54 protein-coding genes and 2 pseudogenes (2 of these 56 running past the window's edge) are annotated in these 56,643 nt (G+C 70.7%); 22 read left to right on the top strand and 34 right to left on the bottom strand.

Features of this window, described 5'->3' with window-relative positions:
* On the bottom strand, window positions 1-339 hold the beginning of the coding sequence (locus OM076_RS14460) for a M3 family oligoendopeptidase (protein WP_270040704.1). 1,482 nt of this gene lie to the left of the window's left edge; the window shows 339 of its 1,821 coding nt (coding positions 1-339); the start codon lies at window positions 337-339; the stop codon falls past the left edge of the window.
* Between the two features lie 11 nt (window positions 340-350).
* Window positions 351-956: a TetR/AcrR family transcriptional regulator gene (locus OM076_RS14455; RefSeq protein ID WP_270040702.1), complete on the bottom strand. Its 606-nt coding sequence runs from the start codon at window positions 954-956 to the stop codon at window positions 351-353.
* 99 nt (window positions 957-1,055) lie between these two features.
* Between OM076_RS14455 and OM076_RS14450 the strand changes: the two genes are divergently transcribed.
* A complete protein-coding gene (locus OM076_RS14450; protein WP_270040701.1) occupies window positions 1,056-2,495 on the top strand; it encodes an MFS transporter in 1,440 nt (479 codons plus the stop codon).
* Here the strand turns inward: OM076_RS14450 and OM076_RS14445 are convergent.
* The 6 genes and pseudogenes from OM076_RS14445 to OM076_RS14420 all read right to left on the bottom strand — a co-directional run.
* Complete coding sequence (locus OM076_RS14445) at window positions 2,492-3,289, bottom strand: aminoglycoside phosphotransferase family protein (RefSeq protein WP_270040700.1); 798 nt, start codon at window positions 3,287-3,289, stop codon at window positions 2,492-2,494. The two genes, OM076_RS14450 and OM076_RS14445, sit on opposite strands and share 4 nt — an antisense overlap.
* Window positions 3,268-3,621, bottom strand: a complete 354-nt coding sequence (locus OM076_RS14440) for a DoxX family protein (RefSeq protein WP_270040699.1) — start codon at window positions 3,619-3,621, stop codon at window positions 3,268-3,270. Before OM076_RS14440 ends, OM076_RS14445 begins: the two co-directional genes overlap by 22 nt.
* A 113-nt stretch (window positions 3,622-3,734) precedes the next feature.
* Window positions 3,735-5,951, bottom strand: a complete 2,217-nt coding sequence (locus OM076_RS14435; protein WP_270040698.1) for a WD40/YVTN/BNR-like repeat-containing protein — start codon at window positions 5,949-5,951, stop codon at window positions 3,735-3,737.
* A gap of 80 nt (window positions 5,952-6,031) precedes the next feature.
* Window positions 6,032-7,486, bottom strand: coding sequence for a metallophosphoesterase (locus tag OM076_RS14430; protein WP_270040697.1), 1,455 nt, complete (start codon window positions 7,484-7,486; stop codon window positions 6,032-6,034).
* Between the two features lie 11 nt (window positions 7,487-7,497).
* The gene (locus OM076_RS14425) at window positions 7,498-9,840 is read right to left on the bottom strand and encodes an ABC transporter permease (protein WP_270040696.1); all 2,343 of its coding nucleotides are present in this window, start codon (window positions 9,838-9,840) and stop codon (window positions 7,498-7,500) included.
* A 143-nt stretch (window positions 9,841-9,983) separates the two neighbouring features.
* Window positions 9,984-10,508 (bottom strand): annotated as a pseudogene (locus OM076_RS14420) (ABC transporter ATP-binding protein); the annotation flags it as partial.
* Between the two features lie 84 nt (window positions 10,509-10,592).
* Here OM076_RS14420 and OM076_RS14415 point away from each other — a divergent pair.
* Both OM076_RS14415 and OM076_RS14410 read left to right on the top strand, forming a co-directional pair.
* Window positions 10,593-10,889 carry an ArsR/SmtB family transcription factor gene (locus OM076_RS14415; protein ID WP_372518040.1) on the top strand — a complete coding sequence of 99 codons (297 nt, stop codon included), beginning with the start codon at window positions 10,593-10,595 and terminating at the stop codon, window positions 10,887-10,889.
* A gap of 14 nt (window positions 10,890-10,903) precedes the next feature.
* The gene (locus OM076_RS14410; RefSeq protein WP_270040694.1) at window positions 10,904-11,365 is read left to right on the top strand and encodes an SRPBCC family protein; all 462 of its coding nucleotides are present in this window, start codon (window positions 10,904-10,906) and stop codon (window positions 11,363-11,365) included.
* Here the strand turns inward: OM076_RS14410 and msrB are convergent.
* Both msrB and OM076_RS14400 read right to left on the bottom strand, forming a co-directional pair.
* Entirely contained in the window at window positions 11,344-11,748 is a 405-nt protein-coding gene (gene msrB / locus OM076_RS14405; protein WP_372518042.1) for a peptide-methionine (R)-S-oxide reductase MsrB, read from the bottom strand. The two genes, OM076_RS14410 and msrB, sit on opposite strands and share 22 nt — an antisense overlap.
* Window positions 11,749-11,788: 40 nt before the next feature.
* On the bottom strand, window positions 11,789-11,944 hold the full coding sequence (locus OM076_RS14400) for a hypothetical protein (RefSeq protein ID WP_270040692.1): 156 nt from the start codon (window positions 11,942-11,944) through the stop codon (window positions 11,789-11,791).
* 201 nt (window positions 11,945-12,145) lie between these two features.
* Between OM076_RS14400 and tkt the strand changes: the two genes are divergently transcribed.
* Window positions 12,146-14,167: a transketolase gene (gene tkt / locus OM076_RS14395; RefSeq protein WP_270040691.1), complete on the top strand. Its 2,022-nt coding sequence runs from the start codon at window positions 12,146-12,148 to the stop codon at window positions 14,165-14,167.
* A gap of 69 nt (window positions 14,168-14,236) precedes the next feature.
* Here the strand turns inward: tkt and OM076_RS14390 are convergent, their stop codons facing one another.
* Window positions 14,237-15,853 (bottom strand): methyl-accepting chemotaxis protein, encoded by a 1,617-nt coding sequence (locus OM076_RS14390; RefSeq protein ID WP_270040690.1) that lies wholly within the window; start codon window positions 15,851-15,853, stop codon window positions 14,237-14,239.
* 94 nt (window positions 15,854-15,947) lie between these two features.
* Between OM076_RS14390 and OM076_RS14385 the strand changes: the two genes are divergently transcribed.
* The 8 genes from OM076_RS14385 to OM076_RS14350 are packed head-to-tail and all read left to right on the top strand — an operon-like array spanning window position 15,948 to window position 23,356.
* The gene (locus OM076_RS14385; protein WP_270040689.1) at window positions 15,948-17,516 is read left to right on the top strand and encodes a phosphoglucose isomerase-related protein; all 1,569 of its coding nucleotides are present in this window, start codon (window positions 15,948-15,950) and stop codon (window positions 17,514-17,516) included.
* A gap of 2 nt (window positions 17,517-17,518) precedes the next feature.
* Window positions 17,519-18,430 carry a phosphogluconate dehydrogenase (NAD(+)-dependent, decarboxylating) gene (gnd, locus tag OM076_RS14380; RefSeq protein ID WP_270040687.1) on the top strand — a complete coding sequence of 304 codons (912 nt, stop codon included), beginning with the start codon at window positions 17,519-17,521 and terminating at the stop codon, window positions 18,428-18,430.
* 1 nt (window position 18,431) lies between these two features.
* On the top strand, window positions 18,432-19,976 hold the full coding sequence (zwf, locus tag OM076_RS14375) for a glucose-6-phosphate dehydrogenase (RefSeq protein ID WP_270040686.1): 1,545 nt from the start codon (window positions 18,432-18,434) through the stop codon (window positions 19,974-19,976).
* 2 nt (window positions 19,977-19,978) lie between these two features.
* On the top strand, window positions 19,979-21,031 hold the full coding sequence (locus OM076_RS14370; RefSeq protein WP_270040684.1) for a glucose-6-phosphate dehydrogenase assembly protein OpcA: 1,053 nt from the start codon (window positions 19,979-19,981) through the stop codon (window positions 21,029-21,031).
* Window positions 21,031-21,717, top strand: a complete 687-nt coding sequence (gene pgl / locus OM076_RS14365) for a 6-phosphogluconolactonase (protein WP_270040683.1) — start codon at window positions 21,031-21,033, stop codon at window positions 21,715-21,717. The genes OM076_RS14370 and pgl overlap by 1 nt, the downstream gene beginning before the upstream one ends.
* Entirely contained in the window at window positions 21,714-22,715 is a 1,002-nt protein-coding gene (locus OM076_RS14360; protein WP_270040682.1) for an ROK family protein, read from the top strand. Before pgl ends, OM076_RS14360 begins: the two co-directional genes overlap by 4 nt.
* Window positions 22,712-23,170, top strand: a complete 459-nt coding sequence (locus OM076_RS14355) for an RpiB/LacA/LacB family sugar-phosphate isomerase (protein WP_270040680.1) — start codon at window positions 22,712-22,714, stop codon at window positions 23,168-23,170. The genes OM076_RS14360 and OM076_RS14355 overlap by 4 nt, the downstream gene beginning before the upstream one ends.
* Before the next feature lie 15 nt (window positions 23,171-23,185).
* Complete coding sequence (locus OM076_RS14350; RefSeq protein ID WP_270040679.1) at window positions 23,186-23,356, top strand: hypothetical protein; 171 nt, start codon at window positions 23,186-23,188, stop codon at window positions 23,354-23,356.
* On the opposite strand, the gene OM076_RS14345 is transcribed toward OM076_RS14350, so the two are convergent.
* From OM076_RS14345 to OM076_RS14330, 4 genes are all read right to left on the bottom strand, one after another.
* Window positions 23,353-24,837, bottom strand: coding sequence for a hypothetical protein (locus OM076_RS14345; protein WP_270040678.1), 1,485 nt, complete (start codon window positions 24,835-24,837; stop codon window positions 23,353-23,355). The genes OM076_RS14350 and OM076_RS14345 overlap by 4 nt on opposite strands.
* Window positions 24,838-24,894: 57 nt before the next feature.
* On the bottom strand, window positions 24,895-26,385 hold the full coding sequence (locus OM076_RS14340) for a hypothetical protein (RefSeq protein WP_270040676.1): 1,491 nt from the start codon (window positions 26,383-26,385) through the stop codon (window positions 24,895-24,897).
* 64 nt (window positions 26,386-26,449) lie between these two features.
* Window positions 26,450-27,130 carry a ZIP family metal transporter gene (locus OM076_RS14335; protein WP_270040675.1) on the bottom strand — a complete coding sequence of 227 codons (681 nt, stop codon included), beginning with the start codon at window positions 27,128-27,130 and terminating at the stop codon, window positions 26,450-26,452.
* On the bottom strand, window positions 27,127-28,194 hold the full coding sequence (locus OM076_RS14330) for a hypothetical protein (protein WP_270040674.1): 1,068 nt from the start codon (window positions 28,192-28,194) through the stop codon (window positions 27,127-27,129). The genes OM076_RS14335 and OM076_RS14330 overlap by 4 nt, the downstream gene beginning before the upstream one ends.
* A 14-nt stretch (window positions 28,195-28,208) precedes the next feature.
* On the opposite strand from OM076_RS14330, the gene OM076_RS14325 reads away from it, so the two are divergent.
* Entirely contained in the window at window positions 28,209-28,853 is a 645-nt protein-coding gene (locus OM076_RS14325; RefSeq protein ID WP_270040673.1) for a GNAT family N-acetyltransferase, read from the top strand.
* A 195-nt stretch (window positions 28,854-29,048) separates the two neighbouring features.
* Here the strand turns inward: OM076_RS14325 and OM076_RS14320 are convergent.
* Window positions 29,049-29,903: pseudogene (locus OM076_RS14320) on the bottom strand (DMT family transporter); the annotation flags it as partial.
* Window positions 29,904-29,937: 34 nt separating this feature from the next.
* Here OM076_RS14320 and OM076_RS14315 point away from each other — a divergent pair.
* The 3 genes from OM076_RS14315 to OM076_RS14305 all read left to right on the top strand — a co-directional run bounded on the left by OM076_RS14315 (window position 29,938) and on the right by OM076_RS14305 (window position 32,959).
* Window positions 29,938-31,260 carry an aminotransferase-like domain-containing protein gene (locus tag OM076_RS14315; RefSeq protein ID WP_270040672.1) on the top strand — a complete coding sequence of 441 codons (1,323 nt, stop codon included), beginning with the start codon at window positions 29,938-29,940 and terminating at the stop codon, window positions 31,258-31,260.
* Between the two features lie 177 nt (window positions 31,261-31,437).
* Entirely contained in the window at window positions 31,438-31,878 is a 441-nt protein-coding gene (locus OM076_RS14310; protein ID WP_270040671.1) for a hypothetical protein, read from the top strand.
* Window positions 31,879-31,891: 13 nt separating this feature from the next.
* Window positions 31,892-32,959 (top strand): hypothetical protein, encoded by a 1,068-nt coding sequence (locus tag OM076_RS14305; protein WP_270040670.1) that lies wholly within the window; start codon window positions 31,892-31,894, stop codon window positions 32,957-32,959.
* Here the strand turns inward: OM076_RS14305 and OM076_RS14300 are convergent.
* Together OM076_RS14300 and OM076_RS14295 are read right to left on the bottom strand one after the other, a co-directional pair.
* Entirely contained in the window at window positions 32,956-33,864 is a 909-nt protein-coding gene (locus OM076_RS14300) for a MerR family transcriptional regulator (RefSeq protein WP_372518039.1), read from the bottom strand. The two genes, OM076_RS14305 and OM076_RS14300, sit on opposite strands and share 4 nt — an antisense overlap.
* Window positions 33,865-33,891: 27 nt before the next feature.
* Window positions 33,892-34,506, bottom strand: a complete 615-nt coding sequence (locus tag OM076_RS14295; RefSeq protein ID WP_270040668.1) for a TetR family transcriptional regulator — start codon at window positions 34,504-34,506, stop codon at window positions 33,892-33,894.
* Between OM076_RS14295 and OM076_RS14290 the strand changes: the two genes are divergently transcribed.
* Window positions 34,505-35,293, top strand: coding sequence for an SDR family NAD(P)-dependent oxidoreductase (locus OM076_RS14290; RefSeq protein WP_270040667.1), 789 nt, complete (start codon window positions 34,505-34,507; stop codon window positions 35,291-35,293). The two genes, OM076_RS14295 and OM076_RS14290, sit on opposite strands and share 2 nt — an antisense overlap.
* A 2-nt stretch (window positions 35,294-35,295) precedes the next feature.
* Here the strand turns inward: OM076_RS14290 and OM076_RS14285 are convergent, their stop codons facing one another.
* Together OM076_RS14285 and OM076_RS14280 are read right to left on the bottom strand one after the other, a co-directional pair.
* On the bottom strand, window positions 35,296-35,748 hold the full coding sequence (locus OM076_RS14285) for a hypothetical protein (RefSeq protein ID WP_270040666.1): 453 nt from the start codon (window positions 35,746-35,748) through the stop codon (window positions 35,296-35,298).
* Window positions 35,749-35,777: 29 nt separating this feature from the next.
* Window positions 35,778-36,182 (bottom strand): MarR family winged helix-turn-helix transcriptional regulator, encoded by a 405-nt coding sequence (locus OM076_RS14280; protein ID WP_270040664.1) that lies wholly within the window; start codon window positions 36,180-36,182, stop codon window positions 35,778-35,780.
* Between the two features lie 52 nt (window positions 36,183-36,234).
* On the opposite strand from OM076_RS14280, the gene OM076_RS14275 reads away from it, so the two are divergent.
* The gene (locus tag OM076_RS14275; protein WP_270040662.1) at window positions 36,235-36,615 is read left to right on the top strand and encodes an SRPBCC family protein; all 381 of its coding nucleotides are present in this window, start codon (window positions 36,235-36,237) and stop codon (window positions 36,613-36,615) included.
* Between the two features lie 102 nt (window positions 36,616-36,717).
* Here the strand turns inward: OM076_RS14275 and OM076_RS14270 are convergent, their stop codons facing one another.
* The 7 genes from OM076_RS14270 to OM076_RS14240 form a co-directional block, all read right to left on the bottom strand.
* Entirely contained in the window at window positions 36,718-37,422 is a 705-nt protein-coding gene (locus OM076_RS14270; protein WP_270040661.1) for a DUF899 domain-containing protein, read from the bottom strand.
* Between the two features lie 7 nt (window positions 37,423-37,429).
* A complete protein-coding gene (locus tag OM076_RS14265; protein ID WP_270040660.1) occupies window positions 37,430-37,867 on the bottom strand; it encodes an SRPBCC family protein in 438 nt (145 codons plus the stop codon).
* A complete protein-coding gene (locus tag OM076_RS14260) occupies window positions 37,867-38,187 on the bottom strand; it encodes an ArsR/SmtB family transcription factor (protein ID WP_270040659.1) in 321 nt (106 codons plus the stop codon). The genes OM076_RS14265 and OM076_RS14260 overlap by 1 nt, the downstream gene beginning before the upstream one ends.
* 32 nt (window positions 38,188-38,219) lie before the next feature.
* On the bottom strand, window positions 38,220-39,785 hold the full coding sequence (locus OM076_RS14255; protein WP_270040658.1) for an APC family permease: 1,566 nt from the start codon (window positions 39,783-39,785) through the stop codon (window positions 38,220-38,222).
* A gap of 53 nt (window positions 39,786-39,838) precedes the next feature.
* A complete protein-coding gene (locus tag OM076_RS14250; RefSeq protein WP_270040657.1) occupies window positions 39,839-40,012 on the bottom strand; it encodes a hypothetical protein in 174 nt (57 codons plus the stop codon).
* A 166-nt stretch (window positions 40,013-40,178) separates the two neighbouring features.
* Window positions 40,179-40,952, bottom strand: a complete 774-nt coding sequence (locus tag OM076_RS14245; protein ID WP_270040656.1) for an ABC transporter permease — start codon at window positions 40,950-40,952, stop codon at window positions 40,179-40,181.
* Window positions 40,949-41,806, bottom strand: coding sequence for an ABC transporter ATP-binding protein (locus OM076_RS14240; protein WP_270040655.1), 858 nt, complete (start codon window positions 41,804-41,806; stop codon window positions 40,949-40,951). The genes OM076_RS14245 and OM076_RS14240 overlap by 4 nt, the downstream gene beginning before the upstream one ends.
* Window positions 41,807-41,839: 33 nt before the next feature.
* Here OM076_RS14240 and OM076_RS14235 point away from each other — a divergent pair, with 33 nt between their 5' ends.
* Together OM076_RS14235 and ppk1 are read left to right on the top strand one after the other, a co-directional pair.
* Window positions 41,840-42,712: a Ppx/GppA phosphatase family protein gene (locus OM076_RS14235; protein WP_270040654.1), complete on the top strand. Its 873-nt coding sequence runs from the start codon at window positions 41,840-41,842 to the stop codon at window positions 42,710-42,712.
* A gap of 47 nt (window positions 42,713-42,759) precedes the next feature.
* The gene (gene ppk1 / locus OM076_RS14230) at window positions 42,760-44,883 is read left to right on the top strand and encodes a polyphosphate kinase 1 (protein ID WP_270040653.1); all 2,124 of its coding nucleotides are present in this window, start codon (window positions 42,760-42,762) and stop codon (window positions 44,881-44,883) included.
* A 48-nt stretch (window positions 44,884-44,931) separates the two neighbouring features.
* Here ppk1 and OM076_RS14225 read toward each other — a convergent pair whose 3' ends face one another.
* From OM076_RS14225 to OM076_RS14195, 7 genes are all read right to left on the bottom strand, one after another.
* The gene (locus OM076_RS14225; protein WP_270040652.1) at window positions 44,932-45,798 is read right to left on the bottom strand and encodes a sigma-70 family RNA polymerase sigma factor; all 867 of its coding nucleotides are present in this window, start codon (window positions 45,796-45,798) and stop codon (window positions 44,932-44,934) included.
* 118 nt (window positions 45,799-45,916) lie between these two features.
* Window positions 45,917-47,695, bottom strand: coding sequence for an ABC transporter substrate-binding protein (locus OM076_RS14220; protein WP_270040651.1), 1,779 nt, complete (start codon window positions 47,693-47,695; stop codon window positions 45,917-45,919).
* 201 nt (window positions 47,696-47,896) lie between these two features.
* On the bottom strand, window positions 47,897-48,712 hold the full coding sequence (locus tag OM076_RS14215; protein WP_270040650.1) for an aldose 1-epimerase: 816 nt from the start codon (window positions 48,710-48,712) through the stop codon (window positions 47,897-47,899).
* A gap of 47 nt (window positions 48,713-48,759) precedes the next feature.
* Entirely contained in the window at window positions 48,760-50,739 is a 1,980-nt protein-coding gene (locus tag OM076_RS14210) for an SDR family oxidoreductase (protein ID WP_270040649.1), read from the bottom strand.
* Between the two features lie 118 nt (window positions 50,740-50,857).
* The gene (locus OM076_RS14205; protein WP_270040648.1) at window positions 50,858-52,513 is read right to left on the bottom strand and encodes a hypothetical protein; all 1,656 of its coding nucleotides are present in this window, start codon (window positions 52,511-52,513) and stop codon (window positions 50,858-50,860) included.
* A gap of 52 nt (window positions 52,514-52,565) precedes the next feature.
* The gene (locus tag OM076_RS14200) at window positions 52,566-53,288 is read right to left on the bottom strand and encodes a crotonase/enoyl-CoA hydratase family protein (protein WP_270040647.1); all 723 of its coding nucleotides are present in this window, start codon (window positions 53,286-53,288) and stop codon (window positions 52,566-52,568) included.
* A 4-nt stretch (window positions 53,289-53,292) separates the two neighbouring features.
* The gene (locus OM076_RS14195; protein WP_270040646.1) at window positions 53,293-53,562 is read right to left on the bottom strand and encodes a hypothetical protein; all 270 of its coding nucleotides are present in this window, start codon (window positions 53,560-53,562) and stop codon (window positions 53,293-53,295) included.
* 28 nt (window positions 53,563-53,590) lie between these two features.
* Here OM076_RS14195 and OM076_RS14190 point away from each other — a divergent pair, with 28 nt between their 5' ends.
* The gene (locus tag OM076_RS14190; protein ID WP_270040645.1) at window positions 53,591-55,480 is read left to right on the top strand and encodes an ABC-F family ATP-binding cassette domain-containing protein; all 1,890 of its coding nucleotides are present in this window, start codon (window positions 53,591-53,593) and stop codon (window positions 55,478-55,480) included.
* Between the two features lie 102 nt (window positions 55,481-55,582).
* Window positions 55,583-56,643 carry the 5' end (the start) of an immune inhibitor A domain-containing protein gene (locus tag OM076_RS14185; protein WP_270040644.1) on the top strand. 1,321 nt of this gene lie beyond the right edge of the window, so the window shows 1,061 of its 2,382 coding nt (coding positions 1-1,061); its start codon is at window positions 55,583-55,585; its stop codon lies beyond the right edge, outside the window.

Genomic DNA, 56,643 nt, shown 5'->3' with positions numbered 1-56,643 from the left:
CTCGATCGCGGTGCCCTTCTCCTCGACGCGCTGCAGCAGCGCGCCGTACGCGGGGTTGGCGGTGTCCACCGAGAATGAGAGGTGCGCGTAGGTGCCCGCGCGACCGGCGGTCTCCTCGATCTCGCCGAGCTCCTTCATGGCGGCGATCAGGCCGGGACCGTCGAGCGAGGCGACCTTGCCGGCGTATTGGGCGGCGAACGCGTCGGCGCGCGTCTGCGCCGCGGCCAGCAACGTGTCGACCGCGCCCTGGGCGTCGTCGGCACTCGCGCCGTCGATCAGGTCGGAGAGGTCCCACGCGACCTCTTGCAGATCGGGATCCGTGATGGTCTCGGGGGTCATACCCCCAAAGACTAGGAGCAGCGAACGGTCGGGAGTGGTGAAGACGCGTTCGCGGCCCGCAGGCCGTCGATGACGATCGACACGTGACGCTTCCAGGCGTCGGGGCACGCGTGCGACTTGCGGGTGCCGAAACCGATGCCGCACATGAACATCGGGATGTCGTCCATGACCAGGTCCGCGCGCAGCGAACCCGCCTCCTGCGCGCGCCGCATCAGCTCGCCGTAGGTGTCGTTCATCTCGCGCTGCAGGGTCTCGGGGAGCGGCATCGGGCCGGTCAGCTCGCCCACGATCTCGGTGAACGAGCGGTCCGCCGCGGTCAGCTCCGCGCCCGCCCAGATCGCGCCGGCGAACGCCTCCCACGGATCGGGGTTCAGCAGCGCCTCCTTACCGACCGAGAGGATCTTCTCGAAGCGGTCGATGGCGAGCGCCTCGATCAGCGCTTCCTTGGTCGGGAAGTGCCGGTAGACGGTGCCCACGCCGACACCCGCGCGCTTGGCGACATCGTCCATCTGCGCGTCGCGGCCCTGCTCCGCGAAGACGACCGCGGCGGCCGTGATGACCCGCTCACGGTTACGCCGCGCGTCGGCTCTCAGCGGGCGTGCGGCGACTTTTTCCATATGTCGACTGTAGGGGTTGACAAACGGAACGTCAATTCCGTATCTTCAGAAGTGAAACCGGAACTCCATCTCCACTTCCTCCCCAGGGGTCATCGTCAAATGTCTCAAACGCACGAGCGCAAATGGCTCGCGCTAGCTCTACTAGCCGCCGCACAGTTCGTGGTAGTGCTCGACGCGTCGATCGTGAACGTCGCGCTGCCCTCGATCGGCAAGGCACTCGACTTCTCGCAGGACAACCTGTCCTGGGTCGTCAACGCCTACACCCTCACGTTCGGCGGCTTCCTCCTCCTCGGCGGCCGCATGGCCGACCTACTCGGCCGGCGCCGGCTGTTCATCTCCGGCCTGATCCTGTTCGCGGGCGCCTCGCTTGCTGGCGGCCTTGCCCAGAGTGATGTCTGGTTGATCGCCGCGCGCGCCGTGCAGGGCCTCGGTGCCGCGCTGCTGTCCCCGGCCGCCCTCTCGCTCGTGACCGAGATCTTCGAAGAGGGCGCGGAACGCAACAAGGCGCTCGGCGTCTGGGGCGCGGTCGCCGGCTCCGGCGGCGCCGCCGGCGTGCTCCTCGGCGGCATGCTCACCCAGTGGGCCGGCTGGGAGTGGGTGCTGTTCGTTAACGTGCCGATCGGCCTCGCCGCGGCGTTCCTCGCCCCGCGCCTGCTGCCCGAGAGCAAGAACGAAGGCGCCCGCCATTTCGACATCGCGGGAGCGGTGACGATCACCGCTGGTCTGTCGCTGCTCGTCTACTCGCTGGTCAACGCCAACTCGGCGGGCTGGGCCTCCACGGAGACGCTCAGCCTGATCGCGGGCGCGGTCGTGTTGATCGTCGCGTTCGTGCTCGTCGAGCTGCGCACGAAGGCGCCGCTCGTCCCGTTCCCGGGCATCTTCCGGGTGCGCACCATCGTCGGCATCAACGTCACCGGGCTGCTGCTCGCGATGGCGCTGTTCTCGATGTTCTTCTTCATCTCGCTGTACATGCAGCAGGTGCTGGGCTACGACGCGCTCAAGGCCGGCGTCGCCTACCTGCCGCTAGCGCTGGGGATCATCGTCTCGGCCGGGCTCGCCTCCTCGCTGATCACGAAGTTCGGCGTCAAGCCGGTGCTCGTGCTGGGCATGCTGCTGATCGCCGTCGGCCTGTTCTGGTTCGCCCAGATCTCGCCGGGCGGCACCTACCTGGGCGACATCCTGTTCCCGGCGATCATCTCGGCGCTCGGGCTTGGGTTCGCGTTCGTGCCGATGACCGTCGGCGCGGTGGCCGGCGTCGAACCGCACGAGGCGGGCCTCGCGTCCGGCCTGATCAACACGTCGCAGCAGGTCGGCGGCGCGCTCGGCCTCGCGATCCTGGCCGCGGTCGCCAACTCCCGCACGGACTCCGTGGTCGAGACGGGCGCGTCGATGCCGGTCGCGCTCACCGAGGGCTTCCAGACGGCGCTGCTGGTCGGCTCCGCGTTCGCGGTCGTCGGCGCGATCATCGCGGTGCTGTTCGTCGGCAGCAAGGACGTCGCGCCCGATCAGGGCGGCGAGCCGGTCCCGGTGCTCGCCTAAACCCCCAGGAAGGCCCGCCAGACGTCCACCTGGACGGCGCGGGCCTCCACCCACAGCGCGAGCTCGGCGGGGTCGAGCTCGATCCCGGAGGCGGCGAGAGCCGCCTCCGCTCGTTCTCCCCCGCCGCGGGTGAGCTTCAGGCACGCCGCGTCCCACCCGAGCGGGCCGAGGCACGTGTCCTCCCAGTCGTTCCAGAGCGGGCCGTCGGCGGTGTTGAGGACGTTGTTGAGGTGCGCGTCGCCGTGCAGCGGGCGGATCGGGGAGCGCAGAGTGCCGAGCGTCGCGTGCAGTTCCTCGACGCGCGCCAGCAGCCGCCCCGCCGCGGCGCCGTCGATCGACTCCTCGGCGGCGAGCTTGGCCAGCAGCGCCTCGGCCTCGGTCACGCCCGAGAGCACCGGGAGCGAGCCGTCGAAGTCCCGCAGCACCTCGTGACAGAACCGCAGCCCCTCGCCCGCGGCGACCGGGTCGACGGGGGCGTCGACGGGCTTCGCGTAGGTCCAGAAGCTGAGGACGCGGCCCTCGTGCTCGTGCGGGCCGGGCGGGAGCTCCGGCGACGGCGCGACGACCGGCGCGCCCCTGCGGGCCAGGTGCGAGGCGATCGCCAGCTCGCGCCGCTGCCACGTCGCACCGGGTCGCACGACCTCGATCGAGCCGGCGACGCGGGCGACGACGGGCGCCGGCCGGAGGTGCACGAGGACGTTCAGCTGGTTGCGCAGGACGACCGCGTCGTCGCAACGGAGGCCGTGGCGCTCGGCCACGGCGACCGCTGCCGCTAACGCGCCGCGGTCAGCCACGCCCAGGCGATCAGGACACCCTGCAGTGGCAAACGGCCCCACAGTGCGGCGGGCGGGAACTGCTTGAAGCGCTCCGCGTGCACCGCCATCTCGACGTTGGCGGGGAAGATCGCGAGCAGCGTCGCGATCAGCCACCAGCCCGCGAGGCGCCGCGTCTTCGGATGCAGGACGCCCACGCCGCCGGCGATCTCCGCCACGCCGCTCGCGTAGACGAGCTCGCGGTGGGCGGGCAGGTAGCGGGGCATGATCGCCTCGTACATCCGCGGGCGCGCGAAGTGCAGCGCGCCGGCGACGGTGAACGTGACGCCGAGGGCAACACTGGCGCGGGACATGCGTACCGAGAGTACGAACGTCCCGCGCCTTGGCGATGAGGCCAAGGGAGATCCGCGAAGCGATCTCCCCTAAGCGACCGAAGCGGCGGGCGCAGCCCGCTCGCGAGGATCGCCTACTTCTTGACTGTGACGCTCAGCACAGACGACCCGGCGCCCTGGCGGCCGGAGTCGCCGGCCCAGCGGGCGACGAACTCGGCGGGGCCGGAGATGTTGAACGACGCCGTGAACCGGCCGCCGTTGGCGCCCGCGGTCACGACCTGCTCCTTCCAGCTGCTCGAGCCGGCCTTGCGGGCGGAGACGACGATCGCCTCGCCGCCCTGCGCGCCCTTGAGCGCACCCTGAACCGTGATCTTGCGGACCTTCTTGGCGACCTTCTTGGTGTTGGTCGTCAGGCTCAGCGTCGAGGCGCCGCCCGCGTCACCGCCGGTGCCGGTGGTGAAGAGGCTGCGGACGATGTTGTCGCCCGCCGCCGGGGTCGACGTCAGCGCGTAGGAGCGGGTGGCCGACGGGCTGATGACGCCCTCGGTCCCCGGGAACTGGCCGCTGGCGATCCGCTGCGGGCGCCAGTGCTTGCCGCTGTCGGTGGTGCGCAGCACGTAGGCGACGCCGGTGTCGGCCGGGTAACCGCCGAGCGTCAGGTAGCCGCTCGTCGCGCTCCCGAAGGCGAGCGCCAGCCCGCTGTCGGTGCCGACCGACGGCAGCTCGGTCCACTTCTTGCCGCCGTTGCTCGTGCGCCACACGCGCCCGCCGGTATCCAGCGCGTAGCCGCCGGTGCCGGACGTCATGTCGACGTCGCGGAGCGCCAGCGGGACGGTCTTCTTCCCGCTCTTGCGCGACGGGCCCTTGACCTGCGTCCACGCCTTGCCGCCGTTGGTCGTGCGGACGATCGTCTTGCTGCCGTAGGCGAAGATCGCGCTGCCGCCGCGATCGAACTGGTCGACCGCGATGCCGCGGACGGGCTTGGTGGAGATCAGCGAGAACTCGCCGCCCTCCGCCGCGCGCCGGATGCCGCGCGGGCCGGCCAGCAGGACGTTGTTGCCGGTGGCGATGACGGCCTTGGGCGCGGACGTCGTGCCCGGATCGATCGGCTGCCAGGAAGCACCGCCGTTGGCGGTCTTGAACAGGCCGCCGCGCTGGTCGAGCGCGTAGCCGCTGTCGGCGGTGGTGAACGACGTGTCCTGCATGTCCGCGGAGGTCGCGACGTTGATCGCCTTCCACGTGACGCCGTTGTCGGTCGTGCGGGCGAGCTGGCCGCGGGCGCCGAGCGCGAGCGCGATCTCCGGGGCCGGGCCGAGCCGCAGGCCGAACTGGAACGAGCCCGAGATGTCCCCGCCGATCGGCGCGTAGTTCTTGCCGCTGTCGTCGGAGATGACGGTCGCGCCGCCCGCGCCGAGCGCCACCGCGCGGGCGGGGTTGGCGAAGCCGGCCGCGTAGATCGGGGCGGTGCTGGCCGTGACGGGCGTCGACGTCGTGCCGCCGTCCTCGGTGCGCAGGAGCTTGTCGCCCGCGGCCGTGGAGAGCAGGCAGACGTCGTCGGTCGAGCAGCCGAGGCCGGTGATGTTGCTGCCGGCGCTGCCCGGGCGCTTCTGCCAGCTCACGCCGCCGTCGGAGGAGCGCAGCAGCGTGTCCGGCCCGAAGGCGTAGAACGCGGTGGGGCTGATCGCGTGCATGCGGGTGACCGCGCCGGGATCGACGGCCGGGACGGGCGTCCAGGACGCGCCGTCATCGGTGGTCTTGTACGCGGTGCTCGTGCCGTTGAGGAAGACGATGCCGGCGTCGGGCGTGGTGAAGATCGCGTCGGCCGGAGTGCCCTGGCCGCCCGCGGCGCTCGCGGGGGTGCCGGGGATCGCCGTGCCGCGGCCGAACGTCGCGCCGCCGTCGGTGGTGCGCAGCACGTTGCCGTCGCGCAGCAGCAGGTAGCCGACCTCGGGCGTGACGAAGAACGAGGCCGCGACCCGGTCCGGGCAGTTGGTCTCGGCCAGCACGAACATCTTGTGGAAGGTCGCGCCGCCGTCGTCGGAGCGGCGGACGACGCAGCCGTCGCCGCCGAGGATGACCACGACGTCCGGCGTGACCGCCTGTAGGCGTGTCAGATCCTGCGATGTGCCGGTGGCAAGACCAGCCCACGTGGCACCGCCGTCATCCGTGCGCAGGGCCGTGCCGTCGTCGCCGATGGCGTACCCGCGGCCGGCGATGAAGTCCATCGCGCGGATGGTGTTGCCCTGCGGCGTGGGGTTGCCCCACTGCCAGCCGGACTGGCTCACCTGCACCGCGGCGCCTGCCGTGCTCGCGCACGCGGCAGCGAGGCTGAGGGCAGCAAAAGTGCCCACCAAAGCCCTAGTTCTCAACGTACTTCTCCTCTCGATTCCGGTTCGCGTTTAAGAACGGAAGAGGTGAGGCGGTGTTGCGATTACGGTCGCGAAATGAAGAGGTTTGCGTTGCGGTCGGAACGGGCGCCCGCGAAATGCTGCGGGCGGCCGCCCTGCGCGTCGAGATAGGCGAGCTCGCGCGAGACGCCCGCGAGGCCGGTGCCGTCGTGGTCGACCATCCAGGTCTCGAGCGCGACGCCCCGGTTCGTGGCGCGCAGGCGGAACATGCGCGCCTGCTGGGGGAAGTCGGCGAGCGACGAGGTGCTGATCAGCCAGTAGCGGTTGTGTCTGGTGATGCGGTTCTTGTGCGAGTTGCCGGCGATCGAGGCGACGACCCGCGGGTTGGCGTCGAGTTGTTGCAGCGCTTCCGGCGTGAGCGGGTTGTGCGAGAAGACGACGATCCAGCGGTCGGTGTTGCCGAGCTCGTCTTGCAGCCATCGGATCTGGTCGGGGTTGATCCGCGCCTGCGACGAGCCGTCCCGGTTGACCGTGTCGATCATGATCGCCTTCACGTTCCGTCCGAGGTCGACCGTGTAGTCCATGTCGGGGTGGCCGAGCTTGCGCTCCGCCTCGCCGGGGGCGTTGAGGCGGCGCGTCTTGTCGGCAGGCGTGTGGATCGTGTCGAGCGGGACGGCGCCGGACAGGACGGCGTTGACGGCCTGTTTGGCGTCGATCTCCTGGTGCGGGGGCTTGAAGTCGGGGTCGAGGCTCGGGACGAGGCGGTCGCCGGTGGCGAACGCGTCGATCGCCGGCGTGGGTGGGACCTCGCCCTGGGCGAGCACGTCGTGGTTGCCGACCAGCGGGTACCACGGGGCCTTGAGCCCTTGCGCCTTGAAGGGTCGTTGCGCGGCTTCGATCGCGCCGGGGTGGGTGGGCGCGTCGTGGTCGGGGCGGTAGTAGAACGGGTCGGCGCTGTCGGCGTCCTGCACGCCGTCGTAGCCCTTGGCGCCGCTGTCGGGGTCGACCTCCTTGCCGTTGAGCGTGTCGAGCGCCATCGTCAATTCGTTCTCCTGCGCGTTGTCCGTGATGTCCCCGGTGAGGAACACGGCCTGCGGGTGCTGACGATTGACGGCGCGGATCGTCGCGTCGAGCGTCTGCGTGGAGAACGCCTCCTGCGGGCGGAAGGTCGACGTGAACGGCGCGCCGGTCCGGTCCAGGAACGGCACCCGCGCGGGTGACTCCTCGTCGCGCACGTGGGTGTCGGTGAGCTGCGCGAACGTGGCCAGCGTCTTGCCGAGCCCGGCCTTGGGGCCGCGATCGATCAACGGCTCACCGGGCCCGGCCTCGAGGAACCCGTCCCCGTCCTTGTCGACGAGGGTCGCCTGGAGCGTCGAACCGCTCGTCGCGGGTGCCGCGGGGCGGGCGTCGCCGCCGCAGGCGGGGAGGAGCGCGGCGAGCGCGAGCGCGGCGGCGGCAAGCCACGCGCGGACGCCCCGCCGCCCAACGAACGTCAACTTCATCGGGCACAGCCCGATCAAGGTGACGTTCGTCGACATGCGCGCCCGCGTCACTCTTCCCTCAATCCCGCGATGACGGGCTCGCGCAGCACGCGGCGGGCCACCAGCGCCGTCGCGATCACCGCGAGCAGCAGGAGACCGCCCACCACGAGCGCGATCTGGGCGAGCGTCGGTGAGAGCGGCAGCGCGGCGAAGCCGGCGGCGAGATGGGCGACGAGGGGGCCGAAGGCGACCACCTCGAGGAATACGCCTGCGGCGGCCGCCGGGATCGCCACCGCGACCGCTGCGCCCGCCAGCACGAGCCCCACCGACGGGCCGTCGGCGCCGACCGCTCGCAGCAGCGCGACCGCTCCGCGCCGCTCGCGGGCGGTCACCGTCAGTGCCTGGACCAGCGCGTAGAGGCAGACGAGGCCGACCGCCAACCCGACCCCGCGCAGGACCGCCGCGAGCACCGCGAGGAACGCGGCGTTGTCGGTCTGCGCCGCGCCCACCGGTCGCACGCTCGCGCCCAACCCGACCAGCTCGCGGGTGACCTTCGCGGGATCGGCGCCCGACTTCACCCGCACCACCACCTGCGGGTTGAGGTCCGGCCGCAGCGCGAGCAGCTTGTCCGGCTCCACCCACGCGATCCGCCCGTCGTTCTCGAGCGCGCGGACGATCCCGCTCACGCGGAAGCGCACCTCGCCGCCGTCGGGGATCTGCGCCGCGAGCACGCTGCCCGGTTGCAGGCCCAGCGCGTCGGCCATGCCGACGCCGACCTCGACCTCGTTGGCCGCCCGGATCCGCCGCCCCTCGGCGAGCGGCGGGTTCTCGAAGTTCGTGTGGTCGCCGGGATAGGCGACGAGCCGCACCGGCTCCCCAAGCCGGAAGGAGTCCGCGGCATCGATGCTGTAGCGCTCGCCCACCGCGTCGACCCCGGGCAGGCGCCTCGCCGCGCCCAGCTCGGAATGATCGAGCGAGACCGCGATCTGGTAGCGCTTGCCGATCGTCCCGGGGTCCTCCCGCAACCGCTCCAACAGCGACGCGAGCGCGAGCATCAGCGTCACGACGCCGGCGCAGACGGCGATCGTGGCGACCGCCGCCACCCAGCGCCCGCGCGCGGCCGTCGAGAACCGCACGCCGAGCGCGAACAACCCACCGCGTATTAAGGGGTCTGACCCCTCAACGCTGTGTTCGTACGAAAAGCCCTGCTCAGAGCGAGATCGCTTTGTTGAGGGGTCTGACCCCCCTCGTTGGCGCGGTCGGCGGAGCGGGCGGGTCAGGTCGCCGCCGCGGAGGATCTCGACGGGGGAGCGGCGGGCGGCGCGCCAGGCGGGCCACGTGGCGGCGAACACGACCACAGCCACCACGGCCAGCAACGCGCCCAGCAGCGGGGCGACGAGCGCGGCGCCCGGGCCGAGCTCGTTCAAGGCCGCCAGCAGGTCGGCGGCCGGGCGGGCGACGACGAGCGCGCCCAGGACGATCCCCAGGGCCGCGGCCGGGACGGCGACGACCGCCGCCTCGACCGCCTGCTGCGCCGCGATCCGGCCTGGGCCGAAGCCCAGGGCACGCTGCACGCCGAAGCCCGTGAGCCGCCGCTGCACCTCCGCGTGGGCGCCGGCGGCGAGCATCGTGCCCGCCGCGACCAGCGCCACGAGCGAGAACGCGACCAGCAGCGAGATCACGATCCCCGCGGCCTGGGAGAGGAGGATCTTCACGCCCGTGCGGGTGACGAACTGCAGCTTGCCGATGCCGAACGCGACCGCTCGCGCCTGGGTCAGCGTGACGTCGGCCTTCGCCGGGTCGTGCAGCCACAGCAGCGCGGTGTCCGGGCGCACCCGCCGGAAGCCGAGGTTCACGTACTCCGCCTCCGTGACGTAGACGCGGGCGGTGCTGGCCAGTGGGAAGGCGACGTTGTCGGGGGACACCGCGATCCCGGCCACCAGCAGCGGGCCGAGCTCACGCGTGTCGAGGTGGTCGCCGACCTTCAGCCCCCACTCGCGCGCGAGCCCGCGCTCGATCACGACCTGCCCGATCTCGCCGTCGCGGACGTCATGCCCGCTGACGATCTTGTAGCCGCGCCGCCCGCCGAGCAGCACGGTGATCGCGCCATTGCGCGTGCTGTGCGAGCCGAACCGCAGCGGCTGGTTGAGCCGCTCGCGCCGGTAGGAGCGCGCCTCCAAATTCGGCAGCGCGGAGACCTTCGGGTCGACGACGTTCATCTCCGTCCGCGTGAAGCGCGCGATCACGTCGGGGAGATCGGACTGGGTCGCGGCCCGGTCGAAGCCGGTCGCCAGCGAGTCCCCGACGGTCGTCGCGGTGCCGACCACGAGCGACGCGGCCAGCACGCCCAGCGCCGCCAGCACCGTGCGCCCGCGGCGCGCGCGCAGGGCCGCGAGCGCGTCGCGGATCACGCGTCGACCAGCACGCCGTCGCGCAGCGTCAGCACGCGGTCCGCGATGTTCGCGGCGGTCGCCTCGTGGGTGACCATCACGACCGCGCGGCCCTCGTCGGCGCCCGCGCGCAGCAAGCGCAACACCTCGGCGCCCGCCACGACGTCGAGGTTCCCGGTCGGCTCGTCCGCCAAAAGCAGCGCCGGGTCGTTGACCAGCGCCCGCGCGATCGCGAACCGCTGCTGCTCGCCGCCGCTCAATTGCTGCGGGAGCGAGCCCGCGACCGAGCGCAGCCCGAGCTGGTCGATCAGCGCCTGCCCACGCGCACCCGCCCCCGCGGACGCGCCGCGCACCCGCCCCGCGAGCAACACGTTCGCCTCGCCCGAGAGCTCCGGCAGCAGGTGAAAGAACTGGAAGATGAAGCCGATCCGCGCCCGCCGCAGCCGCGACAAAGCCCGCTCGCTCGCCCCCGTCACGCGCTCGCCACCGACCGAGATCACCCCCGCCTCGGGCCGGTCCAGCCCGCCGATCAGGTGCAGGAACGTCGACTTGCCGGTGCCGGAGCGCCCGAGGATCGCCACGACCTCGCCCGCCTGCACGTGCAGCGACGCTCCGTCGAGCACCCGCCGCGCGGCGCGGCCTTCCCCATAGGTCTTCACGACGCCTTCGGCGGCGACGACAGCGGCCATCTCAACCCCACCGTAGACCGGTCCATAAAGGCCGGCTCAGGGGTTGACACGCCGCCATCCGTAAGTTACTACTTACGGTAAGCCATGACTAACGGAATGGACGCGCTGGGGGACCCGACGCGCCGGGCGATCTTCGAACGCCTGGCCAAGGGTCCGACGGCCGTCGGGGAGCTCGCGAACGAGCTGCCGGTCAGCCGGCCGGCGGTGTCGCAGCACCTGAAGGTGCTCAAGCAGGCCGGTCTGGTCACCGACCGCGCGGCGGGCACCCGCCGGCTCTATCAGCTCGATCCCCGCGGGATCGCGGAGCTGCGCGCCTATTTCGACGCGTTCTGGATGCATGCCCTGGCCGCGTTCAAGGACGCGGTCGAGAACCCCACGTAGGAGGTCGAAGAGCGATGCAGGCGACGGACTCGACGGTGCGCCGCGAGGTGACGGTCAACGCCACGCAGGAGCGGGCATTCGAGGTGTTCACGGCCGGCTTCGACAGCTGGTGGCCGCGCGGCCATCACATCGGCGAGGCCGAACTGGCGAAAGCCGTCATCGATCCTGAGGCCGGGCAGTGGTACGAGCTCGGCACCGACGGGAGCCGGTGCGATTGGGGCGAGATCCTCGCCTACGACCCGCCGCGGCGGATCACGCTGCAGTGGCGCATCGGCGGCACCTGGACCCTGGAAACCGATCCCGCGGCCTACAGCGAGATCGACGTGACCTTCACGCCCGAGGGCGACGCGACCCGCGTCACCCTCGAGCACCGGCACCTCGACCGTCACACCGCCGCCGAGGCCCTAAGGGACGCGGTCGGCGCGGAGGGCGGGTGGCCCGGCCTGCTCCAGCTCTACTCCGAAGCGGTGGGCTGAAAGTCCATCGCGCAGGAGTTCATGCAGTAGCGCAGCCCGCCCTTGTCGCGCGGGCCGTCGTCGAACACGTGGCCGAGGTGGCCACCGCAGCGCCTGCAGACGACCTCGGTGCGGATCATCCCGTGCGAGACGTCCCGCTTGACCTCGACCGCCTCGGCCACCTTCGGCTCGGTGAAGCTCGGCCAGCCGGAGCCCGACTCGAACTTGGTGTCGGAGTCGAACAGCTCAGCGCCACAGCCGGCACAGGTGTAAGTGCCGTCGGCGTGGTTGTCCACGTACTTCCCGGTGAATGCCCGCTCGGTGCCCGCCTTGCGAAGCACCTGGTACTGCTCGGGCGTCAGTTCCTCGCGCCACTGCGCGTCAGTCTTCTCGACAGTCTCCATGCCCATGTAGTCCAGGCTACCCGGGCAGCGTTACACGGCGTCAGGCCGCCGCGACCCGCGCCGTACGGCGCGGGCGACGGAACACGAAGAACCGGCGGGTGCCGGCGCGGACCACGGTGCCACGGCGCGACTCGGCGCCGGCGCGGAGGCTCTCCGCGCGCGCGTCGGCGTACATGGTCATGAGGGTCGGATGCATGGTGGCTCCTGGCTCGGGTGGACTTCTGAGGAGATCGATATTGCGGCTGAGAGGCCACCCGTACATCAGGCGTGCGGTGCGCGCCGACGCGCCTGACCCCTTACGGTGGGCGCGCTGGCCCTTAGTCGTAAGGACGTGGTGGCGCGGGGCGCGCTAGCGTCCACGCCTCCCGCTCTGTATCGCGAACCCTGGAGGCCCTCGTTGTCCGTCGCAGAAGATCGGACCACCCTCGACGAGCTCTGCGTCAACACGATCCGCACCCTGTCCATGGACGCGGTGCAGAAGGCCAACTCCGGACATCCCGGAACGCCTATGGCGCTCGCTCCGCTCGCGTACGTGCTCTACACGCGCGTGATGAACCACTCGCCGAGCCGGCCCGACTGGGCCGATCGTGACCGCTTCGTCCTCAGCTGCGGGCACGCGTCGATGCTCCTGTATTCGACGCTGTACCTGACCGGCTACGGGCTCACGCTCGACGATCTCAAGAACTTCCGCCAGCTCGGCTCGCCGACCGCCGGCCATCCCGAGTACGGCCACGCCGCGGGCATCGAGACCACGACCGGGCCGCTCGGCCAGGGCATCTCGACCGCCGTCGGCATGGCGCTGGCCGAGCGCATGCTCGCCGAGCGCTTCAACCGCGAGGGTCACGAGATCGTCGATCACTACACGTACGTGATCGCGTCCGACGGCGACCTGCAGGAGGGCGTCGCGTCCGAGGCGTCCTCGCTGGCCGGCCACCTCGGCCTCGGCCGCCTGATCTCGTTCTGGGACGACAACCACATCTCGATCGAGGGCAACACCGAGCTCTCCTTCACCGAGGACGTCGCCAGCCGCTACGAGGCCTATGGCTGGCACGTCCAGAACCTGGGCGAGGACATCGGCCTGGACCGGATCGAGAACGCGCTGGCCAACGCCCGCGAGGTCACCGACCGCCCGTCGCTGATCATCGTCCGCACCCACATCGCTCCCGGCTCGCCGAACAAGCAGGACACCCACGGCGCGCACGGTGCCCCGCTGGGCGACGAGGAGATCAAGCTCACGAAGGAGGTCTACGGCTACCCGAGCCTGGAGCCGTTCTTCGTCGCCGACGAGGCGCTCGCGCACTTCCGCTCCACGATCGAGCGCGGCGAGGAGCTCGCGGGCGAGTGGGACGCGAAGTTCGCCCGCTACGCCGAGCTGTTCCCGGCGGAGGCCGCCGAGTTCGAGCGCATCCTCTCCCGCAAGCTCCCGGAGAACTGGGACGCGGACGTGCCGAAGAAGGGCCCGGAAGCGGGCGCGATCGCCACCCGCAAGGCGTCCCAGGACGTCATCCAGTGGGCGGCGGGTCAGGTGCCCGAGCTGGTCGGCGGCTCCGCCGACCTCGCCCCGTCGACGCTGACGCTGATCAACGGCGGCGGGAGCGTGGAGAACGGTCAGTACGCCGGCCGCAACTTCCACTTCGGCATCCGCGAGCACGGCATGGGGGCGATCGTCAACGGCCTGAACCTGCACGGCCTGCGGGCGTTCGGCGCCGGCTTCTTCATCTTCAGCGACTACATGAAGGCGTCGCTGCGCCTGGCCGCGATCATGCGGATCCCGTCGACGTTCGTGTTCACCCACGACTCGATCGGCGTGGGCGAGGACGGCCCGACCCACCAGCCGATCGAGCAGCTCGCGACCCTGCGCGCGACGCCCAACATCAACGTCGTGCGGCCCGCGGGCTTCAACGAGACCGCACTCGCCTGGCGATTCGCGTTGAACGCCACGGAGACCCCGACGGCGCTGGCGCTGTCCCGCCAGGGCGTCCCGACCTGGGACCCGTCCGCGGTGCCCGCCGACGCGATCGACCTCGGCGCCTACGTGCTGGCGGACTCAGACGGCGACCCCGACGTGATCCTGATGGGGTCGGGCACCGAGGTCCATGTCGCCAACGACGCCAAGAAGATCCTCGAAGCGGAGGGCGTCAAGGTGCGGCTCGTGAGCATGCCGTGCATCGACCGCTTCGCCGCCCAGTCACAGGAGTACCGCGACAGCGTCCTGCCGCCCTCCGTCCGCGCGCGGGTGGCCGTCGAGGCCGCCGCCTCGCTCGGCTGGCACCGGTGGGTGGGCGACGCGGGTGACGTCGTCGCGATGGAGTCCTTCGGCGCTTCCGCTCCGGCGGGCGCGCTGTACAAGCACTTCGGGTTCACGGGCGAGAACGTCGCCTCGCGGGCCCGCGCGCTGCTCGCGACGCTGGCCGGCTGAGCCGCGACGCGAGGGGGTGCCCCGTCCAGGTATCGCCAGGCGATACCAAGACGAGGCACCCCCGTTGCGTCAGGCGGTCGTGAACTGCACGACGAGGCCGTTCAAGGCCTCGGCCGCGGTGTCCAAGCGACGGGCCGACAGCGCGAGCTGCCCCGCCGTCGCCGCGGTCTCCTGCGTCGACGCCGCGACCTCTTCGGTCGTTGCCGACGAGGACTCGGCCAGGGTGGCCAGTTCGATCATGCGCCCGCGTGAGTCCTCGGCGTGGCTCGCGGCCTCGCGGGAGGAGCCGGTGATCGCGTCGACCCGCGCGACGACCTCGCGCGCGCGGGCGGCGATGCCTTCGAACTCGCCGCGCGAGAGCGCCACGGTGCGGGCCGAGGTCTCGGTGCGCGAGGCGCCTTCGCCGGCCAGGACGGCCACGCGCTCGGTCATGTGGGTGATGTCGTTGACGATCATGCTGGTCGAGTTGGCCGCCTCGGCGGACTGCTCGGCGAGCTTGCGGACCTCGTCGGCGACGACGGCGAAGCCCTTGCCGAGCTCGCCGGCGCGGGCGGCCTCGATCGCGGCGTTCAGCGCCAGCAGGTTGGTCTGCTCGGCGATCGTGGTGATCGTGCCGACGAAGGCGGCGATCTCGGCCGAGCGGCGGACCAGCGCGTCGGAGGCTTCGGTGATCGCGGCGGCGGACTCCTCGACGGCGCTCATCGCCACGCGCGCCTCGTCGGCGGTGACCATGCCGCGCTCGGCGTCGGTCAGCGCGACGCCCGCGGCGTCGGCGGCGGCCTCGGCCGCGTTCAAAGCGCGCGCGACGGCCGCGGCCACCTCACTCGCGGCGTCACCCGCGCCCATGACCAGCCGCGACTGCTGCTCGGTCATGGCGGCGACGCTGCCGACGGCCTCGGCGATCTCGTTCGAGGCGCGCTCGGAGTCAGACGACGCGGCGGAGACCTCGTTGGAGGTCTGGCTGATGTCGATCGCGGCGGTCTGGATCGTCTGGACCAGCGTGGCGACCTGCCCGATGCCGTTGCGCAGGATCGTCGCGGCGCCACCTGACGTGTCGCCGCTCAAGGTCAGATCGCGACGCTCGAGCGCCTCGGCCAGGAGCGAGAGCTGGGCGCGCTCGACGGCGTCGTCGACGCGCAACTGCGCGGTCGCGAGCGTCTCGGCCTCCAGCGAGCGGGACAGGATGACGAGCACGATGGTCTCGAAGACGACGAAGACGGCGTGCAGGACGACCATGCCGAACGTCAGGTGCGCGTCGGGCATGATCCACACCCCGGCGCCCGCGTCCTGGAGCACCATGAAGCCCAGATGATGGACCGCGATGAAGCCGGCGGCGAGCACGATGACCCGCCAGTCGCGGTAGACGAGCAGGAACGCGAGCGCGCCGAAGATGTGGAAGTGCATCTCGATCAGGCCGTGCGACTCGCTGATGAACAGCGCGGAATAGGCCATCAGGCCGCAGGCGATGAACGCGCGGGTGCCAAACGCGCCTGGGGCGCGCTGCGCCAGCCAGTACGCGCCGGCGGACACGCCACCGCCGACGAGGATGGCGGCGAGCCAGGTGCCGTGCAGCGCGGCAAGGCCGAGCGCGGCCGGGAAATGCAGGACAAGGAGGAGGCTCAGCAGTCGATCCGCGCCACGGCGGACCTCGAGCAGCTGATCCGCAGGGGCGGGAACGGACGTCATTGGCTTCTCATCGACCGATACGGCAACGTTCCTTAGAGGCCGCGTTCGCTAGCGTGCCAAGTCGATCTGAACGCCCTGCAGGGAGGAACCGAGCATGAGCGACGTCACGACGATCGAAGCCGACGTCCCAGAGCGCTACGCCGAGGCGGTTTCGATCCGTTTGCGCAGGGCTCTAGAAGAAGACGTCGTCGGTCGAATCTGGCGCAAGGACGGTACGTTGTGGGCCCCCGAAGGCACCCCCGAGGTGACCAATCGCCTCGGGTGGCTCGACATCGCCGATCGTGAGCGCGAGCAGCTCGACACCTATAAGGCCTTCGCCGACGGGTTGCGGGCCGAGGGGTACCGCGACGCGGTCGTTCTGGGCATGGGCGGCTCGAGCCTCGCGCCTGAGGTCTTCCGCCAGTCCTTCGGCAAGCTCGACCCCGGCCTGACGCTGCACGTCCTGGACTCGACGCACCCGCACCAGGTCCGCGAGGTGCTCAACAGCATCGACCTCGATCGCGCGCTGATGATCGTGTCGAGCAAGTCCGGCGGGACGATCGAGCCGATGTCGATGTTCAAGGCCTTCTCGGCGCGCCAGGGCGACGGCTCGCACTTCGCCGCGGTCACCGACCCGGGCTCCGGCCTGGAGGCGCTCGCGGGCGAGCATGGCTTCCGCCAGGTCTTCCACGGCGACCCGGACATCGGCGGGCGCTACAGCGCGCTGTCGCCGTTCGGGCTCGTCCCCGCGGTGGCCGCGGGCATCGACATCGGCGCGGTGCTGGACTCCGCGATCGGCGCCGCGGAGGAGTGCCGGGTCGAGGGTGGCGGCAACGCCGGCCTGTGGCTCGGCTGCGCGCTCGGCGAGCTCGCCCGCCAGGGCCGCAACAAGCTCACGTTCGTCGCCGACGCGCCCTTCACGAGCTACGGCATCTGGGCCGAGCAGCTCTTCGCGGAGTCCACCGGCAAGCTCGGCACCGGCATCCTGCCGATCGCCGACGAGCCGCTGCTCGCGCCCGAGGCCTACGGCGAGGACCGCGTCTTCGTCCACATCGCCGCGGGCGACGCCGACAACGCCGCCAAGCTCGCCGCGCTCAAGGACGCCGGGAACCCGGTGATCACGATCCACGCGGTCGGCCTCGCCGACCTCGGCCGGATCTTCTACCTCTCGGAGTTCGCGGTCGCGGTCGCCGGCTGGGCGCTGGAGATCAACCCGTTCGACCAGCCCAACGTCCAGGAAGCCAAGGACAACACGAACCGCGTGCTCAAGGACGGGTCCGGGGAGATCGACAACGGCGCGCTGCGCGAGTTGACCGGCGGCCTGGAGCCCCCGGCCTACTTCGCGATCATGGGCTACCTGCCGTACTCCGCCGAGACCGAGGCCGCCATCGCCCGCCTGCGCGAGGCGCTGATCGAGCGCTACCACGTCGCCACCACGTGGGGCTACGGGCCGCGGTTCCTGCACTCGACCGGGCAGTTCCACAAGGGCGGCCCGAAGACCGGGCGGTTCCTGCAGCTCATCGACGAGCCGGCCGAGGACCTCGAGATCCCCGGCGAGCCGTACACCTTTGCCACGCTGATCCGAGCACAGGCGGACGGCGATCTCCAGACGCTGCGCAATCACGGCCTCCCGGCCGTGCGCATCAGCGTCGGTGACATCGATGCGATCAAGGAGCAGCTCTAGACATGCAGATCGGATTCGTCGGCCTCGGCAAGATGGGCGGCAACATGGTCCATCGAATCGAGCGCGACTCAGACCATGAGGTCGTGGCGTTCGACCCGAACGCGGACGCCGTCAGCACCGCCGAAGGGCACGGAGCGAGCGGCGCCGCCACGCTCGAGGAGCTGGTCTCCAAGCTCGACGCGCCGCGGATGGTCTGGCTGATGGTGCCGTCGGGGGACATCACCGAGTCCACGATCGCCAAGCTCGCCGACCTGCTCGAGCCCGGCGACACGATCGTCGACGGCGGCAACTCCAACTGGCATGACGACCAGCGGCGGGCGAAGGAGCTCGAGCCGAAGGGCATTCACTACGCCGACGTGGGTACCAGCGGCGGCGTCTGGGGCCTGGATGTCGGCTACTGCATGATGGCCGGCGGCCCCGACGAGTCGATCGCCCAGCTCGCCCCGATCCTCGACGTGCTCGCCCCGCCGGACGGCTGGCGGCATTTCGGTGCCAGCGGCGCGGGGCACTTCGTGAAGATGGTCCACAACGGCGTCGAGTACGGGATGATGCAGGCGTACGCCGAAGGCTTCGACCTGATGCACCAGTCCGAGTTCCCGATCGAGCTCAAGGAGGTCGCGGGGCTGTGGAACCGCGGCTCGGTCGTGCGCTCCTGGCTGTGTGAGCTGGCCGAGCTGGCCTTCAAGCAGGAGGGCAACGACCTCAAGGGCCTGCAGGGCTACGTCGACGACTCCGGCGAGGGCCGCTGGATGATGAACGACGGCATCGAGATGGCGGTGCCGACCCCGGCGCTCGCCGCCTCGCTCTACGCTCGCTTCTACTCGCGCCAGGAAGGCGACTACGCGGCCCGGGTGCTCGCCGCGCTGCGCAACCAGTTCGGCGGTCACGCGGTGAAGAAGGTCGAGGAGACCTGAGATGGCGGTCGACGTCAAGCCCGATCCGCAGTCGCTCGGCGAGAACCCGCTGATCGAAGGGCTGGAGCGGTTGCCGGTCCCCGCGACGACGCTGACGATCTTCGGCGTCACAGGCGATCTCGCCCACCGCAAGCTTTTGCCCGCGCTCTACAACCTCGCCCACGAGGGCGCGCTCCCCGAGCGCTTCAACCTCGTGGGCGTGGCGCGGCGCGAGATGCCGACCGACGAGTTCCGTGCGGTGGCCAAGGCGGCGATCGAGAAGTTCTCGCGCCGGCCGCCGGACGCGACGGTGCTCGAGGGCCTGCTCGGCCGCATGCACTACGTCGGCTTCTCGTTCGACGACGTGCCGTCCTACGGGCGCCTGAGCGCGACGCTCGACCAGCTCGACGAGGATGGCGGCGGCAAGCTCAACCGCAATTACTACCTGTCGACCGCGCCCGAGTACTTCCCGGTCATCGTCGGCGCGCTCAAGGAGGCGGGGCTCAACTACGACCCCGACGTCGACATCCGCTGCATCATCGAGAAGCCGTTCGGCACGGACCTGGAGTCCGCGCTGTCGCTGCAGCAGGTCGTCGACCACGTCTTCCGCGAGCAGCAGGTCTACCGGATCGATCACTACCTGGGCAAGGAGACCGTCCAGAACGTGATGGCGTTCCGGTTCGCGAACTTCATGTTCGAGCCGGTGTGGAACCGCAACTACATCGAGAGCATCCAGATCACCGCGGCCGAGGACATCGGGATCGGCTCGCGGGCGGGCTACTACGACAAGTCCGGCGCGCTGCGCGATCTCGTCCAGAACCACATGCTGCAGCTGCTGACGCTGGTCTGCATGGAGCCGCCCGGCACGTTCGAGGCCGACAAGGTCCGCGACGAGAAGGTCAAGGTCCTGCAGGCGATCACGCCGCCGACGCCTGAAGAGGTCCGGCGTGACACGGTGCGCGCGCAGTACACGGCGGGCGTCGAGGGCGGCGAGGAGGTCGCCGGCTACCTCGGCACCGACGGCGTCCCGGACGACTCGCGCACCGAGACCTACGCCGCGCTGCGCCTGGAGGTCCACAACTGGCGCTGGGCGGGCGTGCCGATCTTCCTGCGCACGGGCAAGCGGCTCGCGCGCAAGGTGACCGAGATCGCGGTTCAGCTCAAGCCGGTGCCGCACCTGGCGTTCCAATCGCACGGCTCGGTCGGCGTCAAGCCCAACCAGCTCGTGCTGACGATGCAGCCCAACGAGGGCGTGTCGCTCTCGCTCGGCGCGAAGATCCCGGGCTCGAGCATGCGCATCCGGCCGGTGAACATGGAGTTCAACTACGGGTCGGCGTTCATGTCGCAGTCCCCGGAGGCCTACGAGCGGCTGATCCTCGACGCGATGCGCGGTGAGGCGACGCTCTTCACGCGGTCCGACGAGGTGATCGCCCAGTGGTCGATCATCGACCCGATCCTGAAGGCGTGGGCGGAGGACACCGAGCCGCTGCACACCTACGCGTCCGGCTCCGGCGGCCCCACCGCCGCGGACGACCTGATCGCCCCCCACCGCTGGCGAGGGCTTTGAGCATGGCCGACGACGTCTGGCGCGAGGACGACACGACGCCCGGCGCGATCGAGGCGGCGTTGCGCACGATGTTCGCGCAGCGCCACAAGGAGGAGCGCGCCTACGTGCCGGCGCGCGTGATGAACATGGTCGTGATCGTTGATCGCGACTTCCGGGGCGAGATCGAGAACCGGCTCCAGCGCGTCGGGCGCTTCCACCCGTCGCGGTTGATCCTGGTCGCGGTCGAGCCGGGGCGGCGCAAGCTGTCGGCGGTCGCCCGCATCGGCACCGAGGACGCGCCGCAGGCCGGTTCGATCTCGATCGGGCGCGAGCGGATCGAGCTGCTGATCGGCGAGCGCCACCTGCCGAAGCTCGACACGATCGTGGACCCGCTGGTGGTCAGCGACCTCGCGACGATGATCTGGTCGCCGCACGGCAACGATGCCGGAATCGACGCCCTGCGGCGGCTCGCGCAGATCGTCCTGATCGACTCTCAGGATGAACCTGACGTCGAGACTGCGCTCAAGCGGGCCGACGATCTCACCAACGACACCTACGTCGTGGACCTCTCGTGGCTGCGCTCGACGCCGTGGCGTGAGCGGATCGCCGCCGCGTTCGACTCGCCGCGCCGGCGGCCGGACCTGGCCAAGATCTCGGGTGTGACCGTTCGCCATCGCGAGGACTCGCTCGCATCCGGGTTGTTGTTCTGCGGCTGGCTGTCCTCCCGCCTGGGCTGGCAGCCGGGCGCGCTGGCCCATGCCCGCGGGCGCTGGAGCGGCACCGCGCACACCCGCCGGCAGGACATCAAGCTCAGCCTCCAGCCGGTCGAGATGAGCTCGCCGGGCCTTGCGGGGGTGACCATCGAGCTCGCCTCGGGGTCCGCCGTCGCCCTCGATCGGGCGCCCGGAGGGCTGCGCGCGATGCGCCGCGATCGCGACGGCACCGAACGCACCTGGACCGTCATGGGCGCCTCGCGCGGTGAGGGCGGGATCCTCGGCGAAGGGGTTCGCCAAGCGCTCTTGCGCGATCCCACCTATCGTCCCGCGCTGCAATCAGCCGAGGCGATGGTGGTCTAGTGGAGATACGAGTGGAGGAGAACCCGGCGGCCGTGGTCGCCGACATGCTGGTGGAGGCGGCGGAGCGCGGGTCGCACATCGTCCTGACCGGCGGTTCGACGCCGAAGCTGGCGTATGAGCTGGCCGCGGGCAAGGGCGCCAACTGGAGCGGCTCGACGGTCTGGTTCAGCGATGAGCGCTGCGTCCCGCCCGAGAGCGGGCTGTCGAACTTCCGGATGGCGACCGACGCGCTGCTGGGGCGGATCATGCGCGACCAGCGGCCCGCGGTGATGCGCATGCAGGGCGAGCTCGGGCCCGACGCGGGCGCGGCGGCGTACGAGGCCGACGTACGCGAACAGCTCGGCGGCTCGCCCCGCTGGGACCTCGTACTGCTGGGCCTGGGGCCGGACGCGCACTGCGCGTCGCTCTTTCCCGGCAAGCCCGAGGTCGAGGAGCGCCAACGGCTCGTCACGGGCGTCGAGCTCGCGGGCATGGAGCCGCAGGTCCCGCGCATCTCGCTGACGCTGCCGGCCATCAATGGGGCGCGCAAGGTCGTGTTCCTGATCACCGGCAAGGACAAGGCCAAGGCGGTCGCGCGGGCGTTCGGCGACGCGCCCGACCCGGTCTCGCCGGCGGCGCGTGTGCGCCTGTCGGCGGGCGAGCTCGTGATCCTGCTCGACGAGGCCGCTGCGGGAGGCTTGAAGTGAGCGACCAGTTCATCGGCGTCGACGTCGGCGGCACCAAGATCGCCGTCGCCGTGCTCGAGGGCGGCGAGCTCTCCGAGGCGCGGATCGTCACCACCAACCAGGCGTCGCAGGACGAGCTGGTCGAGCAGCTCGCCACGGCGATCGAAGGCTCGGTGACCGAGGAGACCAAGGGCATCGGCATCGGCATGCCGTCGGTGATCGAGTTCGCGACCGGCAAGATCCTCGCCAGCGTCAACATCCCGCTGCACGACATCCCGCTGCGCCAGCTGCTGACCGAGCGCATGGGCGTGCCGGTCTACGTCGAGAACGACGCCGGCTGCGCGGCTCTGGCCGAGGCCTTCGAGGACGGCCAGATGACCGTCTCCTCGCTCGTGATGTTCACGATCGGCACCGGCGTCGGCGGCGGGTGGGTGCTCAATGGGCGCCTCTACCGCGGCGCGACCACGTCGGCTGCCGAGGTGGGGCACACGATCATCGGCCGCGACCTCGAGTACGGCAACAACGTCCCGGGCGACCCGTTCCCGCAGCGCGGGTCCTTGGAGACGCTGGCGAGCGGTCGCGCGCTGGACCGGCTCGCGGACTACGCCGCCGTGCAGTACCGCGACTCCTACATCGGCAAGATGCTCGCGACCAAGGGCTCGATCGACGGCCACGACGTCGTGGCGGGTGCCGAGTCCGGCGACGAACCGTCGCTGTGGTGTCTGCGCGTGCTCGGCGAGCGGCTCGGGATCGGCATCGCGAACGCGATCAACACGTTCGACCCGTTGGAGGTCGTCATCGGCGGCGGCGTCTCGCGCGCGGGCAGGCTGCTGCTCGACCCCGCTCGCGACGCCGCCTTCCGCCACGTCGTGCCGGGCCTGGGGATGAACACCACGATCCGGATCGCCCGCCACGGGCCGCGGGCGGGCGTGCTGGGCGCGGCGCTGATCGCCGCGCAGGAGTACGCCGAAGAGACCGGCCAGAACCTGCAGGGCGCGATTTCCGGAGACGCCACGTGAGGATCGCCTGCGCGTTCGACCACGCCGGGTTCCCGCTGAAGGCGCTCGTGCTCGAGACCGTCGCCGCCGAAGGCCACGAGGTGATCGATCTCGGGACCTGGTCGACCGATCCGGTCGACTACCCGGACACGGCGCGGCTGGCGGCCGAGGCGGTGCGCGGCGAGGCCGACCGCGCGGTGCTCGTCTGCGGCTCAGGCGCGGGCGTGGCGGTCGCCGCGTGCAAGTTCCCGAACATCCGCGCGGTCGTCGCCCACGACACCTACACCGCCCACCAGTCCGTCGAGCATGACGACTGCAACATCCTCTGCCTGGGCGGGCGGGTGATCGGGCCGGCGCTGGCGGGCGACATCATCCGCTCCTACCTGGCGGCGGAGTTCACCGGCGAGGAACGCCACAAGCGGCGGCTGGCGAAGATCGACGGGATCGAACGCGAGTTTCTTCGCGACGACATTTAGGGGAGTAGTTCAGGCATGCGCACGATCGAATGCGACATCTGCGGCGAGCCGGTCACGGGCGCCGACGACGAGGAGCTCGTTGGGCGCCTCAAGGACCACCTGACCGAGGAGCACGACGAGTCTCCGGACGACGATGAGGTCCGGCAGACGATCGACCGCGAGGCCTATGACGCGGGGGACTCCTAGGTCTTAGGGACGCTCAGACGGCTGGTGGCGGTCCGCTTGCCGGCCGCCTTGGCCGTCAAGGTGACCTTCGTCGCGCTGCCGAGGCTCTTGCGGGCGACGTCGAAGCTGACCTTGAAGCGGCACTTGCCGTCGAGCTTGACCCGCTTGGTGGCGACGGTCTTCGTGCCCGCCTTCAGCGCGACGGTGACGGTCCCGCGGCACGAGCGCGCGGGCGCGAAGCGGCCGGAGTAGCTGAACTTCACGCGTGTGGACGGCGTCGCGGTCGGGACCGGCGTCGGGGTCGCCGTCGGCACCGCGGCCGGCTCGGGCGTGGGCGCCGGCTCGCTGGGCTGCGGCGTCGGCGTCGGGTCCGGATCGGTCGGCAACTGGGACGTCACGTCGAGCGCGGGAGCCGAGGCGCTCACGAGCGTGCCGGACACCGTGTCCGTCCCGGTGGCGACCGCGCCGCTCGAGTAGATCCCGGCGGCGAGCACCGACGTGCACGTGAAGATCCGGCTCAAACCGGCCGCGAGCGGCGTGTTCGCGGCGGTCGTGACGATCGGGCTGCAGCCCAGGTCGGTGACCGTGATGCCGGAGATCGGGGTCGCGGGGCCGTCATTGAGGACGGTGTAGGTGTAGGTGACCGAGAGCGGGGCGAAGCCGCTCGTGGGGGTCGCGCTCTTGGTCAGCTTCAGGTGTGCGGTCGGCACCGGCGCGATGGCCTTGACCGTGGTGCTCGGCGCGGTCGCGTCGACCGGTTGGTTGTCGGCAGCGCTGGTCGCGCTCGCGGTGGCGGTGGACGAGTACTCGCCGGCCGCGGTGAAGACGTGCGTGCACGTCATGTCCCAGGTCTCACCGACGTCGATCTCGCCGTCGAGGTCGGCGTCGCCGCCCGCGTAGACCGCCGGCGTGCAAAGTGGATGGTTGACGGACGGGCTCTTCAGCGACGAGGGCGGCGAGCTCAGATTGGTCAGCGTGTAGTGGAACGTGACCGAGAGCGGCGCAGGCCCGGTGGCCGGGGTGGGGGTGACCGTCAGGCTCAGCTTCGGGTCGACGACCGTGATGCCGACCGTCTTCGCCACGTCGGCGGTGTGGTCGACCGGAGCGTCGTGCAGCACTCCCGTGATCGACGCTCGCACGATCGCGTCGGTGACGCCCGAATCAACTTCGGCGATCCACTGCTGCGTGCTGATGTTGGTCAACGGCTTGCCGGCCGGCAGGTCGAGGCCCTGGCTGACGACGGTCGAGGTCCCGGTGGCCGAGCCATCGAGCGCGGGTCGGGTGAACGTGATGGTCGCGTTCGTGATGTCACACGCGCCGGCGCCCACATTGCCGGCGGCGATCGTGTAGCTCACGGTCTGCCCACGGCGGACCTGGGCTCGGTCGCGCGACACGCTCAGGTCCAGGTTGTTCGCGACGCAGCCCGCCGGGCTCTGATGCGCCTCTGCGCCCGCCGGGGCGAGCGCGAGGGCGATGACGGTCGAAATGATCAGACGGCGCACCGGGCAAGCTCACCACACCGGTCGGTGACCCTGGATCCGGTGTGTCGACACGCGGACCTATGTCTTCGGCACCGTCAACCGGCGCGAGGCGGTCTTCTTGCCCGTGGCCTTGGCGGTCACGGTCACCTTGGTCGCCTTCGCCAACCGCGAGCGTGCGACGTCGAAGCTGACCTTGAAGCGGCACCTGCTGTCGAGCTTGACCTTCTTGACCGCCACGCGCTTCTTGCCGGCGGTGAGGGTCAGCGAGACCGTGCCGCGGCAGGCCCGGGCCGGCGAGAAGCGGCCGGTGTAGGCGAACTTCACCCGCGTCGACGGCTTCGTCGCCGGGACGGGCGTCGTGGCGGAGGGCGACGTCGGCGCCGATGTCGGTGCCGGCGTGCCGGTGGGGATCGTCGTGTCCGCACCGGGATTGACGACCGCCGGGGTCGAGGCGCTCACCGTGGTCGTGGCCGAGTTGGAGGAGATCGTGGCGCCGTCGTAGGCGTCCTTGGCGGTCGCGAACGACGAGTAGGTGACGCTCCCTCCGAAGGCGATCTGGGATGAGCACGTCAGGACCAGCTGCTCGCCGAGCGCGAGCGATGCGTCGGGCGCGGCGGCCACCGCGGGGCTGCATCCCAGGTCCACGATCGCGACGTCGGTGACGGGCATCGCGTCCGGGTCGCTGTCGTTGAGCACGGTGTACGTGTACGTGGTCATGAACGGCGCGATGCCGTTGGCGGGACTGGCGGTCTTAGTCAGCGTGATGTGGGGGCGGGGCGGGGCGGAGGCGGTGACCGTCCAGGAGGCGTTCGGGGCGGAGACCGTCCGCCCGTCGACGCTGTCGAGGCCGTTGGCGATGACGGTCGCGCGGACCTCGGCCGGCCGGATGAGCTTGAGCTGGCACGTGTACGTCCAGCCCTCGCCGCTGTCGAGCACGTTGTTCGCGTTGGTGTCTCCGCCGCTGCGGGTCACCGTCGCGCAGCCGCCGTCGACGATCGTCGGGTTGGTGAGCGGGACGGTCGTCGAGCTCGTGTTCTTGAGCAGGTAGCTGACGTTCGACGTCAGCGGGACGATGCCGCTCGTCGGGCTCGGCGTCGCACTGAGCGTCAGCGACGGCTGCGTGACCGGCACGCCGAGTGAGCGCTGCGCGGTGTCGGTCTCGTCCGCCGCGCCGGTGTGCGCGGTGAAGGTCGCGTTCGCGCGAACCGCCAGCGCGGATACGCCCGTGTTGACCGCGACCGTGTACGGCACCGTGCCGATCGCGATGCCGCCGGTGCCCGCGAGGTAGTTGCCGGTCGTCGTGAGCGTCTTGAGCTCCCCGGTCGAGGTGCCCGTCGCACTGGGAAGTCGCAGCGTGATCGTCGCGGCCGTGATGTTGCACGCGCCCGCGCTGTTGTTCGACGCGGACACGAAGAAGTTGATCGCCTCACCCGGGCGTACGGCTGTCCTGTCAGCCGTGACGTTGAGTTGGAGGTCGCTGTTGACGCAACCGGGCGGGTCTACATGGGCGGCGGCAGGGGCCGCGGCGATCGCGAAGAACGCGATCGCGAGCAACAGGGAACGACTCACACGCCTTCTCTATCCCGTGAAAGCGCGCTCCTGCTTTCGGACTGTCGTCGCGCAGACCGAAAGCTCAGCTCAAAGCGCTCAATCCGGCGGCCACGGCGAAGCCGAGGGCGGTAATCAGACCGGCCGTGTCGCCGCCCTTGCGGCGGGCCTCCGGGATCATCGAGTCGATCAGCATCACCAGCAGCGCGCCCGCGGCGAAGCCGTCGATGCCGGCCTGGAGCTTGTGGGACGCGCCGTCGGCGATCGCGTAGCCGACGACCGTCGAGAGCGTGCAGACCGCCGCGACCGCGACCCACAGCCCGATGATCCTGGCGTGCGACGCCTTCATGCTCGTGGCGGAGCCGATCGCCTCCGGCAGGTTGGAGACGAAGATCGCCGCGAGCAGCCCGACGCCGACGCCCTCGCCCGCCGCGATGCCGATCCCGAGCACGGCCTGCTCCGGGATCCCGTCCAGGAACGCGCCGAGGGCGAGCGCCGAGCCTCCGTCCTCGTCGTCGGGTAGGAGGCGGTCGGCGGCGAAGTAGGTGAGCGCGCCGATGGCGAGCCCGACGGCGACGGCCGTGCCCCCTCCGACCTTGGCGCCCTCCGCGGAGAGATCGAAGCTCACCGCGCTGATCAGCGCGCCCGCGCCGAACGCCAGAACCAGGCCGATGAGTTTGTTCGACCACTGACGCGCGAGCCCGAGCGCGGCGCCGATCACGAGCGAGGAAGCCGCGAATGCTCCCCAGCCCAGGGCCTCTCTCATCGACCCACGTGCACGCCGTCGATCGACCAGATGTCGCCGGTGGCGGCTTTCAGGTCCGCGAAGTAGTCGATCAGCGCCTGCTCATAGGTGAGCGTGCCGGAGAGCAGCTCTGTGGCCGATTCGACGATCCGGTCGAGGTCGGCGGCGATGCGCGCGTCAGACATGCTCGGGGTGCGCCCGTCGACGATCATCGCCGGGCTGAACTGGCTGAAGCAGGGAAAGCGTTCGACGTCGGGGATGACCGAGCGGAACGGGACGTGGTTGAAGTAATACTCGAACCAGCGGCCGCCGGAGATCGTCAGCCACGGGGTGCCGGTGGCGAGCGCGGCGAGGCCGAACCCCGTGTGCGGCGAGAGGAACAGCTCGCTCGCCTTCACGATCGCGAGCTGCTGCTTGAGCGGGAGGTCGTAGGCGTCGAGCGGCTTGGAGGGATGGTCGAGCAGCGCGCGGCGGTCGAGCGCGCTCGACGTTCTTGCGTCCCTGGTCGTGCGACCGATCAGCGCGGGGCGGACGCCGGGGTGCGCGGCGTGCAGAGCGTCGAGGATCGACCGCCAGGCGGTGAGGCTCGGGTACAGGGCCGGCTCACTCGATCCGGCCAGCATCACGGCGATCGTGCGCTGCTCGAGGTCGGCGGGCTCGAGTGCGAAGCGGAGCGGTTGATGCGGGAGGTAGGGGTAACGCCCGAACCCGGCGATGCTGCGACCCTCGCGCGCGATCAGGTGGGCGTCGCTGGCGGCGTAGTAGTCGCGCATTCCGGCGAAGGTGTCGGTCTGGAAGGCCTGGTGACGGCGCGGGTCGTCGAGGACCCAATCCCATTCGCGGGGGAGGACGCTGAGGTCTGAGTGGGTAGCGGGTTCGAGGAACGGGTGGTCGATCGCGTAGGCGTGCTCGACGAACGGGCACAGGTCGGCGAGCTCGACCGCCGTCGCGGCGTTCAGCGCGACGCTGATGTTGCGCGTCGGGTCGGCGGCGTGGTGGCCGTGGGCGTAGTGCAGCGCCTCGACCGCGTGCCCCACCGGCTGCGCGTAGAAGAAGTTGACGAGGATCATGGGGAGACGCGACAACTAGCATCCTCGCCGTGACGTCCGCCTCGCTCGCCTCGGCACCGCCGCCGTACGAGTCCGACCCGCTGGTCGTCCGCGGCCCGCGGCTCTCGCTGCGCTATGCGGTGCCGGGTGACGCCGCGCAGCTCTTCGAGCTCGCCGCCGACCCCGCCGTGACCCGCTTCTTCTCATGGGGGCCGTACACGAGCATCGAGCAGCCTTCGGCGTACATCGGCTCGCTGCCGGCGCGGCGCGTGGCGGGTGATCTGCTCGACTTCCTGATCGTCGACCCTGTGGCCGGGCCGGTCGGGGTGACCGGCTTGAGCGAGGTCGCGCGGCGTGACCGGCGGGCGACCGTCGGCTCCTGGCTCGGACAGCGCTGGTGGGGGGCGGGGGTGAACTTCGAGGCCAAGGCGATGATCACCGCGCTGGCGTTCGAGCGCCTCGGCTATGACCGCCTCACCGCGTGGGCGAACACGCGCAACGGACGCTCGCAGCGGGCGCTAGAGCGGATCGGCTTCCGGCGCGAGGGGGTGCTGCGCGCGTGGCACCGGCACGGCGACGCGGTGCACGACGTCGTCATCTTCGGCATGCTCCGGACGGGCTGGGAGCACAGCGCCTTGCGTGAGGTCGACGTCACCGTCACCGGCACGCCGCCGCCCGCGTTCGTTGTCGGCTGAACCGCCCCCCGCCGCGCCGTCGCGCACCCCCGCGCGATCGCCGCGCGTACCCCCGCCCTCACTGCGCGCCGCCGCGCCGTCGTGCGCACCCGCGCCGTCAGCGCGCGCCGCTGTGCCGTCGTGCGCACCCGCAGCCCCACCGCGCGCCGCCGCGCTCTCGCTCGCGCGGGTCCGTTGCGTCGCCAGCACGCAGGCGAGCACCGCGAGCGCCGCGACGATCATCGCGGCCGTGACCTGCTCGCCGAGGATCAGCGCCGCCCACAGCAGCGTCAGCACCGGCTGCGCGAGCTGGATCTGGCCGATCTTCGCCACGCCGCCGAGTGCGAGCCCGCGGTACCAGGCGAAGAAGCCGAGGAACATCGAGATCACCGACACGTAGGCGAACCCGAGCCACGCGTTCATCCCCGCGTGGACGCCGTGGCTCGCCGCTACGGTCACCGGGATCGCGATGAACGGCGCGCTCAGGACGAGCGCCCAGCAGATCACCTGCCAGCCGCCGTACGTTCGGCTGAGCGCGCCGCCTTCGGCGTACCCGAGCGCGGCGAACGCGACCGCGGCCAGCACGAGCAGATCGGCGCCTTCGATCCCGCTCACGCCCTGGGTCGCGGCGAAGGCGAGCACGGCAATCAGTCCGGCGGCCGCCGCTCCCCAGAAGCGGGCCGGCGGGCGCTCGCCGGCGCGGGCCACGGCGGCGATCGCGGTCGCCGCGGGCAGCAGGCCGACGATCACGCTCGAGTGCGCCGAGGAGAGGTGGTGCAGCGCGAGCGAGGTGAAGATCGGGAAGCCGATGACGACGCCGATCCCGACGAGCGCGAACCGCTTGAGGTCCTTGCGGGCGGGGAACGGCTCGCGGCGGACCGTGAGCAGGATCGCGGCGAGCACGGCGGCGACGAGCGCACGGCCGAGGCCGACGAACGTCGGATCGAGGTCCTCGACGGCCAGCCGGGTGGCGGGGAGCGAGAACGAGAACGCGAGCACGCCCACGAAGCCCCACGCCACGGCGGCTTGCGTTACCGGTCGGGCGGCAGTAGCGTTACTCGCAGAACTCATGATTCAAAGTAACACAGCACTGATCGTCACTGCCTTGGAGGCGGAGGTCGCGGCCGGCTCACCGGGGGACCGCCTGTCGTCCGTGCGTGAACTGATGGCGCGCCATCAGGCGGGGCCGGCGACGGTGCAGCGGGCGATCGCGGCGCTCGTCGCGCGCGGCGTGGTCGAGGCGCGACCCGGGCGGGGGACGTTCGTCGCCCCGCGCGTCGCGCCCGCGGCGGCCGACACCTCATGGCAGACGGTTGCGCTGGGCGCGCGGGCGATCGACGCGGACGCGCTCGAGACGCTGCTCCGCCCGCCGGCGGAAGATGCGTTCGTGCTCTCGTCCGGCTACCTGCCCGCGGACCTGCAGCCGACGGCGGCGCTGGGGGCCGCGCTCGCGCGGGCGGCCCGGCGGCCGGGGGCGTGGGACCGCGTGCCGCCCGAGGGCATCGCGCCGCTGCGGGCGTACTTCGCCGCGGAGGTGGGCGCGGCGCCGGGCGAGGTGCTCATCTGCCCGGGCGGTCAGGCGGGACTCGCGGCGTGCCTGCGGGGCCTCGCGGCGCCGGGCGCGCCGGTGGTCGTCGAGGCGCCGACCTACCTCGGCGCGCTGGCGGCGGCCCGCGCGCAGGGGCTCGTTCCGGTCCCCGTGCCGGCCGACGAGCGCGGCATCCGCCCGGATCTGCTGGCCGACGCGCTCGAACGCTCAGGCGCACGCCTCGTCTACCTGCAGCCGGTCTTCGCCAACCCGCACGGGGCGACACTGGATAACGCGCGCCGCGCCGCGGTGCTCGAGGTCGTGCGCGCCGCCGGAGCCTTCCTGATCGAGGACGACGCGTTCCGCGAGCTCGCGATCGCCACCGCCCCGCCGCCGCTGTTCGGCGAGGACCCCGACGGCCACGTCGTGCACGTGCGCTCCTTGACGAAGCCCGCGGCGCCGGGCCTGCGGATCAGCGCGGTGATCGCCCGCGGGCCGGCGCTCGCCCGCCTGCGTGCCGCCCGCATCGTCGAAGATCTCTACGTCCCGGGCCCGATGCAGGAGGCCGCCCTCGAGCTCGTCGGCACACCCGCCTGGCGCGCCCACCTACGACGCCTGCGCCGCGTCCTGCGCGAGCGCCGCGACGCCCTCGCCACCGCCTGGGGCCAGCCCGTCCGGCTCCCACAAGGCGGCATGAACCTCTGGGTCGCCCTCGAGCCGGGCATCGACGACCGCGACGTCGCCCAGCGCGCCGCGGCGGCAGGCGTGATCGTCTCCCCCGGCCGCCCCTTCTTCGCAGGCGAGCCCCCAGGCCCCTTCCTCCGCCTCACCTACGCCTCCGAGCCGCCAGACCGCCTGGCGACCGCGGTCGAACGCCTCCGCCCGCTCCTTAAACCCTAGATAAGGGGTCAGACCCCTTAGGTTGGCTTTAGGTCGCGTTTGGCCGTGCGACGTCGTTTCCCGGCCGCAACGCAACCTAAAGGTGAGATAAGGGGCCTGGCCCCTTAGGTGGGGTTGAGGATCGGAGACGGATGTTTGAGCCGCGATGAAGGAGGCTCGCGCCATCATGAGGGGGAGATGCGCCGGCGCAAGGAAGAGCCGAAGAAGCCGCCGGCGGCGGAGATCGTTCCCACCCGCCCGCCGCGCGACGAGACGGAGCCTGATGACCGGGCGTGGTCGTCGCGGCGCAACTTGCCCGAGCGGGCGGCGCGGGCGGATCTCGTGCCGTACATGGCCCTGCCCGCCGAGACCGGGCCGACGTTCGCTCCGGATCAGCTCAGCATCTGGCCGGTGGAGGGCGGGCGGTTCGGGATCGACGCGCGCTATCAGGGTGAGAGCGGCGGCGCGCGAGCGGCGCAGCAGAAGGCCCGGCTCGAGCGCGTGAACGTGTACGCGACGGTGCGCGAGGAGGACGACGGCGGGGCGACGCTGCGGCTCGGGCCGCTGGCGCATCAGGCCGCGTGGGTGGCGATCGAGGCGTTCCTCGGCCGGCCGCTCGACGCGGGCGACGCCGTCTGAGAAGGTTTCGCGCGTGGAAGAGCGCGCGGGCCTGCAGCCGGCCGATCCGCTGGTCGCCACGCCGGCCTCGCCGGCGTCGATGCCGCTCGGCCCGCAGACCGTCTCGCTGAGGAATCTGGGTCGCGCCGGCGGCATGCGCGGCGGCGGCGCGGCGCTCTCGCGCGCGAAGGTCGTCCGCGGCATGCAGATCGGCCACGGCAACGCCGCCGTCGCCCGTGCGGCCGCCGCGCTCGCCCGCGAAGGCGACGACCGGGCGCGCAAGATCGCCGGCTTCAACGCCGCCAAGGCCAAGGGCAACTGGGGTGACGCGGCGGAGTGGCTCAACGGCCTCAACGACGAGGACATCCAGCGCCAGCTCGCGCAGGTCAACAAGAACCAGCTGCGCCAGCTCGACGCGGGCGCGATGCGCCAGATCCCGAGCTTCGCCGGCCGCGTCCACGACCCGATCCTGGCCAAGCTCGGCAAGGCGCCCGGCTCGGTCTTCGGCAAGCTCAACGTCCTCGCCGGGTCGCCGCAGAGCGGCAACCCCTACGCGCTCGAGATGCAGTTCAACTTCGCGCCCGACGCCGACATCGTCCGCGCCACCGCGATCGCGTACGTGCAGACTGTCCGGCTCGTCCACACCGGCACCAACGACGACGCGGACTGGCAGAAGGAGAGCAAGGCACGCCAGACCGACGATCACACCGCCGTCGACCGCTCCACCGGGGGCCAGAGCGGATACGCCGGCTACCAGACCGACGCGCAGCCCGGCCCGAACGCGACCGAGTGGAACCCGTCGGCGCCCGACGGCTTCGCGACCTACACGGACCGCCCGAGCGCCTCGGTGCCGAGCACGGACTGGTCGTTCGAGACCGCCGTGGTCGGCAAGGGCGGCGCCGACGAGGGCGTGATCTACAGCAGTTGCGCGTGGGGCTTCATGGTGGACGAGAACTTCGTCCTGACGCCGAAGGCGCCGAAGATCAGCGACAAGCCGTCGGGCACCTTCGGCGCCGCCGTCGACAAGTGGAACCAGCAGGCCGCCGGCCCGGTCGACCAGCGCAACGCGCCCAACCAGGAAAAGCTCCCGCAGGTCCGCTAAGCGCGCAATGCGGCGACGAACCACTCCCACGCGGGAACGGTGGTCGGCACGGGCGGCCAGCCGTTGATGATCGCCAGCAGCTGCCAGTAACGCTCTGCGCGCGCGTCGGTAGCGGCGGCGACGCGGTCGGCGAGCTGTGCGCGGTCGACGTCCTCGCCGAACGCGGGGAGGATCTCGGCGACGATCGCCGCGGCCTCGGCGCTGTCCGGCGCCAGCCCGCCTGCCAGCGCCGCGCCCGCCTTCTCGGCGACGAGCGTCGCGGCGGCCCGGACGTCACCGCCCAGCTCCTCAGCCGCCTCCCGCGCCGCCGAGTGCTGCTCGGACATGCGCCGGATCGAGGCGCGGAAGCTCTCGTCCTGCACGAGCTCGGCGAGCTCGATCCACGCGTCGACCTGCTCCGGCGAAGGGTCGTCGGGGAGCTCGGGCGCGGCCGAGCGCAGCCGCGCCTCGAACGAGGGCTCGATGTCGAGCCCCGCGAACGTCTGATCGATGAAGTCGGCGACGATCCGCTTGCGCTCGGCGTCGGACAGTTGGGCGAGGCGGTGCATCTTCTCCAGCTCCTGTTGGTCGCTGCCACGGTGGGCGACCGCCTGCAGCACGGCCTTCTGGACGCGCAGGACGCGGATCTGCGCGTCCAGCGCCGCCGCGTGGGCGGCGGCGACGTCCTTCAGACTGACTTCGCGCTCGAGCACCCGCCGGATCGTCGCGAGGTCGAGCCCGAGGTCGCGCAGCGTGCGCACGAGCCCGAGCCGCGCCGGCGCGTCCGGACCGTAGAGCCGGTAGCCCGCTTCGGTGCGGTCGGCCGGCGGCACGACGCCGCAGTCGGAGTAGAAGCGGATCGTCCGCACCGGCAATCCGGTGCGCGAAGCAAGCTCTCCGATGCTCAGCAGGGCGGTCACACCCACATCGTGAAGTCTCCACCCACTGGAGAGTCAAGCGAACGCGCGGTCGAGGGCGTCGAGGGCGCCTCCGACGACAGTGCGGAGGCGGCGCTGGATCGTGCGCGGGGCGCGGTGTTCGAGCAGGGCGGTGGCGAAGGTCGCGTTGCGCAGGTTCACGATGCCGACGAACATCGCCGCCCAGGCCTCGGACCCGCTCGCCGCGGACAACGGCTCGACCCACGACTGGGTGATGACGAGCCGGCGGGCGGTGAGGGCGGGGGAGGCGTGCTCGGTCGCGGACCAGATGCGCATGCCTTCGTAGAGGTCTCCTGAGAAGTCGCGCCACGTGCACGCGGTGGAGCCGAGCATCGGACCGCCGAGCAGCAGTGGCCGGACGGAGCCGGGCGCGGCGGCGACCAGGGCGTCGCGGACGGCGTCCTCGGCGTCGAAGAAGAGGTCCTCCTTGGCCGGGAAGTAGTTGAAGACCGTCTTCTTCGACACGTCCGCCGCCGCCGCGATGTCGGCGACCGTGACCGCCTCGAAGCCCCGCGCCTCGAACAGCCTCGTCGCGACGTCGGAGATCGCAGCCCGCGTGGCCGCCTTCTTGCGCTCCCGCAATCCGTACATCGAGAGGAAGTTTATACTCAGGGTAAGATTGATCGCCATGAAGGTCTGGCTGATCACTGGAACGAGCTCCGGGCTGGGCGCCGCGCTGGCGCGAGCCGTCGAGGACCACGGCGACGCGGTCGTGGCGACCACGCGCGACGGTGAAGGGGTCCGGCTCGACGTCACCGATCCGTCGTCGGTCGCCGGCGCGGTCGCCGCGGCGATGGAGACCCACGGGCGCATCGACGTGCTCGTCAACAACGCCGGCTACGGACAGCTCGGCGCGCTCGAGGAACTCAAAGACGCCGAGCTCCGCGAGGCCTTCGAGACGAACCTCTTCGGCGCGCTCACCCTCACCCGCGCGGTCCTGCCGATCATGCGCGCCCAACACGCCGGCCACATCGTGCAGATGTCGTCCGTGGTCGGCGTGACGTCAGGGCCCGGGGGTTCCGCCTACGCCGGCCCGAAGGCGGCGCTCGAGGCGGTCTCCGAGGCACTCGCGGCCGAGGTCGCCCAGTTCGGCATCAAGGTCACGATCGTCGAGCCCGGCCCATTTCGCACCGACTTCAGCGGCCGCTCGCTGCGCTTCGCCGCAGTGCCGAACGAGGCCTACGCGCCGCTGCTCGCTCCTGCCACCGCGGCGTTCAAGGCCTCACACGGCACGCAGCCCAACGACCCCTACCGCGGCGCGCAGGCGATCATCGCCGCGGTAGAGGCCGAGCACCCGCCGCTCCGGCTCCCCCTTGGTTCCGAGGCGTTCGGGTGGTTGCGCGCGTACCTGACGGGAAGGCTTGACGCGCTGGCGGCGGCCGAAGTGCTCGGCCGCGATACCGCGTACCTGGACTAGGCCTAGGCGGCGGGGTGAAGTTCGACGAGGCGCTCGTCGAGCTGCAGGGCGGAGCGTCGCAGCGCGTCCGCGGAGGAGCGCAGCTCGACCGGGCCGCCCGACGTCGCGAATTCCTGCACGGCGAAGGCGACCGAGAACATCGAGCTCTGGAGACCGGCGATGGCGATCCCGGCCTGGGCGAGCTGCTCCTCATCGGCGCCACACGCCCCGAGTTCCGTGACGAGCCACCCGATCTCGCCCGCGGCCACACCGGCGCCGACGGCGATCCGGCAGACCTGCTCGACGACGACGGTCAGCTTGCCCAACGCATCCGCCTGGGCGGCCTCCATGGCGGAATCAAGCGCGAGCTTGGTGGTCCGCTCGGTGAGGGCGACGATCGATGCGAGCAGATCGTCTGGGCGGGTTGGGTCCGGGCTGAAGCGCTGCACGACCTCCGTATCGGTCCGGGAGGTCAAGCGAATGTCGGGGGATCGTCAAGAAACGGTCAAGAAGCCAGCCGGGGGAGCACCGCCAGCAGCGTCGCCCGCTCCTCGGCCGCCAAGCCGCCCAGCAGTTCCTCCTCCATCGCGCGGATGTCGGCGACCGCGGCGCCGTGGCGCCGCTCACCCTCCGCCGTGATGCGCACGAGCCGCGCGCGGCGGTCGTTCGGGTCCGGCTCGCGCGTGATCAGCCCGTCGGCCTCCAGGGCGTCCAGGACCGCGATCAGCCGCGTCTTGTCGTGCCCGATCGCGGCCGCCAGCGCGAGCTGGGTCTCCGCGGGGCCGCGCGCGAGGTGGTTGAGCGCGACATAGCCCCACATCGTCAGCCCGTGGGCGTCCAGCAGCGGCCGCTCGGCCGCGATCAGCCGGCGGGTGACGCGGGCGAACATCGCTCCCAGGTCCTCACGCACGGGCTAGATCGTACGCCTTGACAGATCGTAGGCAGCAGTAGATCATCAACACATGCGTACGAATCGATCAGAAACGCGCTCGATCTCGATCCAGGCCACGCCGGACACGGTGCTCGACCTCGTCGGCGACGCCCAGGCGCTGCCGCGCTGGGCGCCGAACTTCGCGACCAGCGTGCGCGCCGAGGACGGTCACTGGGTCGTCGACGACGAGCTCCACATCGACCTGCGCGTCGACCGCGCGCTGGGCACGGTCGACATCCTGCGCGTGCACCGCCTGCCGGCCGGCGCCTACAGCCGCGTCGTCCCCAACGGCGACGGCAGCGAGTACCTGTTCACGCTGTTCTTCCCCGACGGCACCGAGGAAGCCGCGGTCACGCGTCAGATGGCGATCGTCGAGGAGGAGCTGCGGACGATCCGCGCACTCTGTGAATGAGCGACGCGACCCACGCGCGTGTGGCGGCGACGAGGCCGGCGCCGCTGACGAGGGCGAACGGCAGCAGCTCCTCGACGGGGACGCCGGCGACGTGCGCGAGGATCATGCGATCGCGCCCTCGTACTGGTCGTGGCGGCGGATCCAGAACCCGTCGGCCTCGTTGCGGCCGAGCGGCGCGCGGTCGAGCCACTGGAACATGCCCCACGTGGCGTCCAGGCCGCGCGCGTAGGCGGAGTACGTGTGGTAGACGACGCCGTCGCGCAGGACGAACATGCTCGCGCCGGGAAGCTCGCCCGGACCGTTCGCGCGCTGCTCGTCGGTCAGCGCGCGGAAGTTGTACTCCTGCAGCGGCCGCTCGGCGGTCGAGGAGACCTTGAAGTCGAAGTTGAAGTCCGACTCCAGCGAGGACGCCCACGGGAACGACCAGCCCATGCGCGAACGATACGCCAGCAGCTTCTCCAGCGGGGCGCGCGAGACGGCGACCCACGTCACGTCGTGGTGCTCGAGGTGGACGCGCGGGATGTCGATGTGATCGCCGAGCGAGGAGCAGCTCGGGCAGCCCTCCTCCCAGTCCGGACCGAACATGAAGTGGTAGACGATCAGCTGCGAGCGGCCGTCGAAGAGCTCGGCGAGCGTCTTCGGGCCGTCCTCGGTGGCGAACGTGTACTCGGTCTCGACGGGCACCCACGGCAGCGCGAGCCGCTCCTGGGCGAGTGCGTCGGAGGCGCGGGTGAGCTCCTTCTCGCGCTCCAGCAGCGAGCGTCGAGCAGCCTCCCACTCCGAGCGGGTTCCGATGGCCTGCGTCATGACGGGTCTACTCCTTGTCGTCGAACAGCGCTTGCAACTTGGCGAGCGTCTGGCTCCAGCCGGTGTCGACCGACTGGCCGTCGAGCGGCGGCTCGAGCGTGATCCGCTCGTGCTCGAGCCGCAACTGCGTCCCGCCGCCTTCGGCGTCGCGGAACGTGAGGGTGAGAAGGGTGTCCAGGCCGTCGTGGTGGAACCGCCACGTGAGGACGATCCGCTCGTCCGGGACGAGCTCCTCGATCACCGATTCGAACGTGTGGCGGTCACCGCCTGAGTCGAGCATCTCGATGTAGTGCGCGCCGCCGATGCGCTCATCGACCGTCGCGACGACGACCGAGAAGTTGTCCGGCCCCATCCAGCGGGCCAGGACCTCCGGGTCCAGCCAGGCGCGGTAGACCTTCGAGCGCGGGGCCGCGATCACGCGGTCCAGGGCGACGGCGAACTCCATCAAGCGTCCTCCTCGGTCAGCAGCTGCTCCAGGCGGTCGAGGCGGGTGGTCCAGAACTGCTCGATGAACGCCACCCACTCGCGCACGTCGGCCAGCGGCTCGGGGCGCAGACGGCAGACCGTGGTCCGCCCGTCGACGCGCCGCTCCACCAGACCCGCGCCCTCGAGCACCTTGAGGTGCTTGGAGACCGCGGCGAGCGAGATCTCGAACGGCGACGCGAGGTCGCCGACCGTCCGCTCGCCCTCGGCGAGCGCGCCGAGCATGTGCCGGCGCGGCTCGCTGGAGAGCGCGTGGAAGACGGCGTCCAGACTCTCAACCATGCGGTTGACAGTAGCGCGCGTTCAGCGCACTGTCAACTGACTGGTTGAATGTTCGGCGGGAGCACCGGCGGCGCGGCCGGCGCCAGCTGCCGCCGGGTGTTGCGGCCGGCGATGTAGAAGCCGATCCCGATCAGCAGCGTGATCGCGAACGGGATGAAGACCACGAGCTCGAAGGTGCCGCGGCTGAAGCCCTCGGGCAGCGCGTCGTCATTGAGCAGGCCGCCGTCGCCGAGCCCGGGGAAGAAGCCGACCAGCGACGCGAACAGCGCCCAGAACGTCGTCAGGCAGCCGCAGATCCACACGCCCGCCATCCCGAACGGCACCTTGTACGGCCGGTAGACATGCCCGTGCGAGTACCGCAGCTTGATCAGCGCCGGGAAGATCGCCAGATAGGACACGGTGGTGAACAGCAGCACCACGTTGAGCACCGCGTTGAAGTACTTCTCGGCGTCGCCGCCGGAGAGCTGGAAGGCGAGGATCATCACGATCGTCGAGACGGTGCCCGAGAGGAAGTTCACGACGATCGGCGTGCCGTACTTCTTGGAGAACGTCCCCAGGACGCGCGGGCCGCCGCCGTCGTACCCCGCGACCGCCTGCGAGCGATCCGAGCCCATCAGCCACGTCGTCCCGCTGGAGAGCAGCACCAGGATGAACGCCGCCGCGGTGATCTTGCCCAGCACCTCGCCGAAGCCGGTCAACGTCGCCGTGCCGTCGGAGGCCACCGAACCGCCGTAGACGGTGAAGACCGTCTTCATCGCGTCGATGAAGCCGCCCAGGCCGGTGATCTGCGCCGCCGGCAGCACCATGATGATCGCGAGGATCGGCACGCCATACAGGACGACCGACGTGACCGCGGCGCGGATCACGGTGAAGGGGACGTCCTTCTGCGGGTCCTTCATCTCGTCGCCGGCGGCACTCGGCAACTCGAAGCCGACGAAGTTGAAGAACAGCAGCGGCACGAGGCCGATGAACAGCGTGTAGGAGGGCGAGAACTCCGACAGCGCGGGGGAGTGCAGCCCGTGGTTGATCGCGTACAGGATCACGCTGAAGGTGAAGAACGACAGCAGCGCGATGCGCGCCCAGGCGCCGAGCGTCGGGATCCACTTGCCGACGCCGAAGGACAGGATCGCCGCCCACACGCCGAACCAGATGAACGCGAGCGAGAACAGGTACTGGCCGACGTTCCCCAGGTCACCGAAGAACGTGTTGAACGTGGTGACCGCCGTGATGCACAGCAGGCCGCCCATCCAGACCGGGTTCGACAGCCAGTACAGGACCGAGTTGATCGAGGCCACGAAGCGCCCCCAGGCGAGCTTCGTCCACACGTAGCAGCCGCCCTCGTCGGTGAACGCCGCGCCCAGTTCAGCCGTCAGCAGGGCGTACGGGACGAAGAACAGCACCGCGAGCACGATCAGCCAGGTGAAGCCCTCGGGCCCGTTGCTCGCGACCGCGCCGAGCGTGTCCACACCTACGAGCGTGCAGATGAGGAAAAACAGCATGTCGAAGCGCCCGAAGTGCTTCTTGAGCTTTGACTTCTCGTCGAGCGCAGCCTGCGTTTCGACGATCACTGCCTCTGCTGCGTGCGGTTCCAGCGACATGAACCCATCCCACCTGAATCGAGTGAGGGATGGATGGGACCGGCGGTCCAGTCCTAGCCCTCTCCATCCTCCCGGCGTGGTGCACCCGCGACGAGCGCGGTCATCAACCCCAGGGCCCCGCCGATCACCAGCGGCGCCCAGCGACCTGGGACGCCCGCGAGATGGGCGACGAGGACGATCGCGGCGGCGACCGCGACCACGACGAACAGCTGAACCCATCCGGGCAAGGACGCGACGTCCCGCGCGGCACTAAGCGACCGACCGATGCGTGCCCGACCGTGTACGCCAGCTGCCATCCCTCTCCTGACAGTCGATCTCAACCGGGGCCCGGACAAGGGCTCCGGCGGTTAGATGCCTGACCTTACAGCTCGCGGCGGACCGCGTGCAAACTGGTCAGCCCTCGCGGCGGGCTTCCCAGGAAAATCCGCGGAATGCGAGTACGGCCCCGACCGCCGCCCACCACCCCAGGACGAGCAGTGCGACCCAGTGCGACCCAACGCCCTCATTGTGGACGATTGCGCCGGAAAGCCCGTCAACGAGGTGCGTCAGCGGCAGCACCTGGGCGACGTCGTGGATGATGTTCGGCGCGTCGGAGGCGTCGTAGAACACGCCGGCGATCAGGATCTGGGGGAGGAAGACCGCGTTGACGTAGGCGGGTGCGGACTCCGGGTTCGGGATCGCGTGTGAGAGCGCGACGCCGAGCAGCGCGAAGCAGATCACGCCCGCGCAGACGAAGACCGCGAGCGCGAACCAGTCGCCCGGCCACGAGACGCCGAGCAGCACGTGGCCGACGACGAGCACGATCGCGACCTGCAGGAACGCGTTGGCGATCGCGTTGCCCGCGAGTCCGGCGAGGTAGGCGCTGGTCGGCAGCGGCGTGCCGCGCAGGCGCTTGAGAATCCCGCGCTCGCGGAGCGTCGTCAGGTTGTAGGCGAGCGAGGTGAACGTCGCCGACATCACGCTCATGCCCGCGATGCCGGGGACGATGACGTTCAGATCCGCGTCGCGGCCGGCGAACACGGCGCCGAAGATCGCCAGCAGGCCGAGCGGGAGCACGACGCCGAAGAACGCCGCGCTCGGATTGCGCCAGAACATCCGGCGCTCGAGCCGGTACTGGCGCCACGCGACGCCCCACCACGGCACCGGACGCACCGCGGCCGCGCTCACGCGTACGACTCCGTGGTCAGCTCGAGGTAGACGTCCTCGAGGCTCGGGCGGGTCACGCTCAGCTCCTCCAGCCGTTCCCCGCGCGCGAGCGCGTCAGCCGTGAGCTCCGCCAGCAGCGCCGTCGGGTCCTCGGTGAAGCGCTCCTCGCCGGTGCCGTCCGCGGCGCGCCACGCGACGCGGTAGCGCGAGGCCCCCAGCGCGTCCGGCGGCCCCTCGGCCAGGATCCGCCCGCCCTGGAGGATCGCGACGCGGTCTGCCAGCGTCTGCGCCTCGTCCAGGTAGTGGGTCGTCAGCACGACGGTCTTGCCGAGGTCGCGCAGGGCGCGGATGACCTCCCAGGCGGCGCGCCTGGCCCCGGGATCGAAGCCCGTGGTCGGCTCGTCGAGGAAGATCAGCTCAGGGTCGCCGACGAGCGCGAGCGCGAAGTCCAGCCGCCGCGCCTGCCCGCCGCTCAGAGTCCGCGCGCGGCGAGGAGCGCACTCGTCCAGCCCCGCGAGCGCGAGCACCTCGCCGACCTGACGCGGGGCGGGATACAGCGAGGCGAAGTGCTCGACCGTCTCGGCGACGGTCAGGTGCGGGTAGGTGCCGCAGCTCTGGAGGACGATGCCGACCCGTGAGCGCAATTGCGCCGAGCGGTTCCCCGGGTCGTAACCGAGGACGGTGACGCTCCCGCTATCGCGCACGCGGTACCCCTCGAGCACCTCGACGGTGGTCGTCTTACCGGCCCCGTTGGGGCCCAGCAGGCCGAAAACCTCGCCTCGCGCGACGGTGAAGTCGATCCCGCGAACAGCCTGGTGAGCGCCATAGGCCTTCGTAAGCCCGTGGACCTCGATCGCGGGAACACCGCTCGTCATTGCTCCCATCATGGCAACATCGCTGCAGCGCGAATGCTCTGCGGCTGCATCGACATCGGGACGAACACCACCCGCGTGCTGGTCGCCGAGCCACGCCCGCAGGGCCTGCGCGAGATCCTCCAGCGCCGCTCCTTCACCCGCCTGGGCCGTGGCCTGGTGCCGGGCGGGACGATCCCCGCGGCGCGGATCGCCGAGACCGCGAAGGTGGTCGCCGAGCAGCACGCTTTGGCTCAGCAGGCGGGCGCGAGCTGCATCCGGGCGGTCGCCACGGCCGTGATCCGGCGGGCGGCGAACCGGGACGAGTTCTGTGACGCGATCCGGGCGCACGGGGGCGTGGAGGTGTGCGTCCTCGACGGGCAGGAGGAGGCCCGGCTGGCGTTCCTGGGCGCGACGCGGACGATCGGACGGGAGCTCGAAGGCCGGGTCGCGGTGGTCGACGTGGGTGGCGGTTCGACCGAGATCGCGGTCGGCACGGTGGCCGCCGGCGTCGAGTGGTCGGCCTCCTTCGAGATCGGCAGTGGTTTCCTTGCTGACGCCTATCTGGACGGCGATCCGCCCGGCGCGGACGAGTTGCGGGCGGTGCGCAGGCACGCCGAGCGGGTGCTGGGCGCACTCGACGCCGGGCCGGTCGACGTCGCGATCGCGGTCGGCGGCAGCGCGGCCTCGCTGCGGCGCCTCGTGGGCGGGCAGCTTGACCCGGCGAGCCTCGAACGGGCGCTCGCCGTGCTGACCAGTGGGCGCGCCGCCGAGGTGGCCGGCCGCTTCGATCTCGACGCCCAGCGGGTGCGGCTGATGCCCGCCGGGCTGCTCGCGCTCGACGCCGCCGCCCAGGCGCTCGGCCGGCCGCTGGAGATCGGCTGCGGTGGCCTTCGTGAGGGTGTCCTCATCGATCTGGCAGGCATGTAACAACTCGTTCACGAACGTGGCTTCGGTCCTGCAATGATGCAAACGCCGTGAGTGAAACAACGAGCGCGACCGAGACCGTCGCCGCGCCGGATCTTCAGGATCCGTCGCTCTACTACAACCGCGAGCTGAGCTGGATGCAGTTCAACGAGCGGGTGCTCGAGCTCGCGGAGGACGCCTCCGTCCCGCTGCTCGAGCGCGTGAAGTTCTGCGCGATCTACTCGTCCAACCTCGACGAGTTCTTCATGGTCAGGGTCGCCGGCCTGCATGACCAGATCGAGGCCGGCATCGAGAAGCCGCTCCAGGACGGCAGGACGCCGAGCGAGACGATCGAGGAGATCCGGCGCATGGTCCGCGAGCATGCGGCGCGCCAGTCGCATTGCCTCGACCACGACCTGCGCCCGGCGCTCGCCGAGCACGGGATCCGGATCGTGCGCTACGCGGAGGTCAACCGGACCGACCGCAAGAGCCTCGACGAGCGCTTCCGGCGCCAGATCTTCCCGGTGCTGACGCCGCTGGCCGTCGGCCTGGGGCGCCCGTTCCCGTACATCTCGAACCTCTCGCTGTCGCTCGGCGTGATCGTTCGCGATCCGGTCACCGACGTGCGGACCTTCGCGCGCGTGAAGGTGCCGAAGGAGATGCTGCCGCGCTTCGTGCCGGTGGGCGACGGCAAGACGTTCGTGCCGCTCGAGGACGTCATCGCCGAGAACCTGGACTCGCTGTTCCCGGGGATGGAGATCCTCGACCGCCACGTCTTCCGCGTCACCCGCGACGCCGACTTCAGCGTGTCCGACGACGCCGACGACCTCCTGCAGGCCGTCGAGGAGGAGTTGCGCGCGCGGCGCTTCGGCGAGGCCGTGCGGGTCGAGGTGGGCGATGGGATGAGCGAGGCGATGCTCGACCAGATCTCGCGCGCGCTCGAGGTCGGCGAGGCCGACGTCTTCCAGGTCAGCGGCCTGCTGGACCTCAACGACCTCTTTGACATCGTCAAGATCTCCGGCCACGCGGAGCTGCGTGACACGCCGTATCAGCCGGTCACCCAGCCGCGCCTGCAGCCCGACGAGGACGAGCAGCCGGACGTGCTGGCCGCGATGCGCAAGCGCGACATCCTGCTGCACCATCCGTACGACTCGTTCGTGAGCTCGGTCGAGCGCTTCGTCGAGCAGGCGGTCAACGATCCCGACGTGCTCGCGATCAAGCAGACCGTGTACCGCACGAGCGACGACTCGCCGCTCGTCCCCGCGCTGATCCGCGCCGCCGAGCGCGGCAAGCAGGCGGTGTGCCTGGTGGAGGTCAAGGCGCGCTTCGACGAGCGCGCGAACATCCAGTGGGGGCGCGCGCTGGAGGAAGCGGGCGTGCACGTCGTCTACGGCCTGCCGTCGCTGAAGACGCACGCCAAGTGCATCCTCGTGGTGCGCCGCGAGGGTGACGGCATCCGGCACTACCTGCACGTCGGCACCGGCAACTACAACGCCAAGACCGCCCGCCTGTACACGGATTTCGGCCTGCTGACGTGCGATGACGAGCTCGGCGCCGACGTCGCCGACATGTTCAACTTCCTCACCGGCTTCGCCCGGCCGGGCGGCTACCGGCGCGTCCTCGTCGCCCCCGCGCACCTGCGCAACGGCGTGATCGAGGAGATCGAGCGCACGATCGCCGTCCACAAGGACGGCAAGCCGGCGAAGATCCGCATGAAGATGAACTCGCTGGTCGATCGCGAGTGCATCCAGGCGCTCTACCGCGCCTCGCAGGCGGGGGTGAAGGTCGAGATCAACACGCGCGGCATCTGCTGCCTGAAGCCCGGCGTGCCCGGCGTGTCGGAGAACATCCGCGTCGTCTCGATCGTCGGCCGCTTCCTCGAGCACTCGCGGATCTACGCCTTCGAGCGCGAGGGCGACCCGACCATCTACATCGGTTCGGCCGACCTGATGCCCCGCAACCTCGACACGCGCGTGGAGCTGCTCACGCCGATCCGCGACGAGTCGCTGCGCGGGGACCTCGTCGACACGCTGGACCGCTGCTTCGCGGACAACGTGAACGCATGGGAGCTCGACAACAAGGGCAACTACACGCGCCGCACGTCCAACAACGGCGAGCCCCGCTCGGTCCAGCGCGAGCTGATGACCGCCCACGCGGCCGCCGCCGCCGAGGCCAGCGCGGCCAAGAAGAGCTGAGCGCCCGGGGGACGCGCGCCGATCGGCGGCGCGCGTCTTCCCTGACGTCTAGGCGGCGTCGCGCAGGGCGCCGGTGGCCGGCGAGGCGCGCAGGTGGCGCAGCGCGCGGTCCTCGGCGCAGCGCACCCGCCGGGGGGTGATGCCGAGCACGCGCGCGGCCTGGCCGGGGGTGTGGGGCGCTTCGGCGCCGAGGCCGAAGCGCAGCTCCAGCACGCGGCGTTCGAGCCCGCCGAGGCCGGCCAGGACGTGCCCGAGGTCCGCGTGCATGCGCGACACGGCGGCGGATTCCTCGGGGGTGGGACCTTCGTCGGCGAGCAGGTGACCGAGCTCGGCGTCACCCGCGTCGCCCACCGGAGCCTCGAGCGAGACGGGGGCCATCGCGATCCGGCGGACATCGGCGACGTCTTGCTCTGACCACTCGAGGGCGTCGGCGAGCTCGGTCGCGGTGGGGGTGGCGCCCAGCGCCATCGCCAGGCGGCGCTCGACCGCCTGCAGCTTGCGTACGCGATCCCCGACGTGCACGGGAAGGCGCACGGCGCGGCCCTTCTCGGACATCGCGCGGCCGATGGCCTGGCGGATCCAGAGGGTGGCGTACGTGGAGAAGCGGAAGCCGCGGCGGTGGTCGAACTTCTCGACCGCGCGCACGAGGCCGATCGTGCCTTCCTGGATCAGATCCAGGAGGGTCATCCCGGAATCCTCACGCTGGAAGCGCTTGGCGAGGTGCACGACGAGGCGGAGGTTCGCTTCGATCATGCGGTCCTTGGCGTCAAGGTCTCCGCGTTCGATGCGGCGAGCGAGCTCGAGCTCCTCGGCGGGGGTCAGGAGCCGCGTGCGGGCGATGCGCTGGAGGAAGATTCCGAGGCCGTCGCCGAGCTCGCGTCCGTCCTGCTGAATCGGCGGCGAAGCGGTGGGCATGCACGGCAGCATCGACCACGTTGCTCAAGGGATTCTGTGGTGAAGATACGCGCTGGTTAAACAGCGAGGGCCCCGCGGTGCGGGGCCCTCGTCTATGCGTTGAGCAGGGATGCTCCGCTTACTTGAGTGACGTCCAGGCGAGTTCCCACTGGGCGTTGGAGACCGACGCCACGCCGTTGACGTTGGCGGACTCGATCAGCGGCTGCTTGTCCCAGATCCACGGGATGACCGGAGCCTGCTCCGTGATCATCTTGTCGATGTCGGCCCACGCCGCGGGGCGCTGCTCCTTGGGGAGCTCCTCGGCCGTGTCCATCGCCTTGTTGATGGCCGGATCGTCGAGCTGGGCCCAGTTGGAGTTGCCCTGCTCGAGGATGTTCTTGCCGTTGAACGTCGGGTCGAGCATCGTCTGACCGTCGGCGAAGTCCTTCAGCCAGCCGACGTTCGGGCAGATCGCGACCTTGGCGGACGGCGTGTTGCAGTAGCGCGTGTACATCGTGTTCTGCTGCACGAGGCGCATCTGCACGTTGAAGCCCATGTTCGTCAGGCTCTCCTTGGCGACCTCGGCCGTCTTGGCGGCGACGCCGGCGTTGGAGCCGACCATCAGGATCTTCTCCGTGCCTTCGTACTTGCCGGAGGCGTAGCCCGCCGCCTTGAAGTACTTGGCGCTGACGTCCGGGAGCGGCTTGCCGTCGACCGACAGGAAGTCGACGCCGGGGACGCCCTTCAGGCCGCCGGCCTCCTCGAACCCGGCGATGCCCGGCGCGAGGTAGTGGGTGGCGACGTCGCCCACGAGCTTGCCGCCGCGGGTCAGCAGCAGCGCCGCGCGGTCCATGCCGGCGGTGACGGCCTTGCGGACGTTGAGGTCGTCGAACGGCTTGACCGTCGTGTTCATCGAGATCCAGCGCCCGCCGCCGGTCGGGATCAGCACGAGCTGGTCCTTGTGGTTCTGCGAGGCGTCCTTGAGGTTCTCCGGCAGCGGCGAGAAGTCGCCGTTGATCATGCTCTGGCCGGTCAGGATGCGGCGCGAGGCCACGCCCGGATCGTCATTGCCCTCGAGGTTGTCGATCTCGTCGAGGTACGCGGGCTTGAAGTCCAGCGACTTGTCCCAGCTCGGGTTGCGGACGAGGTGGATGCGCTTGCTGGGCTCGTAGCCGATGGCCTTGCCCGACGCATCGTTCTCGATCATGTACGGGCCGGTGGCGAGCTGGTTCTCGCCGTACGTCGACGGCGTCTTCGCGTCGAACTTGGCCGCGTAGTCCTTCGGGACCGGAGCGGTCGCGCCGTAGGCCAGCGCGCCCGAGGCCATGACGCCACCGACCGCGCGCTTGAACTTCAGCACGAGCGTGGTGTCGTCCGGCGTCGTGATGCCGGGGATCTCGGTGCCCGGCTTGACGCCGATCTTGGCGCCCTCGAGGTCGGCGTAGTACGACTGCGTGAAGCCGGCGCCGACGTTGTTGAAGAAGCCGCGCTCGATCGCGTACTTGACGTCGGCCGAGGTGACCGTGTGGTCCTGATACGGCGGCGAGTACTTCACGCCGGGCTTGATCTTGACCGTGACGGTCTTGCCGTCGTCTGAAACCTGGGGATCACCGTCGGCGAGGTCCGGGACCAGTGTGGTGCCGTCGTCGGGCTTATAGGCGTACAGCTGCTTCTGCGTGGCGTTGCAGATGAAATTGCCCATCTGGTAATAGGTCTGGCCGCAGTCGATGTGATCGACGTCGCCGGTCCAGAGCACCGTCAGCTTGCCGCCTTGCTTAGGCTTGTCGGGCAGCTTGGTGCCCGTGCTGGTCTTGCCGCTATCCGACGACGAGTTGTTGTCGCTGCCGCCGCAAGCAGCAACCCCGAGCGAAAGGGCCGCCAGAACAGTGGCCCCGATGGTCCATGCGGACCTACGCATGTGGTGCGTCCTTTCTTAGAGAACCTGGCATGCAGTGCCCCAGGGATGGCCCCCGCCGACCCGAAGAAACCACTGCCGAAGAGCGCAGACGGTAGCGATCAGATCGGCCTTTGATGTCCGGTAAGCGCTCTGCGCGGTAAGTAAGGGCTCAAGCGGTGCGCCGTGAGCAATCCGGATCGGTCAGTGTTCTTACCTTCGCGCTCAAGTTTTTGACGACACGGACACGCTGAAGCGGCCCGAGTACGTCTCGCCGGGCGCGACGGAGCCCGGCGCATGACGCAGCGCGTCGCCCGGCGCGGTCATCGGCTCGAAGCAGATGACGTCCGCGATGGCGGGCGCGAAGATCTGGGCGTACGGATAGCCGGCCTCGAAGGCGACCTCGATCCGGCGCCCGCCGCCCTCCAGGACGAACGGGCCGCGCAGCTCGTCGAGCGTGAACGCGTCATCGAAGACGCGATCGCCCAGCGGGCCGTCGAGGTCGCCGGCGGCGACGCGCTCGCCGGTCGGCACCATCCGCTCGTCGAGCAGCAGCCGATCGCCCACGGGCAGCGTGATGGCCCACTCCGCGCGCGGAACGCCGGGCAGCCGGAAGAACGGGTGATAGCCGAAGGCGACCGGCACCGGCCGGGCGCCCGCGGTGAGCGTCGTCTCGAGCGTCAGCGCCTGCTCGTCCACCTCAGCGACGACCTCGAGCCGATGGTCGAACGGGAACTCGGCGACCCCCGTGTAATCGCGCCCGGCGACGAGCCGCCGATCGGTGCTCTCCAGGACCGTCCAGCCGTAGACCGCCGGTCGCAAGCCGTGCAGCGGCAGCCCGTGTTCCTCGATGTAGATGTCGGGCGAGCCGGGCGTGAGCACGACGACCCGATCGTCGAACGTGTAGCCGAAGCCCCCGAGCCGGTTGGCCCACGGGTGCAGCAGCGGGATGCCGGAGATCCAGGGGACGTCCGGCACGCCCTCGCCGCGGACCGCGCCGAGCAGCTCCTCGCCCCGGTGCTTGAGCGAGTGACACGCCATCCCGTCTTCGGGGGCGAAGGCTGCCTGCAGCCCGCCTGCCTCCAGGACTACCAGTGCACGCCCTTCATCAGATAGGCCAGCGCGGTCGCCTCGCCCGACGCCTTGTCGCTGCTCGAGTCGCCCTTGCCGCCCTTGGCGGCCGTGGACTCCGGGAAGACGCGATAGGCGAGGTGCAGGATCTGGTCGACGGCCTTCGGCGCGAGCGCGTACGCGACCTCGCCGAACGTCCCGAGCTTGGTGTTGATCTGCTTCGGCTTGGCCCGGATCGCCTCGCACACGAGGTCCGCGGCCTCCTCGGGGGAGATCGTCGGGAAGGAGTCGTACATCTTCGTCGGCGCGATCATCGGCGTGCGCACGAGCGGCATGTGGATCGTGGTGAAGGTGACGTTGTCGCCGATCGTCTCGCTGGACACCACGCGGGTGAACGCGTCCAGCGCCGCCTTGGAGCCCACGTACGCGGAGAAGCGCGGCGGGTTGGTCTGCACGCCGATCGACGACACGTTGACGATGTGCCCGCCGCCCTGGTCGCGCATGTGCGGCAGCAGCGCGAGCATCAGCTTCACGGGCGAGAGGTAGTTGAGGTGGACCGTGCGCTCGTAGTCGTGGAAGCGGTCGTAGGAGAGCGCGACGCTGCGCCGGATCGACCGTCCCGCGTTGTTGACGAGCATGTCGATCCGCGGGTGGTCGGCGAGCAGGCCCTCGACGAGCCGCTCGATCGCGTCGAAGTCGCTCAGGTCGCAGGGCGCGACGTGGGCGCTGCCGCCCGCGGCCTCGATCTCGGCCTTGACCTCGTCGAGCTTCTCCTTCGTGCGCGCGACGAGGATCGGGATGCCGCCCGCGGCGGCGATCTTCAGCGCCGCGGCGCGGCCGATGCCCGACGACGCGCCGGTGATCACGACCGTCTTGCCGTTGACGGCGCCCTCGAACGAGCGGTCCTTGTACAGGTCGGGGTCGAGCGTGCGCTCCCAGTAGTCCCACAGCTTCTCGGCGTAGCTGTTCAGCGGCGGCAGCGTGATGGCTGAGTCGCGCAGCTCGCGCTGCGTGTCGCGCGCATCGAACCGGCAGCTCAGCGCGATGTACTCGACGACCTCGTCCGGGATGCCGAGGTCGGCCAGGATCTGCGACCGGATCTGCTTGAGCGCCGGCAGTTTCATGGCGAAGCTGATGACGCCCTTGGGCAGGTTCTGCGTCGCGCGCCTGTCGATCCGCATGACGGCCTTGGGCGCGTGGCCGGCCTCGGCGAACGTGTTGAGCACCTCGCCGACGCGCTGGCCCTTCGGGTCGACGACGTGGAAGGTCTGGCCGTCGAGGCCGGGCTTGTGGGCGATGTGGTCGACGACGGCGGCGACGTAGTCGACCGGGACGATGTTCGTCCAACCCCACTCGAGGCTGATCAGCGGGAACCACTCCGGCAGCATGTGCCGGACCTTCTGGATCACCTTGAAGAAGTAGTACGGCCCGTCGATCTTGTCCATCTCGCCGGTGCGGCTGTCGCCGACGACGAGGCTCGGGCGGTAGATCCGGACCGGCGCCTTGGCCTTCTCGCGCACGAGCTTCTCGGACTCGAACTTCGTGCGGTGATACGGGTGGGCGAGCTTCTGGCCCTCGTCGAACATGTCCTCGGTGAAGATGCCGTCGTCGAAGAGCCCGGCGACCGCGATCGAGGACATGTGGTGGAACGTGCCGACGTCGAGGGCGTTGGCGAGGTCGATCGCGTTCTGCGTGCCGCCGACGTTGAGCAGCGCGTTGCGCGTCTCGTCCGCGCCCATGTCGTAGATCGCGGCGAGGTGGAAGAAGTGGTCGATCTTCGGAAGCGTCGCCGGGTCGACACCGAGATGGTGCTCGCCCAGGTCACCGACGACCGGCTTGATCCGATCCGGTTGACCCCATCGCTGGGTCAGCGAGTCCAGCTTCTCGCGCGAGCCCTCCCGGACGAGCACGTAGATGTCTCCCTCGCGCTCGAGCAGGCGCTCGACGAGGTGACGTCCGATGAACCCGGTGGCGCCCGTGACGAAGTACGCCGTCATCGCTGTCTCCTCCCGTGACCGTACACGGGCGGGAGACTACTTCGGGATGGTCCCTTCACGCGGCGGGAGTATCGCCCTCTGGGCGATACTCCCCTCCGATACGAGCCCGTAGGGCGAGCTATCGGACTCGGACGGTCACGGTCTGCGAGTAGCCGGTCTCGTAGGGGAACTTCGCGGCCGGGCGGATGCGCGCGCGGAAGACGAAGGAGTGGCCCTTCGAGCCCGACGAGCGGAAGCGATAGCGGACCTTGAAGCGCCCGCTGGTGGAGGCCGTCGTGTCCGCGAAGGTCTCGTAGTGCTTCGAGCCCGCCGCGCGGCCCTGGACGATCACCGGCGCGCCGCCGCGCGACACGCCCTTCAGCCGTCCGCTGATCGTGATCGTGCGCCCGACCCGCGGGCGCCGCGTCGAGACCGAGAGCGTCGCGGACGCGCGCGCCTGCAGCGTCAGGTAGCCGTTGGCGGCGAAGCGGATGTCGTTGGCGTGCGAGAGCCACGCGAACTGCAGCAGTCGCGACGCGGACGCCGCCACCGTCGTGTTGAAGCGCCCGTCGCCGTCGGTGGTGAACGCGCCGCGCTCGACCTGCGCGGCGCCCTGGCGCAGGTCACGGCTGAGCAGGATCACGCGGGCGCCGGCGATCGGCTGGCCGGCGCTGTTGGTCAGCCGCCCGCGGATGCCGGCCTTCTCGCCGTAGGAGAGCGTCCGGCGGTTGGCCTTCAGGCCCTTGGTCCAGATCACCGAGAGCGAGCCCGTGTCGGTCGCGTTCGCGCCGTTGAGCGCCCCGCGGTCGGACGGCGTGACCGCGAACACCGCGTACGGGCCGCGGTCGACGATGTTGCCGCCCGTGTCGGTGACGCGGACCAGCAGGAGGCGCTGTCCGGCGGGCAGCGACGTCGCGCGCACCGTCTCACGGCTGAGGTTGGGGCACGGCGCCGGCTGGCTGAAGTCGCAGACCTTGCTGGCGTCGGTGCGGTCGACCGTGTAGTCCTCGCCCCCGACGGTGACCGGAGCGGCCGGGTCGGAGACGTCGATCAGCTCCACGCGCTGGATGCCCGAGTTGTCGCTCGCGGTGACCGTGACCGGGTCCGAGCCGGACGCCGCCCCGCCCGCGAGCAGCCCGGAGGCCTCGACGGTCACCGTGGGCGCGGTCGGATCGTTGATCGTCACGTCGCTGCCGTGGAGGATGTGGCTGATCGCCCCGCCGGTGTCGACCGAGCACGGCGTGCCGCGGCTGAAGCACCCAACCCGCAGCGCGAGCGTGTTGGCGGTTCCCTTGTAGCCCGCGAGCGCGGGGAAGTTCGCCAGGGCGACGGTGCTCTTGCCGACGGCGACGTTGCCCTCCGGATAGCCGTACCACTGCTTCTGGGCGTTGAGGGCGTTGCGAGTGGCGTCGGCGTAGTTGCCGGCGCCGGCGAAGATCGTCGGCCCGAGGCTGTAGTACAGGAAGTACTTGTGGGTGTTCGCGGCGATCGGGTTCGTGTAGCCGATCTGGCGGGTGAGCGCGAAGTCCGCGATCGTCGTGCCCGCCGGGCTGGTGAAGGTCAGCGCCGACGACGTGTTGTCGGCCATCCGCGCGCCCGCGGGGACGGTCAGCGCGATCAGGTTCCCGGCACAGCTCGAATCCTCGGTGACGCCCGCGACGTCAGCCGTCTTCCAGGCGCCGTTGGCATAGACCTTGCCGCCCGCGGCGCACGTGTAGACGTGGTAGACGCCGGCGTCGGCGACGGTGGGCGCGGCGAGGAGCAGCAGAACGGCGAGAGCGAGGAGTCGAGGCATAGGCGCAACGAATCGATACCCAATCGGGCCTCCAAGTTGCGCCGGTTGCCGATTAGCGGGCGCGCTCGGAGAAGCGCGTCGCGCCGTCGTGCGCGGTGCGCAGGCGCTCGCGGCCGAGGCGCGCCTCCAGCGCGAGTCCGTCCTGGAGCGGCAGGCCGAAGCCCTCGATGGCGGCCTGGCGATCGCTGCGGACCGTGTCCTGCGGGAACGCCGCGATCTCCTCGGCGAGCGCCAGGGCGCCGGCCGGCGCGTCCTCGGCCACCCGCGTCAACAGGCCCATGGCCAGCGCCTCGTCCGCGCCGATCGTCCGGCCGGTGAGGAGCAGATCGAGCGCCCGTCCCATCCCGACGACGCGCGGCAGGCGCTGCGTGCCGCCGTCGATCAGTGGTACGCCCCACCGTCGCTCCACGCAGCCGAAGGTGGACGCCGGTGTGGCCACGCGCAGATCGCACCAGAGCGCGAGCTCGAGGCCGCCCGCGAGGCAGTGGCCATCGATCGCCGCGATGGTCGGCTTGGGCGAGGCGAGGCGGGTGAAGCCCATCGGGCCGGCGGGAGCGTCGGCGTCGAGCGTCTCGATCGCCTTCAGGTCCGCCCCCGCGCAGAACGCACGCCCACCCGCGCCGGTCAGCACCATCACGGCGGCGGAGTCATCCGCGCAGAAGCGCTCGAACGCCTCCAGCAGCGCGGCGGCGGTCTCCCCGTCGACGGCGTTGTGGCGCTCTGGACGGTCGATCGTCACGAGCGCCGCGGACCCCCGGCGCTCGTAGCGGATCACGGCCTTACCAACCTCCGCGCGCGTCCGCGCGCGCGGTACGCGCCTTCGCGGCGGAGAGGCGGCGCAGCCGGCGGTCTTCCAGCTTGTTGTACGCCAGCGACAGCAGGGTCACGAGGATCGGGACGCCGACGATGATGATGAAGCCCGCGGCGGTGACGACCTTGTCGTCCGCTTCGCCATAGGTTCCCTGGCCGCCGTCGTGGCCGGGCGCGGCAAGCGCGACAGGGGCGCTCAGCGCCAGCACCCAGAGCGTGAGGAGAGCCGTACGGACCATGCAGCGAGGATACCTATCCTCAGAGGCGATGGCTGTCGTCCTCGCATCCGATCTCGCCAAAGACATGGCGGGCGAGCCCCTGCTCCGGGGCGTTTCGTTCAAGCTCGAGCGCAAAGATCGCTTGACCCTGTCCGGGCGCAACGGCTCGGGCAAGACCACGTTGCTGCGGATGCTCAGCGGCGAGACCGGGATCGACGGCGGGGAGCTGGTCTTCCAGAAGGAGGTCCGCGTCTCGCTGCACGATCAGCGCCCGCCGCGCGACCGCGATCTCACCCTGCGCGACTACGTCCTCTCGGGCTGCAGGGAGCTGCTCGCGCTGGAGGAGCAGCTCGCGACGCTCGAGACCGCGATGGCCGAGGGGGCGCTGGACGACGCGACGTTTGCCGCCTACAGCCGAGCCCAGGGCCGGCTCGAGCACGCGGGCGGGTACAACTGGCGCGAGTCGGTCAACTCGACGCTGCACGGGCTCGGGTTCCGCGACGAGCACCTGGACCGCTCGCTCGAGACGTTCAGCGGCGGTGAGCTCACGCGCGCCTCGCTGGCCCGCGCGCTGGCGGGCGACCCCGACCTGCTGCTGCTCGACGAGCCCACCAACCACCTCGACATCGAGTCGCTCGAGTGGCTGGAGACGCACCTGCAGACGCTCGACGCGGCGATCGTGCTCGTCGCCCACGATCGCTGGTTCCTCGAGGCCGTCGGCACGTCCGTGCTCGAGCTCGAGGCCGGCAAGACCAAGTTCTTCAAGGGCACCTGGCACCAGTGGCGCGCCGAGAAGGCCCAGCGCGAGCTGGCGCTGGGCCGCGCGATCGAGAAGCAGCAGACCGAGATCGCCAAGCTCGAGCGCTTCGTCGCCCGCTTCAGCGCCGGCACCCGCTCGCGCCAGGCGTCCTCGCGCGCGAAGAAGCTCGACAAGATGGACCGGCTCTCGACCGAGGCCAAGGACGGCAAGGGCCTCGGCTTCGCGTTCAAGCCGCCGGAGCGCTCCGGGCGCGTGGTCTTCGAGCTCGAGGACGGCCTGCTGAAGATCGGCGACCGCACGCTGCTCCAGGACGCCGAGATGTGGCTCGAACGCGGCGAGCACGTCTCGCTCGTCGGCGCTAACGGCACCGGCAAGACGACGCTGATCACCGCGCTGACCGGCGGGCGCGAGTTCGACGGCGGCAAGGTGCGCCGGGGGCACAACGTCAAGCTCGGGCTGCTCGCCCAGCACGCCGAGTCGCTGCAGGGCACCGGGACCGTCGCCGAGGCATGTGCGCGCGCGACCGGACTGACGCCCAACAACGTGCGCTCGCTGCTGGGCAAGTTCCTGTTCAGCGGCGAGGACGCCGAGAAGCCGCTCGACGGGCTGAGCGGCGGCGAGCGCCAGCGCCTCTCGCTGGCGATCCTCGTCAGCTCCGGCGCCAACGTCCTGATCCTCGACGAGCCCACCAACCATCTCGACGTCGAGAGCCGCGAGGCCCTCGAGGACGCGCTGCAGGGCTTCCAGGGCTCGCTGGTGCTGGTCTCGCACGATCGCGCGCTGCTCGATGCCGTCGGCACCCGCACGGTCGCGCTCGAGGATCAGACGCTGCATTCCTACGTGGGCGGCTGGCCCGAGTACGTGCGCGTGCGCGAGGAGCGCGCGGAGGCCAAGCGCACGGCCAAGCGGACGAAGAACGTGGTCGTCGAGAAGGCGCCCGTCGCGCCTGCCGCGCCGGTCGCCGTCAAGCAGCGTTCCAAGAACGAGTTGGCGCGCGCCAAGAAGCTCGAGGCCGAGATCGAGAAGGCCGAGGCCGCCCTGGCCGCCCTCGAGATCGAGCTCGCCGACCCGAGCGCGTGGAACGATCCCCGCGCCTCGGCGAAATCGACCGAGCGGCACGCGGCGGCCAAGAAGACGCTCGAAGAGCTCTACGCACGCTGGGAAGCCGTAGCAAACTGACACCCGCCTTTGAAGGCGCGAAACCCGAGCTAGGCTGGCCGCCGTTCCGAGGTGCAGGGGTGTGCATCGGAACGCATTCGCATTCCGTGCTCGGGAGGCACAATGTTCAGAGTTGGAGCGGGGCTGGGAAGCCTCGGTGTCGCGCTTGGCCTGGCGACGACGTTCGCGTTGACCGCGAACGCCGCGCCACCTGAGGGGGCGACGGCACAACCGCAGGCGCCGGTGGTCGACGATCTGCCGAACCCGGCGGAGACCAAGCGTCGAGAGCTGCGCGAAGCGGCGATCAAGCAGGTGCTCGCGGGCCGCGCGAAGGTGCAGGACATCACCGGCAGCAAGGTGGTCAAGCTCGGCAAGACGGCGCCGAGCGCCGCGGCGCCGGCCGAGGACCAGTACGTCGAGCTCGCGCGCGAGAAGACGGACAAGATCTTCGTCGTGCTCGCCGAGTTCGGCAACGAGCGGGCGCCCGGCTACCCGGATCAGGACACCGATCCGAAGACCCCGGGGCCGGCGACGTTCAACGGACCGCTGCACAACGCGATCCCGGCACCGGACCGGACGAAGGACAACTCGACCGTCTGGCAGCCGGACTACAACCGCGACCACTATCAGCAGTTGTACTTCGGCACCGACCCGGAGGCGGAGTCGGTCAAGACGTACTACGAGCGCCAGTCCTCCGGCCGCTACACGGTCGACGGCCAGGTCACCGACTGGGTCAAGGTCCGTTACAACGAGGCGCGCTACGGCCGCAGCAACGGCTACCCCTGTGCCGGCAACGTCTGCTCCGACACCTGGGACCTGATCAAGGACGCGATCGACACGTGGGTCGCCGACCAGCACGCCAAGGGCCGGACCGACGACCAGATCAAGGCCGACCTCGCGTCCTACGACCAGTGGGATCGCAACGACTACGACCACGACGGCAACTTCAACGAGCCCGACGGGTACATCGACCACTTCCAGATCGTCCACGCCGGCGGCGACCAGGCCGACGGCGACCCCCAGCAGGGCGAGGACGCGATCTGGTCGCACCGCTGGAAGGCGTTCCAGAACACGGGTCAGGGCCCGGCCGGCAACAAGGACGGCGGCACGCAGATCGGCGCCACCGGGCTGTGGGTCGCCGACTACACGATCCAGCCCGAGAACGGCGGCATCTCCGTGTTCGC

The sequence above is a fragment of the Solirubrobacter ginsenosidimutans genome, from assembly GCF_027587205.1.
Note: the sequence above shows the minus strand (reverse complement) of the source record. Positions and strands in the feature narration are given on the sequence as shown.

Coding starts and splice junctions, on each gene's coding strand:
- OM076_RS14455 (WP_270040702.1), bottom strand. CDS start 956: ATGGAAAAAGTCGCCGCACGCCCGCTGAGAGCCGACGCGCGGCGTAAC.
- OM076_RS14450 (WP_270040701.1), top strand. CDS start 1,056: ATGTCTCAAACGCACGAGCGCAAATGGCTCGCGCTAGCTCTACTAGCC.
- OM076_RS14440 (WP_270040699.1), bottom strand. CDS start 3,621: ATGTCCCGCGCCAGTGTTGCCCTCGGCGTCACGTTCACCGTCGCCGGC.
- OM076_RS14430 (WP_270040697.1), bottom strand. CDS start 7,486: ATGTCGACGAACGTCACCTTGATCGGGCTGTGCCCGATGAAGTTGACG.
- OM076_RS14415 (WP_372518040.1), top strand. CDS start 10,593: ATGACTAACGGAATGGACGCGCTGGGGGACCCGACGCGCCGGGCGATC.
- OM076_RS14410 (WP_270040694.1), top strand. CDS start 10,904: ATGCAGGCGACGGACTCGACGGTGCGCCGCGAGGTGACGGTCAACGCC.
- msrB (WP_372518042.1), bottom strand. CDS start 11,748: ATGGAGACTGTCGAGAAGACTGACGCGCAGTGGCGCGAGGAACTGACG.
- OM076_RS14400 (WP_270040692.1), bottom strand. CDS start 11,944: ATGCATCCGACCCTCATGACCATGTACGCCGACGCGCGCGCGGAGAGC.
- OM076_RS14390 (WP_270040690.1), bottom strand. CDS start 15,853: ATGACGTCCGTTCCCGCCCCTGCGGATCAGCTGCTCGAGGTCCGCCGT.
- OM076_RS14385 (WP_270040689.1), top strand. CDS start 15,948: ATGAGCGACGTCACGACGATCGAAGCCGACGTCCCAGAGCGCTACGCC.
- gnd (WP_270040687.1), top strand. CDS start 17,519: ATGCAGATCGGATTCGTCGGCCTCGGCAAGATGGGCGGCAACATGGTC.
- zwf (WP_270040686.1), top strand. CDS start 18,432: ATGGCGGTCGACGTCAAGCCCGATCCGCAGTCGCTCGGCGAGAACCCG.
- OM076_RS14370 (WP_270040684.1), top strand. CDS start 19,979: ATGGCCGACGACGTCTGGCGCGAGGACGACACGACGCCCGGCGCGATC.
- OM076_RS14350 (WP_270040679.1), top strand. CDS start 23,186: ATGCGCACGATCGAATGCGACATCTGCGGCGAGCCGGTCACGGGCGCC.
- OM076_RS14335 (WP_270040675.1), bottom strand. CDS start 27,130: ATGAGAGAGGCCCTGGGCTGGGGAGCATTCGCGGCTTCCTCGCTCGTG.
- OM076_RS14310 (WP_270040671.1), top strand. CDS start 31,438: ATGCGCCGGCGCAAGGAAGAGCCGAAGAAGCCGCCGGCGGCGGAGATC.
- OM076_RS14290 (WP_270040667.1), top strand. CDS start 34,505: ATGAAGGTCTGGCTGATCACTGGAACGAGCTCCGGGCTGGGCGCCGCG.
- OM076_RS14295 (WP_270040668.1), bottom strand. CDS start 34,506: ATGGCGATCAATCTTACCCTGAGTATAAACTTCCTCTCGATGTACGGA.
- OM076_RS14275 (WP_270040662.1), top strand. CDS start 36,235: ATGCGTACGAATCGATCAGAAACGCGCTCGATCTCGATCCAGGCCACG.
- OM076_RS14270 (WP_270040661.1), bottom strand. CDS start 37,422: ATGACGCAGGCCATCGGAACCCGCTCGGAGTGGGAGGCTGCTCGACGC.
- OM076_RS14265 (WP_270040660.1), bottom strand. CDS start 37,867: ATGGAGTTCGCCGTCGCCCTGGACCGCGTGATCGCGGCCCCGCGCTCG.
- OM076_RS14260 (WP_270040659.1), bottom strand. CDS start 38,187: ATGGTTGAGAGTCTGGACGCCGTCTTCCACGCGCTCTCCAGCGAGCCG.
- OM076_RS14255 (WP_270040658.1), bottom strand. CDS start 39,785: ATGTCGCTGGAACCGCACGCAGCAGAGGCAGTGATCGTCGAAACGCAG.
- OM076_RS14240 (WP_270040655.1), bottom strand. CDS start 41,806: ATGACGAGCGGTGTTCCCGCGATCGAGGTCCACGGGCTTACGAAGGCC.
- OM076_RS14235 (WP_270040654.1), top strand. CDS start 41,840: ATGCTCTGCGGCTGCATCGACATCGGGACGAACACCACCCGCGTGCTG.
- OM076_RS14225 (WP_270040652.1), bottom strand. CDS start 45,798: ATGCCCACCGCTTCGCCGCCGATTCAGCAGGACGGACGCGAGCTCGGC.
- OM076_RS14220 (WP_270040651.1), bottom strand. CDS start 47,695: ATGCGTAGGTCCGCATGGACCATCGGGGCCACTGTTCTGGCGGCCCTT.
- OM076_RS14215 (WP_270040650.1), bottom strand. CDS start 48,712: ATGGCGTGTCACTCGCTCAAGCACCGGGGCGAGGAGCTGCTCGGCGCG.
- OM076_RS14210 (WP_270040649.1), bottom strand. CDS start 50,739: ATGACGGCGTACTTCGTCACGGGCGCCACCGGGTTCATCGGACGTCAC.
- OM076_RS14205 (WP_270040648.1), bottom strand. CDS start 52,513: ATGCCTCGACTCCTCGCTCTCGCCGTTCTGCTGCTCCTCGCCGCGCCC.
- OM076_RS14195 (WP_270040646.1), bottom strand. CDS start 53,562: ATGGTCCGTACGGCTCTCCTCACGCTCTGGGTGCTGGCGCTGAGCGCC.
- OM076_RS14190 (WP_270040645.1), top strand. CDS start 53,591: ATGGCTGTCGTCCTCGCATCCGATCTCGCCAAAGACATGGCGGGCGAG.